This is a genomic window from Bradyrhizobium sp. CCBAU 65884 (assembly GCF_028128835.1).
GTDB lineage: Bacteria > Pseudomonadota > Alphaproteobacteria > Rhizobiales > Xanthobacteraceae > Bradyrhizobium > Bradyrhizobium ottawaense.
The window spans coordinates 55,287-110,310 of record NZ_LBJU01000008.1 but is presented as its reverse complement, the minus strand read 5'-3'; the positions used below and the strand labels follow the sequence as shown (position 1 = coordinate 110,310).

Below are 55,024 nucleotides of genomic sequence, written 5' to 3'. Positions count from 1 at the left end.
CCTCTGGAGCGCGGAAGCCTGCCTTTATCTCGCGGCCGCCGTATTCGGCGTGCAGGCGCTGGTGATCTGGCTGTCGCCGGCCGTGGCGCTGGACCGGCAGCCGGACATGGTGGGGGATGAGGTGGCGGTGCGCTGCTAGTTACGCCGACATTGCGAGGAGCTCTTCGCGACGAAGCAATCCAGAATCCCTCCGTAGAAAGACCCTGGATTGCTTCGCTGCGCTCGCACTGACGGTGTGTGTTTGCTGCAGCCGGGCTAATTCGCCAGATATCGCTCGTAGCTCCCCGTCACAGGCTCGCTGGCATCGACCTCGGGATCGAGCGTGTAGAGATCCTGCGCGCGGCCGATGCCGCGTAGCGCGTAGCGGCCGGTGGACACGAGATAGCGCCGGCCGGCAGCATCCAGGCCCTTGTAGAATTCCGCCGATGCCAATAGCTCGCGGTCGACCGAGCGGCTCATCGAGGCGATGCGGCTGACCTCGTTCACCGTCGGCCCGACAACCGTGAAATCGAGCCGGTCCTCGCTGCCGATATTGCCGTAAAAGACCTCGCCGACATGCAGGCCGATATAGGCCGACGTCGTCGGGCGGCCATCGGCCTCCCGCCGCCTGTTCAGCGCCGCGACGTTCTTGCGGAACAGATGCTCGGCGCGGAGCGCAGCGCGCCGAGCATCCGCCATGTCCTCACCCCAGAACATCGCGAGCACGCCGTCGCCGATCAGCTTGAGCACGTCGCCGCCGGCCTCGTGGATCGCGTCGATCACGGCCTGCGCATAATCGTTGAGGAACGGGATGATCTCGTCGGGGCCGATGCTCTCGCTGATTCCGGTCGAGCCGCGCAGATCGGAGTACCAGAGCACGGCGTTGATGCGCTCGGTGACGCCGCGCGAGATGCGGCCGCGCAGCACCTGCTCGGAGGCGTCGCGGCCGAGATAGACGCGCCCGAGCGTGCGCGCGATGTCGACCTGCTGCGCCGATTTGATCGCGAGCCCCAGCACCGGGACGAGATCGCGCAGCGCCTCCAGCTCACCGTCGCTGAAGCCGCTGTCGCGGCGCGTGGTCCAGCAGGAATAGAGGCAGTCCATCAGGCCCAGCGCGCCGTTCTCGCCGAAGCGGTGCACGAAGGCGAGATAGTGCTTGTGGCCTTTTTCGGCGAGCTCGCCGATCTGCGAGAAATCCATCGACGGCGCGTCGGCCAGATCGATCACCATCTCGTCGTGGCCGTGCTCCAGCATGTGGAAGAACACCGAGCGGCGCCAGCTTGCGGCGGCGTCGCCCTCGGCGGTCGAGCCGTATTCGAACGCGTCGCTCTCGTTGCTGGGACGGTCGCTCCAGCGAAAGCCGCGGCCCTCGTAGATCGGATGCAGCGTGTCGATCACGACCAGCGCACGCGACAGCTCCAGCCCTTCGGCGCGGCAGCGCTCGCAGAAGCCGCGGAGCAGGTCGATTTCGGGAAGGCCCGTGAGCCCCTGGCCGGTCAGCCAGTTCATCAGCGCAAGGCGCGAGGACAATTGCATGCGCCATTATGGCGTGCATTCGTGACGAGCGGAAGGCCACGCGGAACGTCATGCAACCAAGGCGCCCGCCTGCAGCAGGTCGAATATGCCGCAACCGCTGTTGACGCAGTGTCGTGCCGGCTGCAAATGGAACCGATGTCCCTGCCGACCAGAAATACAAGACTATGAGCCAGCGCCAGCTTCCGATCATCCTGGCGCTCGGCACCACGCAGACCCTGGCCTGGGCGTCCAGCTATTATCTGCCGGCGCTGATCGCCGATCCCATGGCGCGCGACCTCGGCGTCTCCTCCAACTGGATCTTTGGCGCGTTCTCGGCCTCGCTGGTGATCTCGGCGATGCTCGGCCCGCGCATCGGGCGTCAGATCGATCTCGTCGGCGGCCGGCAGGTGCTGTCGGCTTCGAACCTGACGATTGCCGCCGGCCTCGCGCTGCTTGGCTTCGCGCATTCCGTCCCGGTGATGGTGATCGCCTGGCTCGTGCTCGGAATCGGAATGGCGATGGGGCTCTACGACGCCGCCTTCGCCGCCCTGGGACGCATCTACGGCACCGAGGCGCGCAGGCCCATCACGGGTATCACGCTGATGGCGGGCTTCGCCTCCACCGTCGGCTGGCCGCTCACGGCCTGGGGCCTGTCACATATCGGCTGGCGCGAGACCTGCTTTGCCTGGGCGGCCGCCAACATCCTGATCGGCCTGCCGCTCAATTTCTTCGTGCTGCCGACGATCAAGGGCGCCAAGCAGGCGGCGGCCGCGGCGGAGAAACCGCATCTGCCGCTCGACCGCACCATGATCCTGCTCGCCTTCATCTTCGCGGCGGTCTGGACCGTCACCGGCGCGATGGCCGCGCATTTCCCCCGCATCCTCGAGACGACGGGCGCAACGCCGGTCGAGGCGATCGCGGCCGGCGCGCTGATCGGCCCGGCGCAAGTCGGCGCACGCATCCTGGAGGCCGGCTTCCTCAGCCGCTTCCATCCGCTGTGGTCGACCCGGCTCGCCTGCCTCACCCACCCGATCGGCGCGGTGATCGTGGCGATCTTCGGCGGCGCCGCGGCGAGCGCGTTTGCGCTGTTCCACGGCTCGGGCAACGGCATCTTGACGATCGCGCGCGGCACGCTGCCGCTGTCGATTTTCGGCCCGAAGGATTTCGGCTACCGTCTCGGCATCATCGGCGCGCCGGCACGCATGGCGCAGGCGGTGGCGCCGCTGACCTTCGGCCTGCTGATCGACCTCATGGGCGCCAAGGTGCTGATCGTCTCGTCCGCGCTCAGCCTGTCGGCGCTGGCGGCGCTGTTCCTGGTTCGCACCAAGCCGCGGCCCGATTGACCATGCCCGAGGTTTCAAGCACAAGCGGGCCATGACCGAGGACGCTGGCCCGCCCCGCACATTCAAAAGCATCCTGCGCTGGGCCACCACCCCGCCGCAGGCCTGGGGCGTCTACCTCCTCGCCCTCCTCTTGATCTGGCTGATCTCATTCTACGCCGGCACCCTCAAGCCCAAGAAGACGCCGGACGCGAGCCCGCCCACAGTGACGGCACCGAAAGGCTGATCCGCCCTAGTCGTAAAACTCCGGCGCCATTTTCTGGCTGTCGCGCTGGGCCTTGTCGTGGTTGATCCAGAGCTGCGCCTTCTCCTTGGCCAGCGTGTCGGCGATCTTCTGCATCGAGGCTGCGCTCTGGTCCTTGTTGACGTTCATGCTGGGGACGCGGCGGTTGTCCCAATTATCCTTGAAATGGACGGCGTCGCCCGACAGCACCACCGCGCCGGTCTTCGGCAGTTTCACCAGCAGCGACTGGTGTCCGGGCGTGTGGCCGGGCGTCGACAGGATGGTCACGCTGCCGTCACCGAAGACGTCCTTGTCGCCTGTGAGCAGCTCCACCGGGTGCGAGGGCTTGAAGCGCGGCTCGTTGTTGGCGCCGGGCCAATCATATTCTGCCTTCTGCACGTAGAGCGTCGCCTGCGGGAACAGCTCGACATTGCCGGTGTGGTCCGGGTGCGTGTGCGAGACCGCCATCGCCTTGACGTCATCGGGCTTCAGCCCAAGCTGTTCGATCTGGGCGGCAAGCGTCTTCGGCCGGCGCCAGGTGACGGCCTTGGGATCGGCGGGCACGAGACCATTGGGCATGCTTGCGACGGAATCGGCGATGCCGGTGTCCCACAGGAACCAGCCCTTGCTGTGCTTGACGAGATAGCAGGTGTCGACGAAGTCCATCGTCTTGCCTTCGTTCAAGCCTGGCGTCCAGCGCGAGATATCGCCTGCGGTGCCCTCGCCGCAGTTGAGCACATAGAGCTTCTCGACGCCGGCCTTTTCCGATTGCGCCAGCGCCGCGGAACCGGACAAAGCGAGTGCAGCGATGGCGACAGCGAACGTGATCCTGGGCATCATTGTTCCTCCGGTACAGCCATGCGGGCTGCGACCGAGGATCAACCCCGGCCGCGCCGCGGAATTCCGCTTGCGCGGTTCACGTCAATGCGGGCATGTCTCGACCTCCACCGTGATGTGGCTGAGGCCCTTCAATCCGGCGAGCCGCCGCTTGTAGACCGCCGGCTGCTTCGGCTTGTCGGACACCACCGAGAGCAGGACGGCACAATGGCCGGGGCCGACCTGCCAGAGATGCAGGTCGGTGACGCGGTCGTCGCCGACCTCCATGCGTGCCCGGATCACCCGCTCCAGCTTCTCGTCGGCGCGCACGTCGAGCAGCACCGCGCCTGACGTCTTGATCAGGCCGAACGCCCAGCTCGCGATCACCACGCTGCCGATCAGGCCGACCGCCGGATCGGCCCAGACCCATCCCGAATACATGGCGACGGCAAGAGCTGCGATCGCCAGCACCGAGGTCGCGGCATCGGCCATGACATGGACATAGGCCGCGCGAAGATTGTTGTCGTGATGATGGTGATGGCCGTGATGATCATGGTCGTGGGCGTCATGTGCATGGCTGTGGCCGTGATGGTGATGATCGTGGCTGTCGCGCAGCAGCCACGCGCTGGCGAGATTGACGCACAGTCCGAGGACGGCCACCGCGATCGCCTCGCCATAGACGATCGGCACCGGATTGATCAGCCGCAGCACGCTCTCATAGGCAATCTCGACCGCGATCAGGCCGAGGATGATTGCGCTGGCGAAGGCGGCGAGATCGCCGAACTTGCCGGTGCCGAAGGTGAAATGCGCATTCCCCAGGTGCCGCCGCGCAAATCGATAGGCGAAGGCGGCGATCCCGAGCGCGGCGGCATGCGTGCCCATGTGCCAGCCGTCGGCCAGCAGCGCCATCGAGCCGAACAGCGAGCCGGCCACGATCTCCCCGACCATCATGACCAGCGTCAGGACGACCACGAACCAGGTGCGCCGCTCGTTCTCGTCGTGCTTCTGGCCGAGGAAGGCGTGGTCGTGGGTCCATTGTTCGATGGAATGGGAATGCATCGAATTCTCCAGGAGATTCAGCTCTGTTGGCGGACAGTATAGTCGCCGTGCATCACTTTTCGAAGGTCCAATCATCCCGCGGATTGACAGTGCTTCCTAGTTTCGCTGTAATCCGCGCCATGGGGATTTGAGCGATCTCCCCACGAGGCGACATGCCCAAGTATCGCGTCCCCCGGTTTTTGCGAGGACGCATCATGTCTACGTTCACGACCATATCATCTGACAAATTGGCACGGCTGATCGGCACGGCGAACGGCCCTGCCCTGATCGATGTGCGCACCGACGAGGATTTTGCCGCCGACCGACGGCTGATCCCCGGCTCCATCAAGCTCAGCCACGACAATGTGACGGACTGGGGCGGCGACTTCGCCGGCCGCCGGGCCGTCGTCTCGTGCTTCCGCGGTGAGAAGCTCGCGCAGGGCACGGCGGCCTGGCTCCGCCAGCTCGGCGTGGAGGCCGAGACGCTGGAGGGCGGCTTCGAGGGCTGGAAGGCGGCCAAGCTGCCGCTGGTCGACGCCCGCAAGCTGCCGCCACGCGATGCCAAGGGCCGCACCGTCTGGGTCACGCGGGCCCGACCCAAGGTCGACCGCATCGCCTGCCCCTGGCTGATCCGCCGCTTCGTCGATCCCAATGCGGTGTTCCTGTACGTGGCGCCGTCCGAGGTGGTCGCCGTCGGCGAGCGATTCAATGCTGCCCCCTTCGACATCGAGAACGTGTTCTGGAGCCACCGCGGCGAGCTCTGCACTTTCGACGTGATGATCGAGGAGTTCGGCATTGCAACGCCGCCTTTGCTGCGGCTGGCCACGCTGGTGCGCGGCGCCGACACCGCGCGGCCCGACCTCGCGCCGGAGGCGCCCGGCCTGCTCGCGGCCTCGCTCGGGCTGTCGCGGATGTATGACGACGACCTCGCGCAGCTCGAGGCCGGCATGACGCTGTACGACGCCTTCTACCGCTGGTGCCGTGATGCCACCACCGAGACCCACAACTGGCCGACCAACAAGGTGAAGGCTTAATGGACACCCGTAACGTTCAAGCTGGAGCTGATGCCGGTCACGGCATCAGCTTCGGTGAAGCCTTTCGCGTCTGGCTCCGCGTCGCCTGCCTGAGCTTCGGCGGGCCTGCGGGCCAGATCGCGGTGATGCACCGCATCCTGGTCGAGGAGAAGAAATGGATCTCCGAAGGCCGCTTCCTGCATGCGCTGAACTACTGCATGCTGCTGCCGGGACCGGAGGCCCAGCAGCTCGCGACCTATGTCGGCTGGCTGATGCATCGCACCGCCGGCGGACTGATGGCGGGCGGCCTGTTCATCCTGCCCGGCATCATCGCCATCATGGGCCTCAGCTACATCTACGCCATCTACGGCAATGTCAGCTTCGTCGAGGCGCTGTTCTTCGGGCTGAAGGCCGCCGTGCTCGCCATCGTCGTCGAGGCCGTGGTGCGCGTCGGCAAGCGCGCGTTGAAGAACCGCGTCATGATCGCGCTGGCGGCAATCGCCTTCGTCGCGATCTTCTTCTTCGCCGTCCCCTTCCCGATCATCATCATCGCCGCCGGCCTTATCGGCTACGCTGGCGCGCGGAGCGGCCGTGGCGAATTCGCCCCCGCCGGTCACGGCCATGGCGACAGCACGGCATTGATCGACAGCATGCTCGGCGAAGCCGTGCCCGAGCATGTGCGTCCCAACACCGCGCGCGCGATCGGCGTCGGCGCGTTCTGGCTGGCGCTCTGGCTCGTGCCGGTGGTCGTGTTGCTGCTCGCGCTCGGGCAAGGCAACGTGTTCAGCCAGATCGCGCTGTTCTTCTCCAAAATGTCGCTGGTGACTTTCGGCGGCGCTTATGCCGTGCTGGCCTATGTCGCCCAGCAGGCGGTCGAGCACTATCATTGGCTGAAGCCGCACGAGATGCTCGACGGCCTCGGCATGGCCGAGACCACGCCGGGCCCGCTGATCATGGTGCTCCAGTTCGTGGGCTTCATGGCCGCGTTCCGCGATCCGGGCGGCCTGTCGCCGTTGTTGGCTGCGACGTATGGCGGACTGCTCGCGACCTGGGTCACCTTCACGCCCTGCTTCCTCTGGATCTTCGTCGGCGCGCCCTATATCGAGCGGCTGCGCGGCAACACGGGATTGGCCGGCGCGCTCAGCGCCATCACCGCGGCCGTCGTCGGCGTGATCCTCAACCTCTCGATCTGGTTCGCGTTGCACACGCTGTTCCGCGAGACGGTGCCGGTGCATGCGTTTCCGCTGGATTTCGACAGGCCGGTGCTGACGAGCGTCGATCTCCCCGCACTGGTGCTGGCCATCGCGGCAGCAACTGCGATCTTCCGGTTCAAGCTGGGGATGCTGACCGTGCTTGCGGGCTCATGCGCGGCCGGGGTGGCGCTGCGGATGGCGGGGGTGATTTGAGGCACGTACTCGTCGGTTCGTTGTGTCCGGTTTGCGGTTGGAAGGCGACATCGAAGCCGGCGGAGTTGCATGGTGGCTTTGGGCCAGGAAGAGATACGGCCCCAGCACATTGGCGCCGCCAGATAACGGGCGACGCCCGAGACATTCGTTTCAGCTCAGATGGCAGCTCCGGCCAGCAAGAAAGTGCCGCCAAGTGCGACCATCACAAGTCCAGGCCAGTTCGATTTGATGCCGAAGCCGCCACCTGGCCTTTCAGGCTCCAGCGTGTCACGCCCGGAGCGAAGCCACCTTCCACCGCTGAATCGTCCTCGCCAGATGGGCTGAAACGCCATCTGGAGTATGCCGCCGAAAACGAGCAGCACACCAAGCCATATGAGGGTCATGCTCACCTCCTCTACCCGTGAGCGCCGATAGAGCTGCGCCGAAACTTTGGTCCATTCAGCGTCTATCCGCGGCTCTCGGAATCAGACCGACCTTGAAAGCCGCCGGACGCACCAGCGCGCCGCACGCAAGGCTGGGGATCGCCCTCACCGAAGCTCAGGCTACCTCCAAGCATCCCGCTTAGTCTTCGTCCGGCTCGCGCACGACCGGCGATTCGTCGGTTTCCTCATCCTCTTCGTCCTCATCCTCTTCGTCGTCATCTTCTTCGTCGTCATCAGGATCTCGAGGCGGCATCGCGTTGCTCATAACCGCGAAGACATGCCAGTCGATCCTGGCGGGAACCAGCTCGGGGAGTAGGGTCATGTTGTTGCTCCTCGGATGTGAGCCCTGGGGCACTTTACCCCTTTTTCGGCGAGGCAGGTGACCGAGATGGTCCGCGTGCGAGCCAGAGCTTCCTTCCTTGGGGCATCTTTCTCGCGATCGGCGCGAGCCATAGCCGTTTTGTTCGAGCGTGAGCTTGCGCGCCAACCGGATCGTGCTGCCTTCCGGTCCGGGCAGACTGAAAAGAGACAGCCAATCGGACGCTTTTCCATCGATCCGCCATGAACGGACACGATGGCGCAGGCCCGGCAGTCCATTCGGAGCCAAGAGCCGCGTATCAGCGTCGAGATCCTGATGCTAGATTTCCTCGGTCATACCGAACAGGAGGACGACATGCCTGATAGCGTCTACAAGGTCATAGAACTGGTCGGTACCAGCAGCGACTCGTGGGAGAAGGCGGCCGCCAATGCGGTCGAGCAAGCTGCGAAATCTCTCCGGGATCTTCGCGTTGCAGAGGTCATCAAGCTCGATATGCAACTGGATGAGAACGGAAAAGTTGAGGCCTATCGCGCCAAGCTCAACGTATCGTTCAAGTTCGAGGGCTCCTGAGCCTCAGCACCTCGGCCTCCACTTGCGGGGCGAGGATGGCTCATTGGAAAAAGCGCGTTGCGCGGTCCGCCCAACCGGGCGCTGTGACCCATCCCGGAGTAGGCCCTAGTCCGACTAGGGCCGATGTGCTTTGATGCGTGCGGGCGTGTGGCGCGTGGTGGCCCCATGTACATGGTCATTCGCAAGTATACCAAGGTTCGTTCGGTAGCGGACGCTGCTCGCCGCGCCAAGAGCGGCGTCGGCGAGATCCTAAGGCAATCGCCCGGATTCAAATCTTACTATGTGCTGGATGCGGGCGACGGTGCTGGTATCGCTGTGATGATATTTGACGACCGCGAAAGCGCCAATGCAGCAAATGCCAAGATACTGGCGTTTGTTCAAGCAAGTCTACCTGACCTCGATCTTGGAGTTCCCGAAATCACAACCGGCGAGGTTTTGGTGCACATAGAGCCTAATGGGTCCTCGGGCATAAAGTAGCCGTAAACGCCGCCAGTTGCGTCGGAGCGCCGCCCTCTTGCTGATGTCGTCGAATTTCGGACTCGCGCCTTGTAGCGAACCGAATGCGTCTCATTCATCCGCCCATGGTCATCGCACAGAGTGATCCCATGGGCGGTCCAATCGCGTACCGTCCGATTGTCAAGTGCGCTACCTGGTTGGGTAGCAGAATGGCCGCAGGAGAAGCCGATCATGACTGACGATCAGGTCAATCTCGTCGTTCAGCACCTTTGCGAGCAATTGCACCTTGCGCTCCGATTGAAGAACACCGAGGCACATCCACCAAATGCCAAGGATATTGGATTTGATGCTGCCTCTGTCAGAACTGTATTGCTGACCGGGTTGCGTTCGGCGGATGTCACGATCCGCCACGAGGCAGCCGGGACGAGCGAAGAGCCGCCGTGGTCCTGAACGCAAAACGAGCGACAGACGCCCAGCGCCAATGTCTCAGTTGGGGTCAAAATGCGAAGAACTCGGGGTGAGCAGATCCAGTCCGCCATGCCGCACGGAGCGGACGTCAATCCGAGAGCGCGTCGCTTCGCTGTTGGGCCATCTGCGGACTCATGCACCGCCGCAATTGTGGTCGCTATTCGATCACCTCGCCGGCGCGGACGAGCAACGAGGGGGACACAGTGAGACCGAGTGCTTTGGCGACCTTCATGTTGATGACCAACTCGAATTTGGTTGGCCTCTCTACCGGCAACTCAGAAGGCTTGGTGCCTTTGAGTATCTTGTCCACGTACACGCCCGCACGGCGCATCAGATCGCCCGCGTCGGCTCCGTACACCGACAATCCGCCATTGGCGTAATGTCGGAACAAGTAGATTGCCGGCAGATGATGTTTCGCTGCAAGCGCGATGATTCGCGGAGCCTCGACATAGGTGAGAGGATCACCAAAATCGATTATCGCATCGGCGTGCTGAGCGGCGGCCGAGGCAAAGGCGGCGTCGAGTTCTTCGGCCCTGGTCGCCTCAACTATCAGCAGAACTATACCAAGCCTACGAGCCATGCTGGGTATCTCTTCCGCCAAGTCATGCCTTTGCATTGGGTTGTCGGGATTGACCAAAAGCGCGATCTTCGAGGCGCCGGGTACGAGTTCCCGAAGGATCTCGAGACGTTTAGCGAGGAAGTCATCTGGTACCATGGTCGAAAGACCCGTTATGTTGCCACCGGGGCGTGATAGGCCTTGGACGAGGCCGAGCTGCACGGGATCGGCTACCCCCACGAATACAATCGGAATGGTGGCCGTCGCCGATTTCAGGGCCATGGCTGCTTGTGGTCCCGGAGCAACGAGGGCATCCGGATTGAGCGCAACCAGGTCGGCGACGGAGGCTGGTAGTCGATCCGGGGGTTGGGAAAAGCGATACTCGATCACCAGATTTTTCCCCTCCACCCAGCCGAGACTTCGCAGCGTATCAACGAACACGCGCTCGGCTTGGTTTAGGGCCCGCCCGCTCCCATCACCTATGGCAAGAAAGCCAAGTCGACGGCGAGCTCCCTGCGCCCACGAGCGCCTTCGCGAAACGAGCAGTGCCGCAGTAGCCGCTATGAACTCCCGCCGCTTCATCGGATCCTCATCGCAGCTTGAGGACAATGGGAGACGGAGACATGGTATCACGTTCGATGGTCGCGCGGACTGCGATGCTGCGTCGCAAGTACGGCGTGTGGCGCCGGACGGCTTTCGGGTCAAAAGCCGCGCCTCCAGCCGAACCAAACGATGTCCGCTCTACCTCTGTGGGGCGACATTCCAATGACCAGCGAGACCTTCGGCAAGGGGCAAAAGCGGACCTTGGCGGCGCCGAAGTGGCGTCTGCTTTATGACCGAGAGACAACGTCTCTTTAGCGCCAGATTGAGCGGATAGCTGCCACTTCAATTCGTCGTGGTCTTGCCGCCGCGCATGGACACGAGCTTTTTCTCACGAAATCGGAGAACGAACCATGCGGTCTCATCGAAACCGTCCGCGAGCTTTCCTTCGTGGTAATACACCATCTGAGCAGCTTCCGACTTCGACGGCGGTCCCAGCGCCTTGACTACCTCCAAACGCGACATACCCAAATGCAGCTTGCCGTCGAAGACAAGGGGCGCGAACTTTTCCGGGATGATGGCGCAATCTGCCGAGGTCTCGGTGTCTTTCTCGGTGAGCTCTTCCACGACCTCTGTGACAAGATGGTCCGGGCCGCCCATCTCTCCGCTGGACACGACCCATAATCGATGCTGCGCGCGCCGATAGCACAGCCAATAGATGCTACCTCCAGCGTCGCCCTGGTGTTGGACGGTCCCTTCGCCCACGGCTTCACGAACCGCGCCGAGCCGCGTCTCCTCGAAGCGGCCGGCGAATGCGCCTAGCGAAAAGCGGGTCGCCAATCTCTTCACGACTGTCGGCGGCACGCGCTCGAACGCATGTTCGCTGACTGGGGGCGGAGGTGTCTGCGCGGAGCAGTCGCCCGCGGGGATCGCGAAAAGGAGAAGCAGCAAGAAGAACGTCTTTCGACCATCAACTCCGAATTGCCTTACATTGAAGGTTGAGCGCTTCTGCATAGCTCGATTGCTCACCATTTTTGGCTCAAAGCCTTCTTCACTCGCCCGATCGCTTCTGCGGCGTCGGGAGCGGCCGAAGATAGCCTATTGCTATTTCCCCGAACCCTCTTCGACCCTTGGTCGGGGTCACAATTCAAATGGTTCATACACGAACTCGGTCAGCTTCCGGTCCGGGTCGCAAGCCGTCGATGGCGACCAAGCGGAACGAGTTCCGCTTTGCCCTTGGAAGCTGCCATTCGCGAACACCCGTCCTCAAAAAAACGCTCGTCGCAGCGCGCCCGTCGGCAAAACAGCCGGCCAATTCCGCTACGTCGCCTGTCAAGCCCCGTCCCGCAAAATATTCCACTTTACCGAAATTCGGATTTGTCGTACAGACTGATCACCCTGGCCCGACACGAGGGGCGGATCGCGATCGTCACGAACCGCGGGCTGGGCAGCGATGGACGCGACGGCGTCGGGCGCGATGGGCATTGCAGGGCGGCTTCAGCCGTGAGCAATGGCTTTCCGCGCGAACGACACGACGCTGACAGCGTCTTCGCATGGCTTCGGGGGCGAGCACACGCCACCCCTCGGATTCCCAGCGAGGACGTGCGCGGACGGAGAAGTCGTGTGGTCCCGACGCCCGGGGTCTGTGCGTCAAGTCTTGCGGTGATGTGGCGGCCGACCGGCGCACGCATCGATCATCCGCAAGGCGACGGGGGCAATAGTGCAACGCTCCCCGAGGAGAGCACGAAGGACACCGTTAAAACCATTCGCGCAGGGAAGGCCGGGCGACCGGCAACACCTGTGATCCGCCCCGTGTGCATTTCTGTCGCGCACGGATCTCGGGTGCCAGCCGGCGCCCGGCCTTCCCTGCGCCCTTGTCATTTTCGAGGGCGTGCGAGAAGCAAGACTCGGGCGAGACGCGCCGCGAGAATGCGAACGTGCGCCTGCTGTTGGAAATGACCATTGACGTGACGGTGGCCTGACCTCACCCGCGGTGTCGTCGCCGGCTTGACCGGGCGACCCAGTATCTCAGAGGCAATCGTGACGGATAAAAGACGCCGCGGCGTACTGGATGCCCCGGTCAAGCCGAGGCATGACACCGGTGTTGTGACGCCCTGCGCCTCCCTCAATTCCGCTACCGCATCATCATCCGCGCGATCGCTTCGCCGATCACCACCGTGGTGAAATGGGTGTTGGCGCGGCAGTCGGACGGCATGATCGAGGCGTCGGCGACACGCAAGCCGGAGATGCCTTTCACGGCGCCATCAGGATTGACCACGCCGTCGGCATCCCCGGCGCCGCTCATGCGACAGCTGCCGGCGGCGTGCTGGATGTCGCCGGTCTCACGGCGCAGCACCGCATCGAGTTCGTGATCCGGCAGGGCAGCTGCCTGCGGCAGCGTCAGATCGGTGTCGGCGAGCCGGATCCAGTCCGCGATGCCTGAGAGCGCCGACTGCGACGTGATCACGGCGAGCCGTCTCACCGCATCCATCATGCGCAGCATGTCGCGGGGATCGGCCAGCATGTTCTCCTCGACCACGGGATCGATCGCGGGGTCGGTCGAGGCCAGTTTCAGCGTGCCGCGCGAATAGGCGTTGAACAGGCCCGCACCGATCGCCCCGGGATTGCCGATGCCGCGATGATTGAAGGCGATCAGGATCATGTCGCGCTTGCCGCCCTCGGCGAGACCCGAGGAATAGGTCACGCAGCAATTGGTGTGACGGGTGTCGGGGTCGGTGGGACGCAGCTCCTCGCGAAGCTGAATCGTGGTGCGAAACAGCGGGTGATCGAAGTAGTGGCGGCCGACCGGCAGGTCGCGCGCGACGCCAATTCCCATCGCCTTCAATTCCTCGGCCGGGCCGACGCCCGAGCGCAACAGGATCGCCGGACTGTGGATGGCGCCGGCGCACAGCACGATCTGCCGCGCGATGATCTCGTGGGTGCCCTGCCCTTCGACATGAACACGGACTCCGGTTGCCCTTCCGTCGCTGATCAGGACGCGATCGACCAGCGCATGGCCGCGGATCTCCAGATTGGCGCGCTCGCGCGCCGGCTCGAGATAACCTTCATTGGTGCTGATGCGGCGGCTGTTGCGGCTGTTGATGGGATAGCAGGCAACGCCCTCGCCATCGGGGCCGTTGAGGTCGGCGCACCAGGGATAGCCGCTCGCCAGCGCCGCATCGCGCAAGCCGCGATCGATCGGTCCCCAAGTCTCCGGCGGCGCGCGATAGACCGGCAGCGGCCCGCCGCGGCCGTGGCCCTCGGCATCGCCGAACTCCAGATCGTCCTCGATCACGGAGAATAGCGGCATCACCTCCCTGGCCGACCAGCCGGTGCAGCCATTGGCGGCCCATTCGTCGAACGCATCGGCAACGCCGCGGATCGCGATCTGGCCGTTCATCATCGAGGAGCCGCCGAGCCCCTTGCCGCGCCAGTAGAAGCGCGCCTCCTGCCCGGCAACGCGCCGCGACAACAGATCAGGCCACTGCCATTTCTCCTGGTACTCGCGCTTGTGGATGATCGGGATCGGATTCGGCGTCCGCACCTCCCAGGGCGCCTCATCGGCGCGCCAGTCGCGGCCGGCCTCGAGCAGCAGCACGCGCCGCGCAGGATCCTCGGACAGCCGTGCCGCAACAGCGGCGCCAGCGGAACCGCCGCCGACAACAATGACATCGTACATCGCGTTAGGTCTCAACGGAGAATACCGGGATGGCTGATGATATCAGCAGGATGGCATTTGGACAGTGGCGCTTTCGCCGCGCGTCATTGCGAGGAGCGAAGCGACGAAGCAATCCAGACTGCCGCCGCGGAGAGATTCTGGATTGCACCCGCCTTCGCCAAAGGCTTCGGCGGACAAGTCGCTTCGCTCGCAATGGCGAAGGGGAGACAGATGTGTACCACACATTGACGAGTGCCCCGGACGCAGCGCAGCGCCCCCGGCGATGCGAAGCATCGTCCGGTGCGGTGCGTTGCAGAGCCGGGGCCCATGTCTCAGAGCAATCCGTGCAGCATGGGTCCCGGCTCTGCGCAGCAACGCCAAGAGCGTTGCAGCGCGTCCGGGACGCGAGCCCGCCCTACCCGATCCCCCGGCCGAACTTGTTCGACTTCGGGAAACCCTTCGGCGGCAGGCGGCCGGCGTCGGCGCGGGTGCCCTGCCACTCCGCCAGCTCCTTCATGGTCGCGGAGAACTCGCGGCCCGCGGAGTCCTTCCAGGTCAGGCCCGCCTTGGCCTCGAACACGGCAACGTCGGAGAGATCGCCGTCCTTGTACTTCTGCAGCCGCACGCCGCGGCCGCGCGCCATCTCCGGCACCTGGTCGAGCGGGAAGATCAGCATCTTGCGGTTCTCGCCGATGACCGCGACGGTGTCGCCCAGCACTTCGGTAACCACGCGCGCCTCGTTCGGCATGTCGACGTTGAGGACCTGCTTGCCCTTCTTGGTGGTGCCGACGCAATCGTCCTCGTTGACGACAAAGCCCTGGCCCTCACTGCTCGCGACCAGGAATTTGCGTCCGCCCTTGTTGACGAACAGCGCGACGGGCGCCGCCTCCTGCTCGAGGTCGATGAACAGGCGGATCGGTTCGCCGTGGCCGCGGCCGCCTGGCAGCTTCGCGACATCGAGCGAGTAGAACTTGCCGTTGGTGGCGAACAGCAGCAGCTTCGAGGTCGTCTCGGCGAAAAACGCAAAGCCGAGCTTGTCGTCCTGCTTGAAGGCGAGCCCCGAGAGATCCTCGACATGGCCCTTCATGGTGCGGATCCAACCCTTGTCGGAGACCACGACCGTCACCGGCTCGCGTTCGACGAGGGCCTCCTCCATCGCGGCCAGATCGTGCTCGGGCGCGTCGGCAAAAGTGGTGCGGCGCTTGCCGAGCGGCGTCTTCGGTCCGAACATGTCGCGGACCTTGCCGACCTGCTCGCCGACCTTCTTCCACTGCTCGGCTTCCGAGGCCAGCACCGCGTTGATGCCCTTGAGTTCGGCACGGAGGTTCTTGTCCTCGGTGCGGATCTCCATCTCCTCGAGCTTGCGCAAGGAGCGCAGGCGCATGTTGAGGATGGCTTCGGCCTGCACTTCGGTGAGCTTGAACTCCTTCATCAAGGCCGGCTTCGGCTCATCCTCGGTGCGGATGATCTTGATGACCTTGTCGATGTTCAGATAGGCGATCAGGAGGCCGCCGAGGACTTCCAGCCGGTGCTCGATCTGGGCCTTGCGGTAGTTGCTGCGGCGGATCAGGACTTCGCGCAGATGGTCGAGCCATTCGCGCAGGCACTCCGCAAGACCCACCACCTTGGGCACGCGGCCCTTGATCAGCACGTTGAGGTTCAGCGGAATCTTGTTTTCGAGCTCGGTGAGGCGGAACAGCGATTCCATCATCAGCGCGGGATCGACGTTCTTCGATTTCGGCTCGATGACGATGCGGACGTCTTCGGCCGATTCGTCCCTGATGTCGCCGACCAGCGGAAGCTTCTTCTGGTCGAGCAGCTCGGCGACCTTCTCGATCAGCCGCGACTTCTGCACCAGGAAGGGAATCTCGGTGACGACGACGACCCAGGCGCCTCGCGCGCCCTCCTCCTGCTCCCACCGCGCGCGAACGCGGAACGAGCCGCGGCCGGTGGTGTAGGCTTCGGCGATGGCCTGCTTGGAATCGACGCAGATGCCGCCGGTCGGGAAATCGGGCCCCTTGACCCACCGCATCAGCGCCTTGGACTTGGCGTCCGGCTTCTCGATCAGATGCAGCGCGGCTTCGCAAAGCTCGGCCGCGTTGTGCGGCGGGATCGAGGTCGCCATGCCGACCGCGATTCCCTGCGCGCCGTTGGCGAGCAGGTTCGGGAAGCCGCCGGGCAGCACGACCGGCTCCTTCGACTGGCCGTCGTAATTGGCGCGGAACTCGACGCCGTCCTCGTCGATGCCGTCGAGCAGAAGCCGCGCGACGTCGGTCATGCGCGCTTCGGTGTAGCGGTAGGCGGCGGGATTATCGCCGTCGATATTGCCGAAATTGCCCTGGCCGTCGACCAGCGGATAGCGCGAGGAGAAGTCCTGCGCGAGGCGGACCATGGCGTCGTAGATCGCCTGGTCGCCATGCGGATGGAACGAGCCCATCACGTCGCCGACGATTTTTGCGGATTTCTTGAAGGCCGTGCCGGGGTCGAGCCTGAGCAGGCGCATGCCGTAGAGGATACGACGGTGAACCGGCTTCAGGCCGTCGCGCGCGTCGGGCAGCGCGCGGTGCATGATGGTGGAGAGCGCATAGGCGAGATAACGCTCCTCGAGCGCTTCACGCAGCGGCACCTCGTGAATTTCGGCCGGTTCTTCCGGCGGAACGATTCGTTTTCCCATGCCGCCCGGTTAAACCGTGGAAGCGAATCGGGCAAGGATGGATTGGTTCCCTGTGGGCGGCTAATGCCCGGCCCAGCCGGCTGTCACGGTCTGGGTCTGGGTCCCACCAGGCGTTTGGGCCGGCGCCGGCACATTGGTCAGGCACCGCCGGGCGGCCTCGATTTCAGCCTCCGTCGCTCCCTTCGACCGCGCCCATGTCTCTGCGGCCGCAGCAGAATATTTCGCCACATAATACCGGACGACCGTACAGGACGCCCGGCGAAACACGCCGGGCTGCGGCTCGCCGGCCATTGCATCAGGCGCAAACGCAAGCAGCGCCGCGGACAAGGCGAATCCTCTGATCAACATTTAGGCTGTCCCCGCTATGGAACCTGAGGAAGCGAACTCAACCAGCCCTACTTCGTTCCCGGGAACTCCATGCCCGGAGGCAAAGCAGAGTCCCGCTCGGCTCATGGCGCGGGAATTGCCGCCTTCGCCTGCTGCCGGATCAAGGCGTTGATGAAGCCCGCGCGCGCGTCGGAATGGCCCAGTCCACGCGGCTCCAGCACATGGCGGAGCAGGAACAGGCCGGTGAGCCGAAAGCCGTCCTGGAGATCCTGCTCGGTGAGGTCGCTTGCGGTCTCGCCCTGGCGCAGAAACGGCGGCAGGCGCAACAAGCGGTCGCGCCACGGCTCGCCCGCGCCGCGCGACACCGCGCCGCCGGATTTCGGCGAGACATAGATCAGGTCCGTGGTCTCGCCTGTGACCGCACAGTTTTCCAGGGCCAGCCCGAAGCCGAGCTCGGCGAGCATCGCCAGCTCGAAATGGATGAGGTGCACGGCCGCACCACCGATATCCTCGAAATCGTCGAGCGAATGTTCGAGCAGCGCAAATATCTCCTCATGCGGATCGCGCTCCGGCAGGAGGCGCGCGATCGAGGCGAGATGGGTGACGCCGTAGACGCCGTGGGATGATCCGAGCAACGTGGCCGCACGCAGCTTCAGCCCTTCGATGGCGTAGGTGCCGAGATGCTCGTCGAGCCGTGCCCGCCACACCGCGCTGACGCTGTTCCCCGGCTGCAGCAAGGGCCGCATCCGCGAGCCGGCGCCGCCGCGGACGAGGCCGAGATGACGACCGTGCCCGCGGGTCAGGAGCTCGACGATAGCGCTGGATTCGCCATGCCGCCGCACGCCCAGCACGATGCCTTCGTCGGTCCATTCCATAGGAGGAATCTTACCGCATTTCGAGCTGTCGTAGGGTGGGCAAAGCGAAGCGTGCCCACCAATTTGATCCACCCGATGCTAATTGATTGTGGTGGGCACGGCGCGCAAGGGCGCGCCTTTGCCCACCCTACGGCACCGCGCAAAACCTCACGCGTTGAACCAGCCTTGCGCGTCGCCGCTGAAGGAGAAATACAGGCCCACCGTCGTCAGCGCGCAAGAGACGATCTCGATGGCGCTGTCGAGCTCCATGCCCTTCTCCCCGATGATCTGGCCGAGCGAGATCACCGACAGCACGAGCGCCGCCGCCAGCACCCAGCGCGGCCAGTTCTTGCGCCAATGCGCAGCTAACCAGACGAAGTAGACCAGGAGCAGGATCATGCCGCCGGCGAGCAAGGTCCCCGTCATGATCATCTGCTCGGTCACCTCGGCACTGGGCGTGCGGTCCTGGACCGCAACGGACAAGGCGTCCAGCATCAACGACGCATAGAGCAGCGCTTCGAAGCGCCGGACATTGCTGGGCACGCTCATCGGATACCGATCTTTTCTTGGTTATTCTCTCGGAAAGTCCAGGCCCATCTCGCGGTAGCGATCGGGATCGTCGCCCCAGTTCTCGCGCACTTTGACGAACAGGAACAGGTGGACCGGCACGTCCAGGATCTGCATCAGCTCCTTGCGCGAGTCCGCGCCGATCGACTTGATGGTGGCGCCGCCCTTGCCGAGCACGATCTTGCGCTGGCTCTCGCGCTCGACGAAGATCGTCTGCTCGATCCGCACCGACTTGTCCTTGCGTTCCTCCCACTTGTCGGTCTCGACCGTGGACTGGTAGGGCAATTCCTGGTGCAGCTTCTGATAGATTTTCTCGCGCGTGATCTCAGCCGCCAGCTGCCGCATCGGCGCGTCCGACATCTGGTCCTCGGGGTAAAGGAACGGACCCGCCGGCACCATCTCGGACAGCGTCTTGCGGAGGTCGTCGACGCCGTCGCCCGAGATCGCCGCGATCATGAAGGTCCGCGCGAACTTCATGCGCTCGTTGGCGGCCTGCGCCAGCGCCAGCAGTTTCTCGCGCTGGACCAGGTCGACCTTGTTGATGACGAGGATCTTCTCGTGATTGACGCTGGCCGCCTTGGTGAGGATCGCCTCCGCCTCCTCGTCGATCCCGGTCTTGGCGTCGAGCAGCACGCAGACGAGATCGGCGTCATGCGCCCCGCTCCAGGCGGTCGAAACCATGGCGCGGTCGAGCCGGCGCTTCGGCAGGAAGATGCCGGGCGTGTCGACCAGAATGATCTGCGCGTTGTTCTCGATCACGATGCCGCGGATCAGCGCGCGCGTAGTCTGCACCTTGCGCGAGACGATCGTGACCTTGGCCCCGACCAGCGCGTTGACCAGCGTGGACTTGCCGACATTCGGCGCGCCGATCAGCGCAACGAAGCCGCAGCGCGTGGCAGTGGGCGCCTCGCCGCTTGTTTCAGCCGTCATTGCCGCCGCCAACGCCTTCACGTTCGATCATCACTGAAGCTGCTACTTTCTCTGCCGCGCGCTTGCTGCCGCCGATGCCCTCGGCCGGCGCGAGCCCCGGCAGGTCCACCGCGACGCGAAATTGCGGATCGTGGTGCGGGCCGGTGCGCTCGACCTCGCGGTAAACCGGCGTCGGCAGTCCCTTGCCCTGCGCCCATTCCTGCAGCACGGTCTTGGGATCGCGCAAGGGACGGCGCGGCTTGTGCATGCGTTCGGTCCAGTTGCGCTTGACGAACTCGGACGCCGCCGCGTACCCGCCGTCGAGGAAGACGGCGCCGATCACGGCCTCGCAGATGTCGCCGAGGATGGACTTGCGCAGGCGCGCGTCGGCGCTGGAGCCGACCGAGCCGAGCTTGATGTCGTCGAGCAGACCGAGCGACTTGGCGACGTCGGCGCAGCTTTCCTTGCGCACGAGTTCGGCAAGACGCTTGGACAACTCGCCCTCATCGGCGTTCGGGAACGCGTGATAGAGCATGTCGGAGACGACCAGCCCGAGCACGTGGTCGCCGAGGAATTCCAGGCGCTGATAGCTGTCGCCCCGCTTGCGCCCGGACTTCAGCGCCGAGACATGCGTGATCGCCTGCATCAGCATATTCGGGTCGGCGAAGCTATGGCCGATGCGCGCCTCGAGCGCCGCGTTGGCATCGGTGCCCTTGGCCTTGCTGCTCCGTGTCCGCTTCTTCTTTGCAGGCGTCTTCGCTGCAGCTTCGCTCTCAGGAGCGGCTTGCGCCTCGGTCGGTTGGATCGCGATGTCCTTGGCTTCGTCTTTCATCGGACGATTTTGAAGAACCGATTCCAGCGCACCGCCCACGGCCAGCGCCAGAACATCCAGGCATGCTCGCCTTCGGCGATGGAGAAGAAGATCATCTGGGCGCGGCCGATCAGATTCTCCTGCGGCACATAGCCGACCTGGCCGAGGAAGCGGCTATCGGTGGAATTGTCGCGGTTGTCGCCCATCATGAAGAAATGGCCGGCTGGCACGGTGTAGACATTGGTGTTGTCCACGTAGCCGTTGTCGGCGCAATCGAGCGTCTCATAGGACACCCCGTTCGGCAGCGTTTCCTTCCAGCGCTTCACGCGGGAGATGCCGCCACCTTCCGAGCCGCAGGGCTCCTCGCCGACATATTCGCTCATGCGCTGCCGCTCGACCGGCGTGTCGTTGATGTAGAGCAGCCCGTCCCGCATCTGGATGCGGTCTCCGGGAAGGCCGATCACGCGCTTGATGTAATCGGTGGAATCGTCCTTCGGCAGGCGAAACACGACGATGTCGCCGCGGTTCGGATCCGAGCCCCAGATCCGCCCGGAGAACAGCGGCGGCGAGAACGGAATCGAATAGTGGCTGTAGCCGTAGGAATATTTCGAGACGAACAGATAGTCGCCGACCAGCAGCGTCGCCTTCATCGAGCCGGAAGGGATGTTGAACGGCTGGAACAGGAAGGTGCGGATCACCAGCGCGATCAGGAGAGCGTGGATCACGACCCGGATCGTTTCACCGACGCCGCTCTCAGTTTTCGTTCCTGAAGTCACGCTCATTGCTCTCTCAATTCCGCCCGGCGATCACAGAGCGCCCTCCTCCCGCGAACGGCCCACCGGTTCGCGGCGCAAGGAGATTGTCCTGATTCTGATAGTGAGGGCCAATTCCGGCGTAAAGCCGAATTCGCCCAAGCTGATTTTGTGTCCGCGGACTTTTAGACGGTTGTCGGAGGCCACGCAATCAAGGATCGCATCAAAACTGGATAAGTTATTGACTTACAACGCAAATCGTAAAATCGCCGGGCCCCCTCAGGGTTTCGGCAGCGGGACGGCGGAAATGATCACGAAGGCCTGCGCCAGCGGCCAGTCGTCGGTGATCGACAGGTCGATCCGCGCCTCGAACCCCTCCGGGGTCAGGGCCTGGAGCCGGGCCAGCGCCCCGCCGGTCAGCTGAATGGTCGGCCGCCCGCCCGGCAGGTTGACCACCCCCATGTCGCGCCACCAGACGCCGCGCCGGATCCCGGTGCCGAGCGCCTTGGAGCAGGCCTCCTTGGCGGCAAAGCGCTTGGCGTAGGTCGCCACCACCATCTTCTCGTTCTTGGCCCGCCGCTCCGCCTTGGCCCGCTCGGCCGCGGTGAAAATGCGATCGAGGAAGCGCTCGCCATGGCGCTCGATCACCTTGCCGACGCGGGTGATGTCGATCAGGTCGGAGCCGATGCCGATGATCATGCCCGGCTCCGGCCGCGGTCCATCGCCGCGCGCATGCAGCGCACCGTCTCGGCAAGACCGACGAACAGTGCCTCGCCGATCATGTAGTAGCCGATGTTGAGCTCCATGATCTCTGGAAGCGCGGCAATCGTCTCCGCCGTCGCATAGTCGAGCCCGTGCCCGGCATGAACCTCCAGCCCGGCGGCCTTCGCCAGCTTCACCCCCGCCACGATCCGCTGCCATTCGGCCTCGGCCTTGGCGGTGTGGCCGTCGACCACGGCATCGCACCAGGCGCCGGTGTGGATCTCGATCACCGGCGCGCGCAGCCGCGCCGCCATCTCGATCTGGGCGGGATCGGCGGCGATGAACAGGGAGACCCGAATGCCGGCATCGTTCAGCCGGGCGATGTAGGGCGCGAGCGCGTTGTGCTGGCCGACCACATCCAGCCCGCCTTCGGTGGTCACCTCCTGCCGGCGCTCCGGCACCAGGCACACCGCGTGCGGCTTGGTGGCGAGCGAGATGCGCATCATGTCGTCGGTCGCTGCCATCTCGAAATTGAGCGGCTTGGAGATCTCGGCCTTCAGCCGCGCCATGTCCTCATCGCGGATGTGGCGGCGATCCTCGCGTAAATGGGCGGTGATGCCGTCGGCGCCGGCTTCGATGGCCATCAGCGCCGCGCGCACCGGATCGGGATGGCGGCCGCCGCGCGCGTTACGCACGGTTGCGACGTGATCGATATTGACGCCGAGGCGAAGCGGAATTGCGGGCATTTCAGAAACTCACGAAATCGGGGGGACGGACGGCTGCGGAAGACGTCTATCCATTAACACGTTCGACTTTGGCGACGACCGCCTTCGCGCGCAGCTGGGCCAGGATCGCGCTGAGGTGCTTCAGATCGTAGACTTCGAGATCGATCGTCGTCTCCGTGAAATCAGGCGAGCGGCGCTGCATGCTGATGTTGTCGATATTGCCGTCGTGCTCGGCGATCACGGTCGCGATCTGGGCAAGCGCACCGGGCTCGTTGACGTTCTCGACCTTGATGCGGGCGGGGAAGCGCTGCGGCGCGGAGTCCTCGATGTCCCAGCGGACGTCGAGCCAGCGCTCCGGCTCCTCCTCGAAGTCCTTCAGGGCCGGCGCCTGGATCGGGTAGATCGTGATGCCCTCGCCCGGCGTGACGATGCCGACGATGCGATCGCCCGGCACGGCGCCGCCATTCGGCGCGAACTTGATCGGGAGGTCGGAATTGATGCCGCGGATCGGGATCGCGACCGGGCTGCGCGGCGGCTCCGACGACTTCTCCTTGAGCTTGGCGGCAAGCCCTTTCTTGACGCCGTAGCGCGCGATGCGCTCCTCCTTGTAGTCGGGGTACATCGCGCGCGCGACGTGGGAGGCCTTGATCTCGCCGCGGCCCACCGCCGCCATCACGTCCTCGATCGAGGTGCGCGCGAGCCGCGGCAGCGCGCCCTTGAGCTTGTCGTCGGCGTATTCGATCTTGGCGCGCTCGAACAGGCGTTCCACGATGCGCCGGCCGAGACCGGCATATTGATCGCGCACCGCAGTCCGCGTGGCACGGCGGATCGCGGCGCGCGCCTTGCCGGTGACCGCAAGCGTCTCCCAGGCCGAGGGCGGCGCCGATTGCGCTTCCGAGGTCAGCACCTCGACCTCGTCACCGTTCTGCAGCTCCGAGGACAGCGGCGCGAACTGGCCGTTGATCTTGCAGCCGACCGCGCTATTGCCGACGTCGGTGTGCACGGCATAGGCGAAGTCGATCACGTTGGCGTGGCGCGGCAGCGCGATCAGCTTGCCCTTGGGGGTGAAGCAGAACACCTGGTCGTGGAACAGCTCGAGCTTGGTGTGCTCGAGGAATTCCTCCGGGTTGGCACTCTCCGAAAGGATGCCGATGGTGTGGCGCAGCCAGGCGAACGCATTGGACTCGCGCTTGAGGAATTCGGTCGGCGAGCCGACGCCCTCCTTGTAGAAGACGTGCGCGGCGATGCCCCGCTCGGCGATCTGGTCCATCGCCTCGGTGCGGATCTGCAGCTCGACGCGCTGGTTGCCGGGGCCGATCACCGTGGTGTGGATCGAGCGGTAGTCGTTCTGCTTCGGCGTCGAGATGTAGTCCTTGAAGCGTCCCGGCACGACCGGCCAGGTGGTGTGGACGATGCCGAGCGCGCGATAGCAGGCCTCGATGTCGTTGACGACGAGGCGGAAGCCGAAGATGTCGGACAATTGCTCGAAGCCGACCGACTTGCGCTCCATCTTGGTCCAGATCGAGAACGGCTTCTTGCGGCGGCCATAGACCCGCGCCCCTAAGCCCCGGTGGCGCAGATTGTTGGAGAGCTGGTCCTCGATCTCGCCGATCAGGTTGCGGTTGCGCTCGGCGAGCGCGTCGAGCCGCTGCATCACCACCGAATAGGCCTCGGGATCGAGGGTGCGGAAGGACAGATCCTCCAGCTCCTCGCGCATTTCCTGCATGCCCATGCGGCCCGCCAGCGGCGCATAGATGTCGAGCGTCTCTTCGGCAATGCGCCTGCGCGATTCCGTCGGCACGAAATCCAGCGTACGCATGTTGTGCAGGCGGTCGGCGAGCTTGACCAGGAGCACGCGGACATCGTCGGCAATGGCCAGCAATAATTTGCGCAGGTTCTCGGCCTGCTTGGCCTCGCGCGACACCAGCTCGAGCCGCTTCAGCTTGGTCAGGCCCTCGACCAGCGCGCCGATCTCCGGCCCGAATATCTGGTCGATCTCGGCCCGCGTCGCTTCGGTGTCCTCGATGGTGTCGTGGAGCAGCGCGGCCACGATGGTGGCGTCGTCGAGCTTGAGGTCGGTGAGAATCGCTGCCACTTCGAGCGGGTGCGAGAAATACGGATCGCCCGAGGCGCGGGTCTGCGAGCCGTGCGCCTTCATGGCGTAGACATAGGCGCGGTTCAGCAAGTCTTCGTTGGTGTTGGGATTGTAGGACCTGACGCGCTCGACGAGGTCATATTGACGCATCATGCGCGCACGCGGCTTGGCCGGGCGCGCGACCGGCGCAGTCGGGGCCACGGCAACCGATTCGGTTGCGGCCTGCATCTGCGTGGATCTGCGGCGCCGATATACCATCCCGTCCTGCCTTCAAACGAGCCCGAGCCGGCCCGCTGTATACATCTTAGCTCCGATCGCGCTTGTGTCCGATCAATTCAGTGACAGGACGCATCGCCAAGTACAACGCATGGTAACCACGAAAACGTCAACAAAAGCAAAGGCCCGAACACCGGTTCGGGCCTTTGATAAAATCACAAGACATCGACGATCGCGACGGACGATTTACTCGTCTTCCTCGGGCTGCTCCTCGGGCGGCGCAAGGCCTTCGAGACCCTTCAGGAGCTCCTCTTCGGTCATGCGCTCGACGGCGACTTCGGTATCGTCCGCATCGACGCTCGCGCCCGCGGAACCGATCAGCGGCACCGTATCCGGCTCGGGCTCGTCGACCTCGACGAACTTCTGGAGCGAGTGCACCAGCTCCTCGCGCAGGTCCTCGGGCGAAATGGTCGTGTCAGCAATTTCGCGCAAAGACACAACAGGGTTCTTGTCGTTATCGCGGTCAACCGTTAGTTGTGAACCGGACGAAATCATGCGGGCGCGGTGGGCGGCCAGCAGGACCAGGTCAAACCGGTTGTCGACCTTGTCGATACAATCTTCTACGGTGACGCGAGCCATGGACTGTCGCTCCGTTGTGGGTGGGACGAAATATGTGGATGATTGGGGCTAGTTATAGGGGCTGGGGCGGTTTCGCAAGGCCAATTTGTGATTTGGCCTCGCCAAACGGCTCTGCTACCCCCACATTGGGGCTGGGATGGGTGGTTACCCGGGCTGCCATCGATGGCGGCGCCGGGTGTATGGAAAGTCCGCCATAACTATACCTTGTTTGCCCCGACTTCTCCGGATTTGCGGTTTCGACGGGTTTTAGCGGCACTCTACAATTGCGCGGCCTCCTGCCGCCGCGCCAACAATAAACGATCAATCACGAACACTACGCGAGCAAACTGAATGTCACCTTCCTCTACCGACAAGATCGCGCTCTTCATCGACGGAGCCAATCTCTACGCGACGGCGAAAACTCTGGGCTTCGACATCGACTACAAGCGCCTGCTGAAGGAGTTTCAGAGCCGCGGCACGCTGCTTCGGGCGTTCTACTACACCGCCATCATCGAGGATCAGGAATACTCCTCGATCCGCCCGCTGATCGACTGGCTGGATTACAACGGCTACACCGTCGTCACCAAGGCGACCAAGGAGTTCATCGACGCCTCCGGCCGCCGCAAGGTCAAGGGCAATATGGACATCGAGCTCGCCGTGGACGCCATGGAGCTTGCCGAGCACATCGACCAGATGGTGCTGTTCTCCGGTGACGGCGACTTCCGCTCCCTGGTCGAGGCCGTGCAGCGCCGCGGCGTGCGGGTCACGGTGATCTCCACCATCGCCAGCCAGCCGCCGATGATCGCCGACGAGCTGCGCCGCCAGGCCGACGTCTTCACCGACCTCGTCGAGCTGCAATCCAAGCTCGGCCGCGATCCCTCCGAACGCCCCGCCCCGCGCGACCGCGGCGATCGCGAGGCCCGCCACCACGCCCCGCAATTCCTCCAGCGCGCAACCACCGTGGCGCCGAGGGGCGATGACGACTTCGAGGAGTGAGGCGGCCCGGTCAAGTCGCCAGGCTCCAACCGTCGTTCCCGACCGCAATTGTCCGCTCTGTCCGCGCCTGGTCGCCTTTCGCGAGGCGAACCGGGCGCGCGAGCCGTTGTGGCACAACGCGCCGGTCGCGCCCTTTGGCGACGTCAAGGCACGCCTGTTGATCGTCGGCCTCGCGCCGGGGATGCAGGGCGCCAACCGCACGGGACGGCCGTTCACCGGCGACTACGCCGGTGACCTGCTCTACGCCACGCTGCTCGAATATGGATTTGCCAAGGGCACCTATCAGGCGCGTCCCGACGACGGCCTGAAGCTGGTCGACTGCCGGATCGCCAATGCAGTGCATTGCGTTCCGCCGCAGAACAAGCCGCTGCCGGTCGAGATCAACACCTGCCGCCAGTTCCTCGTCGCGAATCTCGAGACGATGCCGAAGCTGCGCGCGATCATCGCGCTCGGGCGGATTGCGCACGACAGCGTGCTCAAGCCGCTGAACCTGAGGGCCTCGCAGGCCCCCTTCGGCCACGGCGCCGTGCATCAGGCCGGCGCGTTCAGGCTCTACGACAGCTATCACTGCTCGCGCTACAACACGAATACCGGCGTGCTGACGCCGGACATGTTCCGGTCGGTGTTCGCGAAGGTGAAGGCTGATCTCGATTAGCGCCCTGGTTCAGGCTTTGGCCGGATTGGCCTTGAGCCAGTCCAGGACGTCGCCTGCGTTCCGGTCGGGCGGAAACACCGGGTAGAACACATGCGTGATCCTGGCGTCGTCGACGATCAGCGCAAGACGCTTGATCAGCGTCAGGCCCGCGACCTCCATCGTCGGCAGATTGAGCGCACGCGTCAGCGCCAGCTTCTCGTCCGACAGCACGGGGAACGGCAGATGCAGCCGTGACGCCATCTCGGTCTGGTACGCGTTGCTCTGGGTCGAGAGGCCGAACACGTGGGAGGCGCCGGCGCCCTTCAGCTCGGCGAACAGATCGCGAAATGCGCAAGTCTGCGGCGTGCACCCGCGCGCGCCCGGGATCATGTCCCAATCGTCGACCAACGAAATCTTGCCGGGTTCGCCGGTGCGGGGATAAGCGAACACCACAGTCCGGCCACGCAGCGCCGACAGCGTCACCGAGGTGTCGTTGGTCGCGAGCAGGCCGATCGGCGGCAACGTCATGCCGGTCAGATGCGCGGCGGCGCCGTCGTCTTCGGGTGCGGGAATCTGGCTCCAATCGACCTCGAGCAGGTTCCGTTGGTTCATCTCGCTATCCCCTCGCCCGCATCAGGCGGCCCTTCTCCCGGCTCCAGTCGCGCTTCTTCTCGGTCTCGCGCTTGTCGTGGAGCTTCTTGCCCTTTGCAACCGCAAGCTGCAGTTTGGCGCGACCACGCTCGTTGAAATAGAGCTTGAGCGGGATCAGCGTCATGCCCTCACGGTCGACGGCGCCCATCAGCTTGTTGATCTGCCGGCGATGCAGCAGCAGCTTTCGCGGCCGCTTGGGCTCGTGATTGAAGCGGTTTCCTTGCAGATATTCGGGAATGGTGGCGTTGATCAGCCAGATCTCGCCGTCCTTGGAATCGGCATAGGACTCCGCGATCGTGCTCTTGCCGTTGCGGATCGACTTGACCTCGGTGCCGGTCAGCGCAATCCCCGCCTCGATCGTATCCTCGATCGCATAGTTGAAGCGGGCCTTGCGATTTTCCGCCATGACCTTGATCGGACGTTCGTTCTTTTCAGCCATGGCGACGAAACCTGAGCGCGATGCGCAGCGATGCTAACAGTTTGGATGAAGCGCGCGCGTCACTTCTTGAGGAGATCGCGGATCTCGGTCAGCAGCACGACCTCCGCCGACGGCTTCGGCGGCTCCGCGGGCTTGGTCTCTTCCTTCCGCTTCAGCGTGTTGATGGCGCGGATCACCAGGAACAGCACGAAGGCGACGATGATGAAGTTGATCGTCAGCGTCAGGAAGCTACCGTAAGCAAGTACGGCGCCTTGCTTTTTCGCATCCGCTAAGTTGGTGGCGGTCACCGCCTTCGACAAGGGGGCGAAGTAGTTCGAGAAGTCGAGGCCGCCCGTCGCTGCACCGATGATCGGCATGATGATGTCGCCGACCAGCGAGGTGACGATGGCGCCGAAGGCCGCACCGATGATGACGCCGACCGCGAGATCGACGACGTTGCCCTTCATGGCGAATTCGCGGAACTCCGTGAGCATCCGCCTGCCCTTCTCGTCGACGCTCATGAACGGCCTCCCCGATTGGTCAACTCATCAGTTGATCAACCCAGCATGAACCATGGCACTGCGCACGGCAACGCGGGTCGGCTCGGAGACCGGCACCATCGGCAGCCGCAGCGTCTCGTCGAGCTTGCCGAGCAGCGACATCGCGTACTTGATCGGCGCCGGGTTGCTCTCGATGAAGAGGTTGTTGTGCAGCGGCATCAGCTTGTCGTGGATCTTCAGCGCGGTGGCATGGTCACCCTTCGCCCAGGCGGCCTGGAACTCCGAGCACAGGCGCGGCGCGACGTTCGACGTCACCGAGATGCAGCCGTGGCCGCCATGCGCCATGTAGCCGATGATGGTCGCGTCCTCGCCCGAGAGCTGGTTGAAATCCTCGCCCATCGCCGCACGCTGCTGCGACACGCGCACCATGCTGGCGGTGGCGTCCTTCACGCCGGCGATGTTCTTCAGCTCCCACAGCCGCTTCATGGTGTCGACCGACATGTCGATCACCGAGCGCGGCGGGATGTTGTAGATGATGATCGGAATGCCGATGGCGTCGTTGATCGCCTTGAAGTGCTGGTACATGCCTTCCTGGGTCGGCTTGTTGTAGTAGGGCGTCACCACCAGCACGGCGTCCGCGCCGGCCTTCTCCGCGTGCTGGGCGAGTTCGATCGCCTCCTTGGTCGAGTTGGAGCCTGCACCGGCGATCACAGGCACGCGGCCCTTGGCTTCAGCGATGCACCATTCGACCACCTTCTTGTGCTCGTCATGGCTGAGCGTCGGGCTCTCGCCGGTGGTGCCGACCGGGACAAGGCCGTTGGTGCCCTCCGAAATCTGCCAGTTGACCAGGGATCGGAATGCCGCCTCGTGCAGCGAGCCGTTCTTGAACGGCGTGACCAAGGCGGTGAACGACCCCCGGAATTTCGTCTTGGCTGCCATGGACTTCCTCCGTACGCGGCTATCTCTTGAGCAAGCCCCTTTCATATCGGGTCTATCCCGCCGGTAAAAGGCCCGCTTCCGTGTGACGCACCGTTTAGGCCGCGATTTTGCCGCGGTAGTGGTGCAAACCCGCCCGCGGTAAGCCGCTGTTGGTATTTTGTCCGCATATTCAATCAAATACAGCTAGATCTTGAGCCACTTGACTGATTCGGGGCGACCAAACCCGTGACCTCATTCCCTCGTGCCGCCTGGCGATCCACCGGTCTCATCGTGTGCCTGATGGCAGGGCTGTCGGTCGGCTGCGCCGCCCTGGCCAAGTCCAATGAGACGACGGCGGAAGCTGGCAAGGACACCGCGAAGCCAGCCGCCAAGGACGCTGCCAAGGACAGCGCGAAGGGCTCGTCCAAGGGAACCGGCAAGGAAACTTCGAAGGACGCGGCCAAAGGAGCAAGCCAGGGAGCAAGCAAGGGCGCGAGCAAGGGTGCCGCTGGCGCTCCGGCGAAGGACGCTGCGAAGAAACCGGCCAAGGAGATCGGCAAGGACGGCGGCAAGAGCGCCGGAACAGAGCCCGCGAAGGACAAGCCCAAGCCTGCAGCAACGCCTGCCGCAAAGCCCGCCGTAGCGACCCCTGCGCCGAAATCGCATCCGGCCGCCAGCGGTTCGCCGCCGAAAACGGCCCCCGCGCCGGCCGTGACCGCCACCGTCAGACCTTCCGCCCCCGCGGCCAGACCGGCCGCAGCGCCGGTGCTGGCCCCGGCGACGCGCCAGCATGCCGCGCCGCGCAAGCCGGTCATACCGGCCGCGGTCGCTGCGACGTCGTCGACGCCCCAGGGTGACAAGGACGCCCTCGAGAGTGTCATCGAGCTCGTGCGCAAGCGCAAGGCGGGTGACGCCAGCAGCGTCGCAGCGGGCATCTCGGATCCGGTCGCGCGAAAACTCGCGGAATGGATCATCCTGCGCAGCGAGGACAATGGCGCGACCGTGGAGCGCTACCGCGCCTTCCTCTCCGCCAATCCGAGCTGGCCGTCGCAGACCTTCCTGCGCCGGCGCCTCGAGGCCGCGATGTGGGACGACAGGCGCGACGATTCCGTCGCGTGGTCGTGGTTCGAGAACGAATCTCCGATCTCCGCCAAGGGCCGCTTCACGCTCGCCAAGGCGATGCTGGCGCGCGGCGACCGCGCCAATGCCGAGCGGCTGGTGCGCGAGGCCTGGCGCAGCGATCCGATGTCCGAGGACACCGAGAACAACGCGCTCGACCAGTTCGGCGCCCTGCTGACGCCGGGCGACCAGAAGGCACGGATGGACACCCTGCTCTACGGCAGCGAGAACGAGGCCGCGCTGCGCGCCGCAAAGCGCCTGGGCGCCGGCTATGTCGCACTCGCCAAGGCCCGCATCGCCGCCGTCAAGAAGGCGCCGAACGCGCGCGCGCTGCTCGACGCCGTGCCCCGCGAGCTGCACAACGACCCCGGCTTCACCTTCAGCAGGATCCAGCTGCTGCGCCGCGAGGAGAAGTTCGCCGAAGCAGCCCAGCTCATGCTGTCGGCGCCGAAGGATCCGAACCGGCTCCACAATCTCGACGAATGGTGGATCGAGCGGCGTCTTTTGGCGCGCAAGATGATCGACACCGAGGAATTCCGCAGCGCCTATCTGATCGCGCGCGACGCCGCACTGCCCTCGCGCGACATCTACAAGACCGAGCAGGAGTTCACGGCCGGGTGGATCGCGCTGCGCTTCCTCAACGACCCCGCGGCCGCCACCCAGCATTTCGCCCGCATCGGCGTCGGCAGCGTCAATCCGACCGCGCTGGCGCGTGCCGGCTATTGGCAGGGCCGCGCCGCGGAAGCGGCGGGGCGCCAGCAGGAGGCGCGCAACGCCTATGCCCGCGCGGCCGAACAATCGACCAGCTATTACGGCCAGCTCGCCCGGGCCAAGCTCGGCCTGCCGCAGATCGAGCTCAACAGCCAGCCGCGCGGCCGCGGCGCCGAGCGGCTGGAGATCGTGCGCGCCGCGCACCTGCTCTACGAGCTCGACGAGCGCGAGATGGCGATACCGCTGCTGGCCGACATGGGCGAGAACGGCGATCCCGAAGCACTCGCCGGCCTCGGCGAGCTGACCCAGCGCTACAACGATGCGCGCGGCATGCTGCTGCTCGGCAAGGCCGCGCTCAATCGCGGCCTGCCGTTCGACTTCTACGCCTACCCCGTCAACGGCATTCCGCAGTTCACCCCGATCGGTCCCGACGTCGAGCGCAGCATCGTCTATGCGATCGCGCGGCAGGAGAGCGCATTCAATCCGTCAGTGGTCTCGCCGGCGCAGGCCTACGGCCTGATGCAGGTGACGCCCGACGCCGCGCGCTATGTCTGCAAGCGCCACGGCGCGACTTACGATCTGGGGCGGCTGAAGAACGATTCGGTCTACAACGCCACGCTCGGCTCGGCCGAGCTCGGCGGACTGCTCGAGGATTATCGCGGCTCCTACATCATGACCTTTGCCGCCTACAATGCCGGCCGCGGCAGCGTGAAGAAGTGGGTCGAGCGCTACGGCGATCCGCGCGACCCCAAGGTCGACGCGGTCGACTGGGTCGAGCTGATTCCGTTCTCCGAGACGCGCAACTACGTGCAGCGGATCATGGAGAACCTGCAAGTCTACCGTGCCCGCTTCGGCGGCGGCACACGGCTACAGATCGAAGCCGATCTGCGCCGTGGCGCCGGCAGCGTGGAATAGCGATCCGCTCTTTCGATTCGCAGCCGCGAGCATGGGTGGCGAGCGCTGCCGTTGCCTCACGGTGCAGATGAAGGGCCTGTCGCCACCGCTGCAAAGACAGACCAGCGAAGCGTATGCGCGGCCGCGCCGGCCAGCGGCAGTTCTCCGCCCGCGCGCCACTGCCAGGGATATGGGAAGCGTGGAGCTTCCCTCTCCCACCCCGGAGCGATCGCATTTGGGAGCGCCCCCTCTGTAGCTAACCTTCGAGACGCCCGCCGTTGGCGGGCCCTCAGGATGAGGACGGAGTGTGCGGCAGCAGTCTTGACGGGCACTGATGCCGCTTGGCCTCAGCCTCAGGAGACCGCCACGGGGCCGCGCAAAGGGCGGCCTTATGACAGGCTTCGCGGTCGTCTCGAATGACGAGGCGCGCGCTCAGCTGGCGGAAAACGCCGTATGCGATTGCCCTGCCCTCCCACCACGGCTTCCATCAGATCGCAACGAAGACCGTCAATGGAGAGCGATGCGCCAAACTTGGCCCATTGCGCCAAGCGAGAAGGCAAGCATCGCGGCAAAGGAAAAGCCCCGGCGGTTTCCCGCCGGGGCTCTCTGTCAGGTCGTTAGACCGAACTTACCAGTTGCGCTGAGCGCGGAGGAGCAGGGTGATGGTGTCCTGATCCTTCAGCTCGTACACAGCGGCCGGCTTGGCCGTCGTGCCGGCACCAGCGTAACCAACCGTACCGGAGTACTTCTGGTCGAGATGGGTCCAGTTCAGGTCAGCCGAGAACGTGAGGTTCTTGACCGGGGTCCAGCGGGTGATGATACCGACCTGGCCGATGGCGAAGTCAGGATTACAACCCGTCACACCGGCGAGACCGCCGAACACGCCGCCAGCACCACCGGCGCCGCAAAGCGTGGTCTTGGCCAGCGAGCCGAACTGTGCCTGAGCGTAGGCACCGTAGAGCGCGGTGTTCCAGTAGGGATCCCAGTTGTGGGTGTAGGCACCACGGAAGCCCCAGGTCTTCACAGTCTCCTGCGACGAGCCGGTCACGAACACGGTGTCCGGAGCGATGGCGAAGCCGACGCTCTGGTAGGCAACGCCCGAGCTGCCGAACATCGAGTAGCTGCCGCCCGACAGGTTCTGGAAGTTGTAACGGGACGCGCCGTCGGTGTAGACGCCCGAAATGTTGATCACGTCACCCGCACCAGTCGGGATGTTCTTGATCGACAGAGCGAGCTGAACAGCCCAACCCCACTTGTCGTCGGGGTGGCCAGTCGGCTCGGTGGCGCCGTAGTAGGCAACGTGGTTGTCATGCGCAGCGACCGATGCCTGGAACAGACCCCAAGCCTGGTCGACACGAACCATACCGACGAGGTTCGGCGAACGCGAACCGCCGATGGCGTTCGAGCCATACGAACCGCCGATCATGCCAGTCGCCGAAGCGCCGGTCATGTTGAGGTTGCCGGCCTGGTAGTAAGCCGTCGCGTCTTCCGCCGAGAACGACGCCGTCACGCCCTGACCGAAGTCAGCGGTGTAGGTGAACTGGTTGACACCAGTGACCGTGCCGCTGCCGCCGACGAGGCTGTCGAAGTTGTTGCCGGGATAGTTGGTCCAGGGCGCGTCGAACTGCGACACGGCCTTACCCATGGTGAAGCCGGCGAACTGGATGAAGGCGTAGTACACGCCGAGCGAACCGCCCGAGGTGTTGCCGTCGGTGCCGTTGATCGACGAACCAACGAGCGCCGGGGTGGCGCCGGAGGTGTTGAGAGCCAGCGTGCCGCTGTAGGCGGTCGTGCCGGTCGCGCTGCCCGTACCGGCGTAGTTGCCGGTGGTCCAGGAGAACACGCCGTCGAAGAAGGTACGGACGACGCCGTACTCGGTCGCGGTGCGCGTGTCGATGTTGAGATCTTCACGAGCGCGCATGGTGTAGTAGTTCGTCAGACGGTTGCGCGACCCGTTGTTCGACGTGAGCTGACCGCTGAAGCTCGAGTTGGTGTTCAGCGCGACTTCAGCGCGCAGATAACCACCCAGCTTGATGCAGGTGTCGGTGCCCGGGATGTAGTAGAAGCCCGCGCCGTACAGCGAGCAGATCTTCACGTATTCGACCGCCTTGGCCTTCACGGGCAGATCGGCTGCTTGAGCTCCGCCCACGGCGATCAGACCCGCCGCTGAGCCGAGCAAAAGGCTCTTAACCAACTTCATGTTAAACCTCCAAGTTGCTCTTCAGGGAAGGTCACTGACCGGACGGCCAATTCCCCAACCCCCTCTAAATCACCGCTCCGGGCTCCTTCGCGTCTTCGGACACACCCGCATGAACGCGAGGGACTTAAGCGAAATGACCTAAACGGGACGACCTCGGGATGCCCCCCTCCGTCGCTCAGTCACAATTACCGAACGTCCTTGCACACACAACAAGAGAACGCTTTGAAACGGGCCTATGAAGCTTGTTTTCCGGCGGGTGTTGCACAAATAACACGCAGATGTGATCGGAGCGCCCTCGCAACCAATTGTTTTCTTTGATGTTTTAGAGACGGTTCCTTTTGCCATCAAAGTTCCGCACTTAAGGCACCGCAAGCGAGATCTCGGCCTGGAGGGGCTTTGACGCACTCGAATCGTAGAATCGGAGGCAGACTCAAGGAGAGCTCATCGACCTGCTCCGCGCCTCCCAGCCTGATGCAGGCACGGCTTTAAGGTGCGCGACGAGCACCTTTGTTGATAGCGGGGGCTATTGGAGCCGGCTGACGGAGATGCCACGAATCGAACTTTCGACCGCCCGCCCCCGTTCCATCGATTCTTCCAGTAAACTCAGTCCCTTACGCGAGCTAAGACGTTCTCATGGGCGGAACTATCCTTCGAGATGCGCCGGACGCTCCAACTCTGTGCCCAATTCTCGCAACGTTACGGTCACGCCCCGGGAGCAAACTGCTTTGCTGCGAAAATCGCTGGGAATATTCGAGCGAAAACACACGCTTCCAAATTGACCGGCCCGAGTAATTAGATGCATAAGGCTCGCACCGGAGAGGTGGCCGAGTGGCTGAAGGCAACGCTTTGCTAAAGCGTCATACGGTCTCAAGCTGTATCGAGGGTTCGAATCCCTCCCTCTCCGCCACCCAGCGGCAGAATCAATCAAAGTCTGGGCGTTCTTTCACCTGAATGCGCTCGTGAGGCCGCGCGAAAGCCTGGCGCAAGGATCGGCGCGGCGAGATCCAGCTCGATTCGCGCCATCTTATATGTGTGGGTATGTGTGGTCCGTGCCTACCGGTGGAACCGCCAGATCCGCCAATGCGAGGGCGAAATCAGCACCGCCTCGCCGGCCCAGACGTTGTACCAGACGCCGGACCTGCGCCGGCACGGGAACGACCAGGGCAGAATCCCCGTCTTGTGCGGACGTCCGAGTTCCAGATCGCACTCATCGGGAGCGATCTGAATCGGCAGCCATCGTCTCTTAGTGTCGGGCTCGCTCATGCCGCACGGGTCTTATGTGGCGGCACGACGAAGAAACTTGATTCAGCGCAACCAGGCCCACCCGTGCGAACACGGGTGCGGATGCAATTCTCGGTTCAGTGCGTGGAGACCCACGCCCTCGCCTCGCGCTGCGCGGCCGAGATCTCGGCATCCGACATCTGCCCGGCGACTTCCTGGCGCAGCGTCACGGCGTCCTTGCGGCCCTTCAGGGCGGCGAGGTTGAACCATTTGTGTGCGGCGACGAGATCGACGAGCCCGGAACGGCCGCTCGCCCAATAGATCCCCCGCTCGAACAGCGCGTCCGACAGCGCGGTCGCGTCGATCGGCGTTGCCGTCTCCAGATCGAAAGTACCCTGAAACATAACGCATCCCCTTTTTTCTTGTGCCTTGCTCCCCCGAGCGCGGCTCCCGTCCAACTCTGATGTGCATGCCCCTTCCCGGGACCGTGCACTGTTCAACTCATCCCTTAGTCTTTTTACCCAACGCCGTTTGCCGGCTTGTTGGAGGCGATGATGGCGGGCAAATTTGAATGGCAGTTTAAGTATCGCGATGAAGCAGACGTAAACGCGAGCGCGCGGCGCCGGCGCACAGAATTCAAGAAGTCCCTGATTTGCAGGCACTTCCGCGATTCGTCAGATTTGGTTTACCTTGGGATTTTGGGACATCGATAACCATCGCGCGCGGTGGGCGCCGCCTCCGCCCTGTCATTCCCCACGCGGGCGGGAATCCAGTACGCCGCAGCCCATCGATTCAACCACTGCCGTCTCGGCGTGCTGGATCGCCCGGTCGGAGCCGGGCGATGACACCGCGAATGGCAAAGCGTGGCGCAAACACCACGCAATCGGGCCTCAGCCCTTGCCTGCCCCAAGGCAGCACGACAAGAGCGGCGCGGACGCGCTGTGGTCAGATCAGCAATGTGGGGAAAAGGAATGCCGGCAATACCCCGGCCTCAGGAGAACGAGGGCGTCGGCGAACACGTCAGGACCAGATTCCACTTTGACCGCGAGGCCACTCGTGAAATTGCAGAACCGGAGAACCGGCCCCGCACCGAACGAAGAAAACTTGTTTCTTCTGCCGGACCGCGAAGAGAGCGATCCGACCGTTGACCTGATGTCTCGCCGACACCCTCTATCGTCGACCAGAACCTCTGGGAGGCGCTGATGACGTGCCGGCTCTCGAGGAGCCGGCAACTTCAGAAGCGAAGTTACTTCTTCTTGGCGACCTTGCGGGTCTTCTTCGCAGTCTTCTTCACTGCGCTCTTCGCCTTCTTCGCCTTCTTTGCCTTCTTAGCTTTCTTGGCCATGTTGCCCTCCGATGTGTGAGATGGCTTAATCGCTGCATGCATTCGGGGATCGAGTGCACACTCATCCCGAATACACCAACACAACGAAAAAAACAGCGTCTCGCTTAAAGAAGTGTTGACGGCGCAAGGCGCGTGCGCTTGGCGAGTGCGATGCAAGCACGCTGCATGACGCGTTTGCACGATCGCGCAGAGTGCCCGCATCGTCGATGTCTGCGAGAGATGCGATTGCAGAAAACTCTATGCAGCAAGTATTTTCCTGCACGCGCGCATCGCGCACGATCGACCCGACGGAGCGCATCGTGACGGTCGAGATCACCTTGCAAAGGCATTTCGCGGACTCTGAGTCGCGATTTTTGGCAACGAAATTATTTTCATGCTTAACGGCGCGAGCGCTCGCCAGAGCGAGTGCGAGCCGCCTTTTTGCGCGAATCGCGTGACGGCGATTCGGCCGTCGCATCGCGTCTGGTCGGGATGAAGTTTGCCGCTGAGGATGCGCGCGAGCGTCGCATCACGAACCGAAAGCGAGGTGACGAAGCGTGTCCGTCACCTCGTTCGAACGCGCGACGCTAGACGCCGAGCTTGGACTTGAGCAGGTCGTTGACGCTCTGCGGGTTGGCCTTGCCGCCGGAGGCCTTCATCACCTGGCCGACGAACCAGCCGAGCGACTGCGGCTTGTCCTTCACCTGCGCGGCCTTGTCGGGATTGGCCGCGATGATGTCGTCGACAACCTTTTCGATCGCCGAAAGATCCGTGACCTGCTTCATGCCGCGGCTTTCGACCAGCGCACGGGGATCGCCGCCCTCTTGCCAGACGATCTCGAACAGATCCTTGGCGATCTTGCCCGAGATCGTGCCCTCGCCGATCAGGTCGATGATCCCCGAGAGCTGCTCGGCGCCCACCGGAGAGCCCGTAATATCCCGGCCTTCCTTGTTGAGACGGCCGAACAGCTCGTTGATCACCCAGTTCGCCGCCATCTTGCCGTCGCGCGCGCGGTTGCCGAGCTTGTCGAGCACTGTCTCGTAGAACACCGCGCTCTCGCGCTCGGCGACGAGCACGCTCGCATCATAGGCCGACAGGCCGAGATCGGCGACGAAGCGCGTCTTCTTCTGGTCCGGCAGCTCGGGGAGCTCAGCCTTCAGCTCGTCGACGAATTCCTGGCTGAACTCCAGCGGCAGCAGGTCGGGATCGGGGAAGTAGCGATAGTCGTGCGCCTCTTCCTTGGACCGCATCGAGCGGGTCTCGCCCTTGTTGGGATCGAACCGACGCGTCTCCTGCTCGATCTGACCGCCGTCCTCCAGGATCTCGATCTGGCGCCGCGCTTCATACTCGATCGCCTGGCCGATGAAGGTGATCGAGTTCATGTTCTTGATTTCGCAGCGGGTGCCGAGCGGCGCGCCGGGCTTGCGCACGGACACATTGACGTCGGCGCGCAAGGATCCCTTCTCCATGTCACCGTCACAGGTGCCAAGGTAGCGCATGATCGAGCGCAGCTTGGTCACATAGGCCTTGGCCTGCTCGGCGTCGCGGATATCCGGTTTCGAGACAATCTCCATCAGCGCCACGCCGCAGCGATTGAAATCGATGTAGGACAGCGACGGCGACCGGTCGTGCAGCATTTTGCCCGGATCCTGCTCCAGATGCAGCCGCTCGATGCCGATGGAGACAGTGCGGCCGCCGTCGAGATCGACGATCACCTCGCCCTCGCCCACGACCGGCGACTTGTACTGGCTGATCTGGTAGCCCTGCGGCAGGTCTGGATAGAAATAGTTCTTGCGGTCGAACACCGAGCGCAGATTGATCTGCGCATTGAGACCGAGCCCGGTCCGGACAGCCTGCCTGACGCATTCCTCGTTGATGACGGGCAGCATGCCCGGCATCGCGGCATCGACCAGCGAGACGTGCGTGTTCGGGTCGCCGCCGAACGCGGTGGAGGCGCCCGAGAACAGTTTCGACTTCGACGTCACCTGAGCATGGATCTCCATGCCGATGACCACCTCCCAGTCACCGGTGGCGCCCTTGAGAAGCTTGTGCGTGGCCGTGCTCATGTCGTGCTCCCGAGCAGCGTGACAGCGATCCGCTCCCACTCCGCTTCCAATGAATCCTTTGCAGCCGGCTGGCCGGCCTGGCGGTACCAGTAGCCGGCGTTGCCGAGATCGCCCTCGACGCGGTGCAGGTAGGCGTGCACCCAGGCTGCGTCGCGACCCTGCTCGTCCTGGACGATCTTGTGGGCGCGGTCCCAGTCCCCCTTCGCGGCCCACCACAGGCCGGCGAGCGGCGCGCTCAGGTGTGGCGCGGGCGCCGCGCCGTCGAGGCTCGCGATGAACGCCGCGGCATTCACCACCACCTCGCGGGCGTGAAGCGGCCGGCCGCCTGCTCGATCACCTCGCCGAGCGAGAACAGCGTCTCCTCCTCGAACGGACGGCCGATCAGCTGCAGGCCGAGCGGCAGGCCCTGCGCATCCTTGCCGGCGGGCACCGCGATGCCGGGCAGGCCCGCCATGTTCACGGTCACCGTGAAGATGTCGTTGAGATACATCTCGACCGGATCGGCGCCGCCCTTCTCGCCGATGCCGAAGGCCGCCGACGGCGTCGCCGGCGTCAGGATCGCGTCGACGCCCCTGGCGAAGCAATCCTCGAAATCCTTCTTGATCAGCGTGCGCACCTTCTGGGCGCGCAAATAGTAGGCGTCGTAATAGCCGGCCGAGAGCACATAGGTGCCGATCATGACGCGGCGGCGGACCTCCGCACCAAAACCTTCGGCGCGGGTGTTCTCGTAGAGCTCGGTGATGTTCTTGGCCTGCTCGCGCAGGCCGTAGCGGACGCCGTCATAGCGCGCGAGGTTCGAGGACGCCTCCGCCGGCGCCACGATGTAATAGGCCGGCAGTGCGTATTTGGTGTGCGGCAGCGACACCTCGACCAGCTCGGCGCCGGCCGCCTTCAGCCACGCCGCGCCCTCGCTCCAGAGTTTTTCGATCTCGGCCGGCATGCCGTCGAGGCGGTACTCCTTGGGGATGCCGATCTTCATGCCCTTCACGGACTTGCCGATCGCCGCCTCGTAATCGGGCACGGGAATGTCGACCGACGTCGTGTCCTTCGGGTCATGGCCGGCCATCGAGCGCAGCAGCATCGCGGCATCGCGCACGCTGCGCGCAATGGGACCTGCCTGGTCGAGCGAGGAGGCAAAGGCGACGATGCCCCAGCGCGAGCAGCGGCCATAGGTCGGCTTGATGCCGACGGTCGCGGTGAACGCCGCCGGCTGGCGGATCGAGCCGCCGGTGTCGGTCGCGGTCGCGCCCATGCACAGCAGCGCCGCCACCGCCGAGGCAGAGCCGCCGGACGAGCCACCCGGCACCAGCGTGGTGTTGCTTCCCTCGCGCCGCCAGGGATTGCCGACGGGACCGAAGCACGAGGTCTCGTTCGCCGAGCCCATCGCGAACTCGTCATTGTTGAGCTTGCCGAGCATCACCGCGCCGTCGCGCCACAGCTGCGAGGTGATGGTGGACTCGTAGGTCGGCACGAAATTGCCGAGGATTTTCGAGCATGCGGTGGTGCGCACGCCCTTGGTCGCGAACAGATCCTTGATGCCGAGCGGGATGCCGGCGAGCGGACCGCCGTCACCCTTGGCGATCTTCTCGTCCACGGCCCTGGCCATGTCGCGCGCCTGCTCCGGCGTCTCCATCACGAAGGCGTTGAGCACCCGCGCGGCTTCGACGGCGCTCAGATGCGCGTCGGTCAGCTCGAGGGACGTGAAAGTCTTGTCGGCGAGACCCTTGCGGGCCTCGGCGAGCGTCAGCGATGTCAAATCGGTCATTTATTGATCGGGCTGCAGAAGAACGGAGACAGGGTCTTGTCGTTGGCCGGGTCGTCTTTTTTGGCGGCCGCATTGGCGGCGGCCTCGATCTCGTCGAGCACGGCATTGACGGCGACGTTGGGATCGGCAGCCTTGCCCTGCCGCTCCATCTTGTCGAGATAGTTCATGTAGGCCTGATAGGCCTTCTCATCGTCGCAAAGCAGACACATCGGACCACGTCCTAAAAATTACTCGACGACCTTGGGCACCAGGAAGAAGTGACCTTCGGTCGCGGGCGCGTTGGCAACGATATCGTCGGCGATCTCGCCGTCATCGACCACGTCCTGCCGCTTCTTCATCTGCATCGGGGTGACCGAGGTCATGGGCTCCACGCCCTCGACATTGACCTCGGAGAGCTGCTCGACGAAGGCGAGCATGGCGTTAAGCTCGCCCTGCAGATGCGGAACCTCGCCCTCGGAAACCGCGATGCGCGCCAGATGCGCGATGCGGCGGACGGTAGCGGCGTCGACGGACATTATATAAGGCCTCTCACGGCAAAACCTATGTGCCGTATAGCAGAGGCCGGTTTTGCGCCGCAACCGGGGCCGGAGCTACCCAGCCAGCGCTTTCATGCGGGCCAGCGCCGATTTGGCGAGATCCCGGGTCAATTCGGCGGCGGGGAGGTCCCGCCCCATGGCGATCGCCTGCCCCGCCCAAAGATTGGTGAAGTCCGCGCGGCCCTGCTTCTCCGCCGCCGCCTTCAACGGCACCAGCGCCGTTGCCGCATGGGGAAATGGCGGCGCATCCGGGCAGATTGGACCGGCTTCGCGCATCAGCCTGTTCTGGACGCCGCGGGCCGGCCGCCCGGTCATGACGTTGGTGATGACGGTGGAATCATCGCGTCCTTCCGCCAGTGCCGCGCGCCCCGCCGCAGTCACCTTGGATTCAGGACAGCGCAGGTAAGCGCTTCCGATCTGCACACCGGAGGCGCCCAGCGCAAAAGCTGCCGCGATGCCGCGCCCGTCCCCAATGCCGCCGGCCACGATCACCGGCACCTTCACGGCATCGACAATCTGCGGCACCAACGCAAGATTGCCGGGCTGCTCGCTTATCTTCTCGGTCAGGAACATGCCGCGATGGCCGCCGGCCTCCGCGCCTTGCGCGATCACCGCGTCGACACCGCGCTGGTCGAGCCAGACGGCTTCCTTCACGGTGGTCGCCGAGGCGATCACGAGACACCCGGCTGCCCTGATGCGGTCGAGGAAGGCCTGCTCCGGGAGCCCGAAATGGAAGCTCACGACCTCCGGCTTCAGCTCCTCCACGAGCGCGCAGGTCGCCGCATCGAACGGGGCCCGGTTGGCGGCATTGACCGGCGCCGCCGGGTCGAGGCCATGTTCCCTGTAATAGCCCGCGAGGCGCTGCTTCCAGCGCGCCTCGGCCTCCGCCGAGAGCTCGACCGGCGTGTGGCAGAAGAAGTTCAGATTGACCGGCGCTGTGACGCCGTTGCGGATGATCCTGACCTGCTCGCGTATCTTGTCCGGCGACAGCATCGCGCACGGCAGCGACCCCAGCGCTCCGCCTTGCGCCGCGGCGATCACCAGCTCCGCATCCATCACACCGGCCATCGGCGCCAGCACGATCGGAAATTCGGTCTTGAAGAGGTCGATCAGTCGACGGTCAGGCCACATGGTTGTTCTCTCTAGGTTCAGGCGACTGACGCAATGGAGTTGCGCCGTCCGGCAAGGAGCTGTTCGGCTTCAATCGCAATCCGCTCGACGAGCTCGGCTGCGGGCGGAATATCATGAATCAGGCCAACCGCCTCGCCGGCAAAGACCGCGGCGACCTCGAAATTGCCTGCGGCCTTCGCTGCAGCATACTCGACGGCGACCTCGCTCGCGCGCTGCATCAGCTCGATCTCGCGGCCGGTCCAGCGCCTGATGTGATCATTGACCAGGGTTCGCGCGGTGAACGGGGCCGGCCAGAACAGGCTGCGCGACCAGTCGGCAATGACGCCGCGCACGGTGTCATTGCCGTCAGCTCTGCGAATGCGCTCCTTGGCCTCCTGCGCCCCGTTAGCCTCCGCGCTCGCATAGAAGCGCGTGCCGATCAGCACACCGGCTGCGCCCAGCATCATCATTGCGGCAAGGCCCCGGCCGTCGGCGATCCCGCCGGCCGCGACGACCGGCACGCGTCCGGCCGCTAGATCGACGATCGCCGGCACGATATCGACGGTGGTGCGCGATGCGCCATGGCCGCCGGCTTCGGTGCCTTGCGCGATCAGGATATCGGCGCCGGCATCGAGCGCCTGCCTGGCGATGTCCTCGCTCTGCACCTGGCAGATCAGTCGCACGCCGCACGCCTTGATGCGCGGCGCGAATGGCGCGGGATCGCCGAACGACAGCATCACGGCCTGCGGGCGAGCGTCGAGCGCGATGTCGAGCAGCTCGGGCTGCTTCGCCAGGCTCCAGGTGATGAAGCCGATGCCGAACGGCGCAAAGCCCTTCAGCTCTGCGGCCTCCATCTGAAGTCGGACACGGTCACCGTATCCACCACCCAGGATGCCGAATCCGCCGGCCTCGCTGACAGCGCGCGTCAGCCGGCTGCCCGCGATCGTATCCATGGGAGCCGACAAGATCGGATGCCTGATCCCCAGCAACTCCGTCAGCGGCGTGGCAATCGGCATGAGTCCTCCTGCTCTGGACAGGAAGATTAGGCGCGAATATCATTCTTCAAAATTGAATTCTACAGAACGCTGCCATCTCAAAAGAGAAACGGGCCATGGAACTCAGCGATCTCAACACCTTTGCCGCAGTCGCCCGCGCCGGCGGCATCACTCGCGCCGCGGAAGAGCTGAACACCGTGCAATCCAACGTCACCCAGCGCGTGAAGGCGCTGGAGGCGGAGATCGGCACGCCGCTGTTCGAACGCCACAGCCGGGGCATGACGCTGACCGGCGCCGGCAAGCGCCTCCTGCCCTACGCTCAAAAGATGGCGGCGCTGTCGCGCGAGGCCGTGCTGGCCGCGCGCGACGATGGCGAGCCCAAGGGACCGCTTGCGATCGGGTCGATGGAAACGACCGCGGCGGTGCGGCTGCCGCCGCTGCTCGCCGATTTCCACCGCCGCCTTCCTGCCGTGCGCCTTTCCTTGCGTACCGCGCCGACCGCCGACCTCGTCGCCGGCGTGCTCGAAGGTGCGCTCGATGGTGCCTTCGTCGCAGGTCCGATCGCGCATGACGACCTCGCTGCGACGAGCGCCTTCCGCGAGGAGCTGGTGCTGGTCAGCGCGCGTCGCTGGGCCTCGCTTGCCGAGCTGCGCGCCGGCACGCCGGAGTCCGGCCCGACCGCGCTGGTATTCCGCACCGGCTGCACCTACCGCCAGCGGCTCGAGCAGATCTTCGTCGAGTTCGGCTGGCCTTCCGCCGCACGCTTCGAGCTCGGCACGCTCGACGGCATGATCGGCTGCGTCGCCGCCGACATGGGCGTGACGTTGCTGCCGCGCGCGGTCGTCGAACGTAGCGCAATGAATGGCACCGTCTCGATCCACACCCTGAGCCCGTCGCAAGCGCGGGTCGAGACACTGTTCATCCAGCGTCGCGCCGGCCATCAAACCAGCGCGCTCTGCAGTTTTGCCGCTTGCCTGAAGACTGACGAGGACGTCATCGCGGCCTGACGCGGTGACGCCGCGTCAGGCGGCGCTGTTCTAGAGTCGAATGTCCTCATAGGACTCGATCCGCCGCGGACCGACCGAGGTCGCCTCGTGCGAATCCGCGTCGGCGAGATTGCCGAAGTCGAGCTTGGTCAATTTCGCCAGGTCCGCGATCGAGACCTGGAAGACGCTGACATCCTCCTCCGACATCTTTTCGCGCAGGTCCACCTCCTGGATGCGATCGATTTCCATGACCAGCTTTCGCTGGCTCATCAGGAATGCTGCCGCCTTGAGAGCGTCGTCATCCTCGTTGCGTCGGATCAGGATCTTCCAGAAATATTTCGGGATTTGAACGCCGCCGAAGCTCGGATCCTTGTGCGGCCGGCCGGCCGGATTGGGCAGATCGGATCCGTCGGCGTCCGGCCCGTCGAACACCGGACCGTTCATGACGATGCCCTTCTCCTCCCCTTCGAGCAGGACATCGCGCGTGTAATCCTCGAGGCCCGCCCAGAGCTGCTTGCCCTGGTTGAACGAGAAGAACTGCGGCGAGCAATTGGTGAAGTGGAAGGAATCGTCGCCGTGCTGCTTGGCCGCGGCGACGGTGTCGCCCCAGGTCGCATCGAGGCGGCGCACGAGATGACCGCGATCGAACGGGTTCTTGCTGCGGTCCGCCTCGAAGGTGGCCTGCTTGCGGTAGAACTCGTCGCCGATCTGGGCATCGTCGTCGATGCGCGGATCGCGCAACCAGGAATCGCCTTCGCGCTTGCCGACGTCCTGTTGCTGTCCGCCGTCGATATTGACACAGCTGAAGAAGGCGAGCCGGCGCTCCTTGTTCATGACGACGCTGTAGTTGAAGTATTTCAGCTCGGACTGCCTGGAGCTTCCCTTCAGCGTCGCGATCCGGGACTTGAGAGCGGCCGGAATCTTCGGCAGGGCCACCGAGAATTTACCGGTGCCGAGAAAATTCGCTTTGTACCCGGGACGCGATTTCAGCGTGCTCTGATCGATATGCACGGCCTCCATGGGCAGGCCGTTCGCACTGATGCGAGGCAGGAGGCCGGCCGGCGGAGCGATCAACGGCTTGCTACCGTTCGGCATACCGCCGTTCTGCGTCCCTCCGTTACCCCCAGCCGGACCCGGCACGGGTGCCAGCGGAGCGAACGGAATGTCCTTCCTGAACATCGGCAGCGGCACCCGGATCGGGACCACCAGCGCGGCGCCGTCGAGCGACTGCTCGACCCAGATGTTGGCGCCGTAAGCGGGCGCGGCGACCGGCGCGCGGACCTTCTCGATCTCCTGCCGGTTCGGCGGCTCCTCCTCGTCCAGCACCGGCTTGATCAGGGGATGGGAGCCGACGGCCACTTTGAGATCGGCGACGATCGCGCTGATCCGGATGCCTTCATTGGCGATCCAGTCGATCGAGGATTCGTCCATCGACGACTTCCACACCTTGCCGTCCTTGGTCAGGGTGCGGCCCTGCGCATCCTTCCGGGGAACGCCGCTGTGATGCAGCGCGACCACTTGCCAGAAGCGATTGAATGCCGGCGAGCCCGACGATCCCGCCGTCGTATCGGTGTTGTACCAGAGGAAGTCGCCGACATATTTGAGCAGCTTGTTCTCGCGGACACAGACCTGCTTCATCTGCCCGCTGGGATGCTGGACGATGGTGAGGTACTCGCCGGGGTCTGCCTTGCCGGGCGCGCCGCTGAGCGGCAGCCATCCCCAATCCTCGAGCTCCTCCCCGCCCGACAGCGAGGTCGGCGCCACCGCGACGATCGAAAAATCCAGCCTGTCATTGGTGTAGAAGAATTTGCCCGGCTCGAAGCCGAACCGCACCGGCACGCGCTCCTGTCCAGAGACGTCGAGCTCGTAGTTGAAATCGGCGATCGAATTGGCGGCCTCGGCCGGCTTGCCGAAGACATGATGGTTGGTCAGCAGCAGGCCCGGCCCGATCAGAAAGCCCGAGCCGTAGCCGAGCAGATTCGACTTGAGATCCCTGAGCTGAATGCGGCAGATCGAGCGCGAGGCCGCGGTCCCCTTGGCGAGATAATTGATGCTGTCGAGATCATTGCCCTGGATGATCCGCTCCAGCCCGATCTCGGCCTTCTCCACGTCCTGCGTCTCCGCCAGCAGCTGGCGCTGGCGCAGGCGCATCTTCTCGACGGTCATCTCGATCGGACCGTCGCCCAGTTTCCGGTTCAGGGCTTCGGGTGAGAACTCGGCTTGTTTGAATCGCCTTTCTGAGCCCGCGATCAGGCTTGGCTTGATGAGCATCGTGACCTCTCAAATGATTGGGCGAATATGGGACGTGGTCGGGGCGCATTAAAAATTTGCGCCAAGGTTGCAGCACGGGCGGGACTGCCGGTCGCTGCCGATCGTTCTGGAAATCGGGGCACGTGCCCCACACTACTTTAGACCTATATATCTACATCGACGCAACCAGAGCGTCAATCGATGCGCGCTGCCGGAGACGCGACATCATGCCATGGCCCGCGACGTCACCCGTGTGAGATTTGCCACAAATGATCGACGCACTTTGTGCATTACGATTACGCGCGCATGTCGCGGCCGCCGGATAATCTACGGCTTCAGGTGCCACCGCCGCAGCGCCACGACGGCCCAGATCGCTTCGACCAGACCGAACGGCCAGGCGCCCTGGAGAAAGCCGTAAGCCGAGCCGAGCGCGCAGGATGCGGCGAACAACAGCACGAACCAATGGCTGCGATCTTCCAGGGCGTAACTGACCAGCATCGCCGTGACGGCGAACAGACCGAATAATGTCAGCGCATCCATTGTTCCGGGTTCACTCCGCGGCGTAACGCGTGATATGCGCTACGCCATGCCGGCTCTTATCCTGCCTCTCGTCGATGCTGCAACCCACTGGCCCGCCCGCGGCGCGCTGGTCGGGCTCGACCTCGGCACCAAGACCATCGGCGTTGCCGTATCCGACCCGGACCGGCGGCTTGCGACCGGCGTCGAGACGATCCAGCGCAAGCAGTTCAAGCAGGACGCCGCCCGGCTGCTCGCGATTGCGGCCGAGCGCAGGGTGGTCGGCTTCGTGCTCGGCCTGCCCATCAACATGGATGGCAGCGAGGGTCCGCGCGCGCAATCCACCCGCGCCTTCGCCCGTAATCTCGCCGGCCTGACCGCCCTCCCCATCGGCCTGTGGGACGAGCGCCTCTCGACCGCGGCCGTCGAGCGCGAGCTGATCGGCATGGATGTCAGCCGCGCCAAGCGCGCCGAGGTCATCGACGAGCACGCCGCGATCTTCATCCTGCAAGGCGCGCTCGACCGCCTCGCCAATCTCCGTTCAGGGACCACCTGACCGATGGCCGTCGTGATTGCGGCGCTGCTGCCGGTCTTCATTCTCATCGTGCTCGGCATCGTGCTGAAGCGCAGCCTGATGCGGCTGGACACGCAGTGGCACGGGCTGGAGCGGCTGACCTATTTCGTGCTGTTTCCGATGCTGCTGATCCAGACGCTGGTGAAGGCCGACCTCTCCAAGGTGCCGGTCGCGGGTGTCGGCGGCGCGCTGCTGCTGTCGGCGCTGGCGATGTCGCTGCTCTGCCTCGCGCTGCGCCCTGCCTTGGCCCGGCTCGATATCGACGGCCCCGCCTTCACCTCGATCTTCCAGGGCGCGACGCGCTGGCAGACCTTCGTCGGGCTATCGGTCGCCGCCAACATGTTCGGCGATGTCGGGCTGGCGCTCGCCTCCGTGGCGATGGTCGCGATCATTCCCCTCGTCAACGTGTTGAGCGTCGTGGTGCTCGCCCATTACGCCGCGCCGGAGAAGCAGTCAGCGCGGACCATCGTCATGACGGTGATCCGCAATCCCCTGATCTGGGCCTGCGCGATCGGGCTCTTCGTCAACGTCACCCACCTGCCGTTGCCAAAACTCTGGCACGAGGTGGCGGACGCGCTTAGCCGCTCCTCGCTCGCGATCGGCTTGCTTGTCACCGGCGCCGGTCTGCATCTCGAAGGCCTCTTGCGTCCAAGCGTGGCCGCGGCCATCGGCGTCGTCTTCAAGCTCGCGCTGATGCCTGCGCTGGCACTGGCGCTGGCCGTCTGGTTCGGACTGTCGGGCGACAGCCGCGCGATCGTGGCGATCTGCGCGGCGGTGCCGACCTCGTCCAGCGCCTATGTGATGGCGCGCCAGATGGGCGGCGATGCCCCGCTGCTGGCGCAGATCATCACGCTGCAGACGATTTTGGCGGCGATCACGATGCCGATCGCGATCGCGCTGGCGGCCTAGCTTCCTAGCCACATCGTCAGCACCACCGCGGTGAGATTGTTCAGCGCGTGCAGCACGATGGTGAGCCAGAGCGAATTCGCGCGATAGCGCATGTAGCCGAACCACAGGCCGATGGTGAAGACCTCGGCGAGGAAGTACATGTCGTATTGCAGGTGCACGACCGTCCAGACCAGGGACGACAGCAGGATCGCGCCCGGCACGCGCAAGAAGCTCGCCGACCAGCCGCGATAGAGGAAGCCGCGCGCCAGGATCTCCTCCGACATCGGCGCAGCCACGCTGAAGGCGAACAGCAGCAACAGCGCCGCGCCCTTGTCGCGGCCCGATTTCAACAGATCGGTCATGAAGCCCGGCGTCGCCTCGCGGCCGAGCGCGCGCGACATCGTCTCCCAGACCAGCACCAGCAGGATGAGGCCGACCGCACCGAACAGCAGTTGCTTCCAGGACGGCCAGTGCAGCGCGAGATAGTCGACGAAGGAGGCTTTCTTGATGGCAATGGCGAGCCACACCGCCAGGAGCGTCGCCGGCAGGCCCATGATGACCGACAGCGCGAGCGCCTGCGGATCCTGGCCGACCGCCTGGAGCGAGGCGAAGTCCATGGGAAGACCACGCTGCACCACCAGCAGGACAACGGCGCCGATCTGCCCGACGAACATCGCCACGAAGACGAAGAGGCCCCACAGCGCGGTGCCCCAGAACATCCAGAGGCGCGGCGTCGCTGGCGTCACGGTCAACGGCGGATGGTCGGGATTGAGGGAATCCATCAGGAGGCTTTCGTTGGGAAGACTCACGGCAGCGCCCGCTCCAGCAGCGCGCGCATCTCGCCGCTCTCCAGCTCGACCGCGCCATACATGCTGGCGTGGGTCGCTGCGAGGCGCGTGGCGGCAAACAGTTCGGCGTGGCGCGGCGACACGCCGTTGAGCGCCGCAGCGGCGGCAAGCAGTGCCAGCTTCTCGACCGCAAGCCGCGCGACGCGCTCGCCATCGGCGCGGCGGAAGGTCTGACCGATGAACGCAATCGCTTCGCCTGCTCCGGGCAAGCCCTTCGTCTCGGCCGCAAGCGATTGCAGCACAGCCGTCGCCGCCTCCGGCTCGCGCGAGAGCGCCCGGAGCACGTCGAGGCACATCACGTTGCCGGAGCCCTCCCAGATCGCGTTGACCGGCGATTCCCGGTAGTGCCGCGCCAGAATGCCGTCCTCGACATAGCCGTTGCCGCCGAGGCATTCCATGGCCTCATAGAGGAACGGCGGCGCACTCTTGCAGGTCCAGTATTTGATTGCGGGGGTCAGCAGCCGCATATAGGCGGCCTCCGCCGCATCGTGCGGCGTGCGGTCGAAGGCGCGGCAGAGCCGCATGACCAGGGCTGTGCTCGCCTCGACATGCAGCGCCATGTCCGACAGCACCGCCTGCATCAGCGGCTGATCGGCCAGATGTTTCTGGAACACGCTGCGGTGACGGGCGTGATGCAGCGCATGCGCAAGTCCCGAGCGCATCAGGCCGACGGAGGCGATCGCGCAATCCTGCCGCGTCAGCTGCACCATCTGGATGATGGTGCGGATGCCCTTGCCCTCCTCGCCGACCCGTTCGGCGTAGGCACCGACGAACTCGACTTCGGACGAGGCATTGGAGCGGTTGCCGAGCTTGTCCTTCAGCCGCTGGAACTGGATCGCATTCACCGAACCATCCGGCGCAAAGCGCGGCATGAAGAAACAGGTCAGCCCGCTGTCCGCCTGCGCCAGCACCAGGAACGCATCGCACATCGGCGCCGACATGAACCATTTGTGGCCGGTGATGCGATAGGCCTCGCCGTCGCGCACCGCACGCGTCATGTTGGCGCGCACGTCGGTGCCGCCCTGCTTCTCGGTCATGCCCATGCCGAGCGTCATGCCGCGCTTCTGCCACCACGGCGCAAAGCTCGGGTCGTAGCTCCGGGTCGACAGCACCGGCATCACCCTGCCGAGCAGGTCCGGCTGCATCGCCAGCGCACCGACCGAGGCGCGCGTCATCGTAACAGGACAGAGGTGGCCGGTCTCGACTTGCGCGGCCATGTAGAATTTTGCGGCACGAATGACTTCGGCGGCATCGCCCGCAGGCTTGCCGTTCGCGGTCCAGGTCGAATTGTGGACGCCGGCATGAGCGCTGTGCGCCATCAGCTCATGATAGGCAGGGTGAAACTCCACCTGGTCGCGGCGATTGCCTTTTGCGTCGAAGGTGCGCAGCTTCGGCGTGCTCTCGTTCGCGACGCGCCCGCGATCGGCCATCGCGGCCGAGCCCCACTGCCTGCCGAACTCCGACAGCTCGCGTTCCGCCGCCGCGCCGCCATTGGCCTTCACCGCATCGACCAGCGGCCGATCCACGGCGAACAGGTCGATATCCCCGAACGGCGGCGACTGGTTGAAGACCTCGTGGGTCGCGAAGCTCGGCTGGGTCATCAGGTTTCCTCGGCGCGGACTTTAGTTCCGGCGCGGCTGAATCGGGAAATCATAGGCTGCCCCGCCGGCCCCCGGCAGGGAAAAATGCCACCACTCCTTCGAATAGTTCACAAAGCCTTGCCTGGCCATCGCAGCCACCAGCCGCTTGCGCCAGGCGCGCTGCTCCGGTGTGATCGACGGTGCCGCAGTATGGCCCCTCGTGTCGGTGCAGTCGTAGCCGGTGCCCATGTCGACGCTGCCTTCCGGCGCGCGCGCTTCGACCTGCGCCGTGCAGTCGGCATAGGTCTTTGCCGCATCATATTTGGCGGCGTTGTCGGCTTTGAGATCGACCAAGGTGAGATCGAGCGCGGCGCCCGTCGAATGCTGCGACCGGCTCGCGATGTAGCCGAGGCGGAACAGCTCGGTCTTGGGGATCTTGGGATTGTAGCGCCGCTCGGCGGCCGTCTCATGGCCGTTCTGCGACCACTTGACCATGTCGAGCGAGGCCCGCGCCGGCCGGTAGCAGTCGAACATCTTCAGCGAGAGGTTTTGCGCCGCGAGCTCCTGCTGCACCGCCTTCAGCCGCAGCCCGACCTCGCGCTTCACCACGCATTCACCGGCATTGTAGCCGGCAAGCGGGCGGCCGACGAAATTGTTCGAGGTGGCGTAGCGGATGTCCTGGATGATGCCGGGATCGATCTCGCGAAGATAGACGAAGCCGCCGGGGAGCGATTGGGCCAACGCGGATGAGATGGAGGCGATTGTTAAAAGTACGATCAAAATCGATTTGATGGAGCGCATCTAAACTTCCCTGTCATTCCGGGGCGATGCGAAGCATCGAACCCGGAATCTCGAGATTCCGGGTCTGGCGCTTGCGCGCCATCCCGGAATGACCATGTACCAGACTCCTCAGGGGATAACTCCCCGCCCCGGCATTGGCCCTTGCCCCCTCATGCATCCGCGCCTATAGCTCTCGTTTTAATGACATCGAAATCGACCTTCGTCCTCGGCCACCGGCATTTGCTGGGCATCGAGGGCCTTTCCGCGGCCGACATCACCGGCCTCCTCGACCTGTCCGAAGAATATGTCGAGCTCAACCGCCAGGTTGACAAGAAGCGCACCGTCCTGCGGGGACGGACGCAGGTGAACCTCTTCTTCGAGGCTTCCACCCGGACCCAATCCTCGTTCGAGCTCGCCGGCAAGCGCCTGGGCGCCGACGTCATGAACATGTCGGTGTCCTCCTCGTCCATGAAGAAGGGCGAGACGCTGATCGACACCGCGATGACGCTGAACGCGATGCACCCGGACATCCTGGTGATGCGCCATCACGCCTCCGGCGCAGTGGAACTGCTGGCGCGCAAGGTTGACGGTTCCGTGATCAATGCCGGCGACGGCGCCCATGAGCATCCGACCCAGGCCCTGCTCGACGCGCTCACGATCCGCCGCAACAAGGGCCGGATCGAAGGGCTCGTGGTCGCGATCTGCGGCGACGTGCTGCATTCGCGTGTCGCCCGCTCGAACATCATCCTGCTCAACACGATGGGCGCCCGCGTCCGCGTGGTCGGTCCCACCACGCTGCTGCCGCCGGGCATCGAGCGGATGGGCGTCGAGGTCGCGCGCGACATGCGCGAGGGGCTCAACGGCGCCGACATCGTCATGATGCTCCGGCTCCAGCGCGAGCGTATGAACGGCTCCTTCGTGCCGTCATCCAGCGAGTACTTCAACTATTTCGGGCTCGACCAGAAGAAGCTCGCCTACGCCAAGCCCGACGCACTGGTGATGCATCCGGGCCCCATGAACCGCGGCGTCGAGATCGACTCGATCGTGGCCGACGGCGCGCAATCCCTGATCCGCGAACAGGTGGAGATGGGTGTCGCCGTGCGCATGGCGGTGCTGGAAGCGCTCGCCCGCAACCTGCCGAACGCGTGATGCCGATGCTGACCGATCGCCGCCCCATCCTGCTCGCCAACGCCCGCGTCGTCGACCCCTCCCGGGATTTCGACGGTGTCGGCGACGTTCTCATCGCCGACGGCGCCATCCGCGAGACCCGCCGCGGCATCGGCGCGGCCGGCGTCCCCGAAGGCACCGACATCGTCAACTGCACCGGCAAGATCGTGGCGCCCGGCCTGATCGACATGCGCGCCTTCGTCGGCGAGCCCGGCTTCAGCCATCGCGAGACCTTTGCCACGGCGAGCCAGGCGGCCGCGACCGGCGGCATCACCACCATCATCTGCCAGCCCGACACCTCTCCGGTGATCGATAATTCGGCGACCGTCGACTTCGTGATGCGCCGCGCCCGCGACACCGCGATCGTCAACATCCAGCCGATGGCAGCGCTCACCAAGGGCATGCACGGCGATGAGATGACCGAGTTCGGTCTGCTCAAGGCCGCGGGCGCCGTCGCCTTCAGCGACGGCGTCAGAAGCGTGACCAATGCGCAGGTGATGCGCCGCGCGCTGACCTACGCGCGCGATTTCGACGCGCTGATCGTCCACTACACCGAGGACCCCGATCTCGTCGGCGAAGGCGTGATGAACGAGGGCGAGTTCGCCTCGCGGCTCGGCCTGATGGGCATCCCGAATGCCGCCGAGGCCGTGATCCTGGAACGCGACATGCGCCTCGTGGCGTTGACCGGCGGCCGCTATCACGCGGCCTCGCTGACCTGCATCGACTCGCTCGAGATCCTCCAGCGCGCCCGCGACGACGGGCTCGCCGTCAGCGCCTCGGTCTCGATCAACCATCTTGCGCTGAACGAGAACGACATCGGCCCCTACCGTTCGTTCCTGAAACTGTCGCCGCCGCTGCGGACCGAGGACGACCGCCGCGCGCTGGTGGCCGCAATCGCCTCCGGCCTGCTCGACGTCATCATGTCCGACCACAATCCGCAGGACGTCGAGGTCAAGCGCCTCCCCTTCGCGGAAGCCGCTCCCGGCGCCGTTGGTCTCGAAACCATGCTGCCCGCGGGCCTGCGCCTCGTGCACAATGGCGAGCTGGACCTGAAGACGCTGATCCGCGCGATGTCGACCCGCCCGGCCGAGTTGCTCGGCCTGCCCGGCGGAACCCTGCGTGCAGGCAGTCCGGCCGACGTCATCGTGATCGACCCCGATGTGCCCTGGGTGGTCGATCCCGCCGACCTCAAATCGCCCTGCAAGAACACCCCGTTCGACGAGGCCCGCTTTACAGGCCGCGTGGTGCGCACCATTGTCGGCGGACGCACGGTCTACGAGCATGTCTGACGTGAAATCCAGCCTTTGGAGCTGCCGCCATGGGGCTTGAAGCATTTCTGCCGGTGGCCTTCGTCATCGGCTACCTCCTCGGCTCGATCCCGTTCGGGCTGGTCCTGACCAGGCTCGCCGGCACCCAGGATATCCGCTCGATCGGCTCCGGCAGCATCGGCGCCACCAATGTGCTGCGCACGGGACGCAAGAGCCTTGCGGCGGGCACCCTGCTGTTCGACGCGCTCAAGGGCACCGTGGCCGTGGTGATCGCCGGCTACATCGCAGGACCCAATGCCGCCATGGTGGCCGGGCTCGGCGCCTTCCTCGGCCACCTCTTCCCGGTCTGGCTCAAGTTCAAGGGCGGCAAGGGCGTGGCCGTCTATATCGGCATCCTGCTCGGACTGTTCTGGCCCGGCGCCGTCGTGTTCTGCCTGATCTGGCTGGCGACCGCCTTCACCACCCGCTACTCCTCGCTCTCCGCGCTGGTGGCGGCGTTCGTCACGCCGATGTTCCTGTGGTGGTTCGGGCACCTTGCGC

At 64.7% G+C, this 55,024-nt stretch carries 55 protein-coding genes and 1 tRNA gene (2 of these 56 only partly in view); 18 read left to right on the top strand and 38 right to left on the bottom strand.

Going from position 1 to position 55,024, the window contains the following annotated elements:
• Positions 1 to 139: the 3' portion of an MFS transporter gene (locus tag XI03_RS01285; RefSeq protein WP_271591064.1), read on the top strand. Its footprint begins 1,106 nt before the window's first position; 139 of the gene's 1,245 nt are visible here — the last part of the coding sequence; its start codon lies beyond the left edge, outside the window; its stop codon occupies positions 137 to 139.
• A 116-nt stretch (positions 140 to 255) separates the two neighbouring features.
• Here the strand turns inward: XI03_RS01285 and XI03_RS01280 are convergent, their stop codons facing one another.
• Positions 256 to 1,515, bottom strand: a complete 1,260-nt coding sequence (locus XI03_RS01280; RefSeq protein ID WP_271591063.1) for an adenylate/guanylate cyclase domain-containing protein — start codon at positions 1,513 to 1,515, stop codon at positions 256 to 258.
• A gap of 164 nt (positions 1,516 to 1,679) precedes the next feature.
• Here XI03_RS01280 and XI03_RS01275 point away from each other — a divergent pair, with 164 nt between their 5' ends.
• Complete coding sequence (locus XI03_RS01275; protein ID WP_028144266.1) at positions 1,680 to 2,837, top strand: MFS transporter; 1,158 nt, start codon at positions 1,680 to 1,682, stop codon at positions 2,835 to 2,837.
• Positions 2,838 to 2,868: 31 nt separating this feature from the next.
• A complete protein-coding gene (locus XI03_RS01270; RefSeq protein WP_271591062.1) occupies positions 2,869 to 3,060 on the top strand; it encodes a hypothetical protein in 192 nt (63 codons plus the stop codon).
• A gap of 6 nt (positions 3,061 to 3,066) precedes the next feature.
• Here the strand turns inward: XI03_RS01270 and XI03_RS01265 are convergent, their stop codons facing one another.
• Positions 3,067 to 3,897: an N-acyl homoserine lactonase family protein gene (locus XI03_RS01265; protein WP_212477162.1), complete on the bottom strand. Its 831-nt coding sequence runs from the start codon at positions 3,895 to 3,897 to the stop codon at positions 3,067 to 3,069.
• An 81-nt stretch (positions 3,898 to 3,978) separates the two neighbouring features.
• Positions 3,979 to 4,932, bottom strand: a complete 954-nt coding sequence (gene dmeF, locus XI03_RS01260; protein WP_271591061.1) for a CDF family Co(II)/Ni(II) efflux transporter DmeF — start codon at positions 4,930 to 4,932, stop codon at positions 3,979 to 3,981.
• A 194-nt stretch (positions 4,933 to 5,126) separates the two neighbouring features.
• On the opposite strand from dmeF, the gene XI03_RS01255 reads away from it, so the two are divergent.
• Positions 5,127 to 5,945: a chromate resistance protein ChrB domain-containing protein gene (locus tag XI03_RS01255; RefSeq protein ID WP_028144262.1), complete on the top strand. Its 819-nt coding sequence runs from the start codon at positions 5,127 to 5,129 to the stop codon at positions 5,943 to 5,945.
• Positions 5,945 to 7,330, top strand: coding sequence for a chromate efflux transporter (chrA, locus tag XI03_RS01250; RefSeq protein WP_271591060.1), 1,386 nt, complete (start codon positions 5,945 to 5,947; stop codon positions 7,328 to 7,330). Before XI03_RS01255 ends, chrA begins: the two co-directional genes overlap by 1 nt.
• A gap of 155 nt (positions 7,331 to 7,485) precedes the next feature.
• On the opposite strand, the gene XI03_RS01245 is transcribed toward chrA, so the two are convergent.
• Positions 7,486 to 7,713, bottom strand: a complete 228-nt coding sequence (locus XI03_RS01245; protein WP_026202141.1) for a hypothetical protein — start codon at positions 7,711 to 7,713, stop codon at positions 7,486 to 7,488.
• Between the two features lie 178 nt (positions 7,714 to 7,891).
• Positions 7,892 to 8,074, bottom strand: a complete 183-nt coding sequence (locus tag XI03_RS01240; RefSeq protein WP_038950900.1) for a hypothetical protein — start codon at positions 8,072 to 8,074, stop codon at positions 7,892 to 7,894.
• A gap of 252 nt (positions 8,075 to 8,326) precedes the next feature.
• Here XI03_RS01240 and XI03_RS01235 point away from each other — a divergent pair, with 252 nt between their 5' ends.
• From XI03_RS01235 to XI03_RS01225, 3 genes are all read left to right on the top strand, one after another.
• Positions 8,327 to 8,641: a dodecin family protein gene (locus tag XI03_RS01235; protein WP_271591059.1), complete on the top strand. Its 315-nt coding sequence runs from the start codon at positions 8,327 to 8,329 to the stop codon at positions 8,639 to 8,641.
• A 165-nt stretch (positions 8,642 to 8,806) separates the two neighbouring features.
• A complete protein-coding gene (locus XI03_RS01230; RefSeq protein ID WP_095426322.1) occupies positions 8,807 to 9,118 on the top strand; it encodes a hypothetical protein in 312 nt (103 codons plus the stop codon).
• 210 nt (positions 9,119 to 9,328) lie between these two features.
• A complete protein-coding gene (locus XI03_RS01225; protein WP_143279312.1) occupies positions 9,329 to 9,547 on the top strand; it encodes a hypothetical protein in 219 nt (72 codons plus the stop codon).
• A gap of 175 nt (positions 9,548 to 9,722) precedes the next feature.
• Here XI03_RS01225 and XI03_RS01220 read toward each other — a convergent pair whose 3' ends face one another.
• The 14 genes from XI03_RS01220 to rpoZ form a co-directional block, all read right to left on the bottom strand.
• Positions 9,723 to 10,703, bottom strand: coding sequence for an ABC transporter substrate-binding protein (locus tag XI03_RS01220; protein WP_271591058.1), 981 nt, complete (start codon positions 10,701 to 10,703; stop codon positions 9,723 to 9,725).
• A 303-nt stretch (positions 10,704 to 11,006) separates the two neighbouring features.
• Complete coding sequence (locus XI03_RS01215) at positions 11,007 to 11,675, bottom strand: hypothetical protein (RefSeq protein WP_095426320.1); 669 nt, start codon at positions 11,673 to 11,675, stop codon at positions 11,007 to 11,009.
• A gap of 1,120 nt (positions 11,676 to 12,795) precedes the next feature.
• Entirely contained in the window at positions 12,796 to 14,340 is a 1,545-nt protein-coding gene (locus XI03_RS01210; protein ID WP_271591057.1) for a GMC family oxidoreductase, read from the bottom strand.
• Between the two features lie 394 nt (positions 14,341 to 14,734).
• A complete protein-coding gene (gene parC, locus XI03_RS01205; protein ID WP_271591056.1) occupies positions 14,735 to 16,993 on the bottom strand; it encodes a DNA topoisomerase IV subunit A in 2,259 nt (752 codons plus the stop codon).
• A gap of 60 nt (positions 16,994 to 17,053) precedes the next feature.
• Positions 17,054 to 17,341 carry a hypothetical protein gene (locus XI03_RS01200; protein WP_028144254.1) on the bottom strand — a complete coding sequence of 96 codons (288 nt, stop codon included), beginning with the start codon at positions 17,339 to 17,341 and terminating at the stop codon, positions 17,054 to 17,056.
• Between the two features lie 101 nt (positions 17,342 to 17,442).
• Complete coding sequence (gene recO / locus XI03_RS01195; protein ID WP_028144253.1) at positions 17,443 to 18,195, bottom strand: DNA repair protein RecO; 753 nt, start codon at positions 18,193 to 18,195, stop codon at positions 17,443 to 17,445.
• 147 nt (positions 18,196 to 18,342) lie between these two features.
• The gene (locus XI03_RS01190; RefSeq protein WP_038972470.1) at positions 18,343 to 18,723 is read right to left on the bottom strand and encodes a hypothetical protein; all 381 of its coding nucleotides are present in this window, start codon (positions 18,721 to 18,723) and stop codon (positions 18,343 to 18,345) included.
• A gap of 21 nt (positions 18,724 to 18,744) precedes the next feature.
• Entirely contained in the window at positions 18,745 to 19,671 is a 927-nt protein-coding gene (era, locus tag XI03_RS01185) for a GTPase Era (protein ID WP_028144378.1), read from the bottom strand.
• Positions 19,661 to 20,482 (bottom strand): ribonuclease III, encoded by an 822-nt coding sequence (gene rnc, locus XI03_RS01180; protein ID WP_028144379.1) that lies wholly within the window; start codon positions 20,480 to 20,482, stop codon positions 19,661 to 19,663. The genes era and rnc overlap by 11 nt, the downstream gene beginning before the upstream one ends.
• The gene (gene lepB, locus XI03_RS01175) at positions 20,479 to 21,243 is read right to left on the bottom strand and encodes a signal peptidase I (protein WP_018320011.1); all 765 of its coding nucleotides are present in this window, start codon (positions 21,241 to 21,243) and stop codon (positions 20,479 to 20,481) included. The genes rnc and lepB overlap by 4 nt, the downstream gene beginning before the upstream one ends.
• Positions 21,244 to 21,492: 249 nt before the next feature.
• The gene (gene acpS / locus XI03_RS01170) at positions 21,493 to 21,912 is read right to left on the bottom strand and encodes a holo-ACP synthase (protein ID WP_038950897.1); all 420 of its coding nucleotides are present in this window, start codon (positions 21,910 to 21,912) and stop codon (positions 21,493 to 21,495) included.
• Entirely contained in the window at positions 21,909 to 22,661 is a 753-nt protein-coding gene (locus XI03_RS01165) for a pyridoxine 5'-phosphate synthase (protein WP_038950896.1), read from the bottom strand. Before XI03_RS01165 ends, acpS begins: the two co-directional genes overlap by 4 nt.
• Positions 22,662 to 22,707: 46 nt before the next feature.
• Complete coding sequence (locus XI03_RS01160) at positions 22,708 to 24,993, bottom strand: RelA/SpoT family protein (RefSeq protein WP_018320008.1); 2,286 nt, start codon at positions 24,991 to 24,993, stop codon at positions 22,708 to 22,710.
• Positions 24,994 to 25,197: 204 nt separating this feature from the next.
• Positions 25,198 to 25,590 carry a DNA-directed RNA polymerase subunit omega gene (rpoZ, locus tag XI03_RS01155; RefSeq protein WP_008133017.1) on the bottom strand — a complete coding sequence of 131 codons (393 nt, stop codon included), beginning with the start codon at positions 25,588 to 25,590 and terminating at the stop codon, positions 25,198 to 25,200.
• Between the two features lie 330 nt (positions 25,591 to 25,920).
• On the opposite strand from rpoZ, the gene XI03_RS01150 reads away from it, so the two are divergent.
• Both XI03_RS01150 and XI03_RS01145 read left to right on the top strand, forming a co-directional pair.
• Entirely contained in the window at positions 25,921 to 26,565 is a 645-nt protein-coding gene (locus XI03_RS01150; protein ID WP_028144383.1) for a LabA-like NYN domain-containing protein, read from the top strand.
• Positions 26,546 to 27,220 carry a uracil-DNA glycosylase gene (locus XI03_RS01145; protein WP_038972468.1) on the top strand — a complete coding sequence of 225 codons (675 nt, stop codon included), beginning with the start codon at positions 26,546 to 26,548 and terminating at the stop codon, positions 27,218 to 27,220. The genes XI03_RS01150 and XI03_RS01145 overlap by 20 nt, the downstream gene beginning before the upstream one ends.
• Positions 27,221 to 27,229: 9 nt before the next feature.
• Here XI03_RS01145 and XI03_RS01140 read toward each other — a convergent pair whose 3' ends face one another.
• From XI03_RS01140 to dapA, 4 genes are read right to left on the bottom strand one after another with little or no spacing between them, the layout of a single operon-like run.
• Positions 27,230 to 27,811, bottom strand: a complete 582-nt coding sequence (locus tag XI03_RS01140; protein WP_028144385.1) for a peroxiredoxin — start codon at positions 27,809 to 27,811, stop codon at positions 27,230 to 27,232.
• Positions 27,812 to 27,815: 4 nt separating this feature from the next.
• Entirely contained in the window at positions 27,816 to 28,289 is a 474-nt protein-coding gene (smpB, locus tag XI03_RS01135; protein ID WP_018320004.1) for an SsrA-binding protein SmpB, read from the bottom strand.
• Between the two features lie 59 nt (positions 28,290 to 28,348).
• Positions 28,349 to 28,762, bottom strand: coding sequence for a large conductance mechanosensitive channel protein MscL (gene mscL / locus XI03_RS01130; protein WP_028144386.1), 414 nt, complete (start codon positions 28,760 to 28,762; stop codon positions 28,349 to 28,351).
• A gap of 54 nt (positions 28,763 to 28,816) precedes the next feature.
• On the bottom strand, positions 28,817 to 29,707 hold the full coding sequence (dapA, locus tag XI03_RS01125) for a 4-hydroxy-tetrahydrodipicolinate synthase (protein WP_271591055.1): 891 nt from the start codon (positions 29,705 to 29,707) through the stop codon (positions 28,817 to 28,819).
• Positions 29,708 to 29,986: 279 nt separating this feature from the next.
• Here dapA and XI03_RS01120 point away from each other — a divergent pair, with 279 nt between their 5' ends.
• Complete coding sequence (locus XI03_RS01120; RefSeq protein ID WP_038972465.1) at positions 29,987 to 32,431, top strand: lytic transglycosylase domain-containing protein; 2,445 nt, start codon at positions 29,987 to 29,989, stop codon at positions 32,429 to 32,431.
• 607 nt (positions 32,432 to 33,038) lie between these two features.
• Here XI03_RS01120 and XI03_RS01115 read toward each other — a convergent pair.
• A complete protein-coding gene (locus tag XI03_RS01115) occupies positions 33,039 to 34,610 on the bottom strand; it encodes a porin (protein ID WP_038974922.1) in 1,572 nt (523 codons plus the stop codon).
• 814 nt (positions 34,611 to 35,424) lie between these two features.
• Between XI03_RS01115 and XI03_RS01110 the strand changes: the two genes are divergently transcribed.
• A tRNA-Ser gene (locus XI03_RS01110) sits at positions 35,425 to 35,517 on the top strand.
• 146 nt (positions 35,518 to 35,663) lie between these two features.
• Here the strand turns inward: XI03_RS01110 and XI03_RS01105 are convergent.
• From XI03_RS01105 to XI03_RS01065, 9 genes are all read right to left on the bottom strand, one after another.
• On the bottom strand, positions 35,664 to 35,873 hold the full coding sequence (locus XI03_RS01105; RefSeq protein WP_080670245.1) for a hypothetical protein: 210 nt from the start codon (positions 35,871 to 35,873) through the stop codon (positions 35,664 to 35,666).
• Between the two features lie 95 nt (positions 35,874 to 35,968).
• Positions 35,969 to 36,235, bottom strand: coding sequence for a hypothetical protein (locus XI03_RS01100; protein ID WP_271591054.1), 267 nt, complete (start codon positions 36,233 to 36,235; stop codon positions 35,969 to 35,971).
• Positions 36,236 to 37,742: 1,507 nt separating this feature from the next.
• Positions 37,743 to 39,221 (bottom strand): Asp-tRNA(Asn)/Glu-tRNA(Gln) amidotransferase subunit GatB, encoded by a 1,479-nt coding sequence (gene gatB / locus XI03_RS01095; protein ID WP_271591053.1) that lies wholly within the window; start codon positions 39,219 to 39,221, stop codon positions 37,743 to 37,745.
• Positions 39,218 to 39,520 carry a hypothetical protein gene (locus XI03_RS01090; RefSeq protein WP_028143920.1) on the bottom strand — a complete coding sequence of 101 codons (303 nt, stop codon included), beginning with the start codon at positions 39,518 to 39,520 and terminating at the stop codon, positions 39,218 to 39,220. The genes gatB and XI03_RS01090 overlap by 4 nt, the downstream gene beginning before the upstream one ends.
• Positions 39,511 to 40,986 carry an Asp-tRNA(Asn)/Glu-tRNA(Gln) amidotransferase subunit GatA gene (gene gatA / locus XI03_RS01085; RefSeq protein WP_271591052.1) on the bottom strand — a complete coding sequence of 492 codons (1,476 nt, stop codon included), beginning with the start codon at positions 40,984 to 40,986 and terminating at the stop codon, positions 39,511 to 39,513. The genes XI03_RS01090 and gatA overlap by 10 nt, the downstream gene beginning before the upstream one ends.
• A complete protein-coding gene (locus XI03_RS01080) occupies positions 40,983 to 41,195 on the bottom strand; it encodes a hypothetical protein (RefSeq protein WP_018321091.1) in 213 nt (70 codons plus the stop codon). The genes gatA and XI03_RS01080 overlap by 4 nt, the downstream gene beginning before the upstream one ends.
• Before the next feature lie 18 nt (positions 41,196 to 41,213).
• Positions 41,214 to 41,501: an Asp-tRNA(Asn)/Glu-tRNA(Gln) amidotransferase subunit GatC gene (gene gatC / locus XI03_RS01075; protein WP_028143922.1), complete on the bottom strand. Its 288-nt coding sequence runs from the start codon at positions 41,499 to 41,501 to the stop codon at positions 41,214 to 41,216.
• 75 nt (positions 41,502 to 41,576) lie between these two features.
• Entirely contained in the window at positions 41,577 to 42,653 is a 1,077-nt protein-coding gene (locus XI03_RS01070; protein WP_271591051.1) for an NAD(P)H-dependent flavin oxidoreductase, read from the bottom strand.
• A gap of 17 nt (positions 42,654 to 42,670) precedes the next feature.
• Positions 42,671 to 43,648, bottom strand: a complete 978-nt coding sequence (locus XI03_RS01065; RefSeq protein WP_271591050.1) for an NAD(P)H-dependent flavin oxidoreductase — start codon at positions 43,646 to 43,648, stop codon at positions 42,671 to 42,673.
• Between the two features lie 95 nt (positions 43,649 to 43,743).
• Between XI03_RS01065 and XI03_RS01060 the strand changes: the two genes are divergently transcribed.
• Entirely contained in the window at positions 43,744 to 44,634 is an 891-nt protein-coding gene (locus XI03_RS01060) for a LysR family transcriptional regulator (RefSeq protein WP_271591049.1), read from the top strand.
• Between the two features lie 30 nt (positions 44,635 to 44,664).
• Here the strand turns inward: XI03_RS01060 and XI03_RS01055 are convergent, their stop codons facing one another.
• Complete coding sequence (locus tag XI03_RS01055; RefSeq protein WP_095426313.1) at positions 44,665 to 46,884, bottom strand: DNA/RNA non-specific endonuclease; 2,220 nt, start codon at positions 46,882 to 46,884, stop codon at positions 44,665 to 44,667.
• A gap of 306 nt (positions 46,885 to 47,190) precedes the next feature.
• Entirely contained in the window at positions 47,191 to 47,403 is a 213-nt protein-coding gene (locus XI03_RS01050; protein ID WP_271591048.1) for a hypothetical protein, read from the bottom strand.
• Positions 47,404 to 47,449: 46 nt separating this feature from the next.
• Here XI03_RS01050 and ruvX point away from each other — a divergent pair, with 46 nt between their 5' ends.
• Both ruvX and XI03_RS01040 read left to right on the top strand, forming a co-directional pair.
• Positions 47,450 to 47,935 (top strand): Holliday junction resolvase RuvX, encoded by a 486-nt coding sequence (gene ruvX, locus XI03_RS01045; RefSeq protein ID WP_028143927.1) that lies wholly within the window; start codon positions 47,450 to 47,452, stop codon positions 47,933 to 47,935.
• Positions 47,936 to 47,938: 3 nt separating this feature from the next.
• Complete coding sequence (locus XI03_RS01040; RefSeq protein ID WP_028143928.1) at positions 47,939 to 48,862, top strand: AEC family transporter; 924 nt, start codon at positions 47,939 to 47,941, stop codon at positions 48,860 to 48,862.
• On the opposite strand, the gene XI03_RS01035 is transcribed toward XI03_RS01040, so the two are convergent.
• Genes XI03_RS01035 through XI03_RS01025 form a run of 3 tightly spaced genes read right to left on the bottom strand, consistent with a single transcriptional unit; the run spans position 48,859 to position 52,070 of the window.
• A complete protein-coding gene (locus XI03_RS01035; protein ID WP_028143929.1) occupies positions 48,859 to 49,623 on the bottom strand; it encodes a CPBP family intramembrane glutamic endopeptidase in 765 nt (254 codons plus the stop codon). The two genes, XI03_RS01040 and XI03_RS01035, sit on opposite strands and share 4 nt — an antisense overlap.
• Before the next feature lie 23 nt (positions 49,624 to 49,646).
• Positions 49,647 to 51,290: an acyl-CoA dehydrogenase family protein gene (locus tag XI03_RS01030; RefSeq protein WP_271591047.1), complete on the bottom strand. Its 1,644-nt coding sequence runs from the start codon at positions 51,288 to 51,290 to the stop codon at positions 49,647 to 49,649.
• Positions 51,291 to 51,311: 21 nt separating this feature from the next.
• On the bottom strand, positions 51,312 to 52,070 hold the full coding sequence (locus XI03_RS01025; protein ID WP_271591046.1) for a M15 family metallopeptidase: 759 nt from the start codon (positions 52,068 to 52,070) through the stop codon (positions 51,312 to 51,314).
• A gap of 180 nt (positions 52,071 to 52,250) precedes the next feature.
• Between XI03_RS01025 and XI03_RS01020 the strand changes: the two genes are divergently transcribed.
• The 3 genes in view from XI03_RS01020 to plsY are tightly spaced (at most 29 nt apart) and all read left to right on the top strand, a layout consistent with a single transcriptional unit that may run on beyond the window.
• Complete coding sequence (locus XI03_RS01020; RefSeq protein ID WP_018321103.1) at positions 52,251 to 53,198, top strand: aspartate carbamoyltransferase catalytic subunit; 948 nt, start codon at positions 52,251 to 52,253, stop codon at positions 53,196 to 53,198.
• 5 nt (positions 53,199 to 53,203) lie between these two features.
• Positions 53,204 to 54,505 (top strand): dihydroorotase, encoded by a 1,302-nt coding sequence (locus tag XI03_RS01015; RefSeq protein WP_271591084.1) that lies wholly within the window; start codon positions 53,204 to 53,206, stop codon positions 54,503 to 54,505.
• Positions 54,506 to 54,534: 29 nt separating this feature from the next.
• A protein-coding gene (plsY, locus tag XI03_RS01010; RefSeq protein ID WP_028143933.1) for a glycerol-3-phosphate 1-O-acyltransferase PlsY crosses the window boundary here: on the top strand, positions 54,535 to 55,024 show its 5' portion. 107 nt of this gene lie beyond the right edge of the window; only the first 490 of its 597 coding nucleotides appear in the window; it begins with the start codon at positions 54,535 to 54,537; the stop codon falls past the right edge of the window.

What these genes read in the sequence shown, in the direction of transcription:
- XI03_RS01025 (WP_271591046.1), bottom strand. Translation starts at nt 52,070, where the DNA reads ATGCGCTCCATCAAATCGATTTTGATCGTACTTTTAACAATCGCCTCC.
- gatA (WP_271591052.1), bottom strand. Translation starts at nt 40,986, where the DNA reads ATGACCGATTTGACATCGCTGACGCTCGCCGAGGCCCGCAAGGGTCTC.
- mscL (WP_028144386.1), bottom strand. Translation starts at nt 28,762, where the DNA reads ATGCTCACGGAGTTCCGCGAATTCGCCATGAAGGGCAACGTCGTCGAT.
- XI03_RS01165 (WP_038950896.1), bottom strand. Translation starts at nt 22,661, where the DNA reads ATGCCCGCAATTCCGCTTCGCCTCGGCGTCAATATCGATCACGTCGCA.
- XI03_RS01140 (WP_028144385.1), bottom strand. Translation starts at nt 27,811, where the DNA reads ATGAACCAACGGAACCTGCTCGAGGTCGATTGGAGCCAGATTCCCGCA.
- chrA (WP_271591060.1), top strand. Translation starts at nt 5,945, where the DNA reads ATGGACACCCGTAACGTTCAAGCTGGAGCTGATGCCGGTCACGGCATC.
- XI03_RS01280 (WP_271591063.1), bottom strand. Translation starts at nt 1,515, where the DNA reads ATGCAATTGTCCTCGCGCCTTGCGCTGATGAACTGGCTGACCGGCCAG.
- XI03_RS01040 (WP_028143928.1), top strand. Translation starts at nt 47,939, where the DNA reads ATGGCCGTCGTGATTGCGGCGCTGCTGCCGGTCTTCATTCTCATCGTG.
- XI03_RS01115 (WP_038974922.1), bottom strand. Translation starts at nt 34,610, where the DNA reads ATGAAGTTGGTTAAGAGCCTTTTGCTCGGCTCAGCGGCGGGTCTGATC.
- XI03_RS01225 (WP_143279312.1), top strand. Translation starts at nt 9,329, where the DNA reads ATGACTGACGATCAGGTCAATCTCGTCGTTCAGCACCTTTGCGAGCAA.
- rnc (WP_028144379.1), bottom strand. Translation starts at nt 20,482, where the DNA reads ATGAAAGACGAAGCCAAGGACATCGCGATCCAACCGACCGAGGCGCAA.
- gatC (WP_028143922.1), bottom strand. Translation starts at nt 41,501, where the DNA reads ATGTCCGTCGACGCCGCTACCGTCCGCCGCATCGCGCATCTGGCGCGC.
- era (WP_028144378.1), bottom strand. Translation starts at nt 19,671, where the DNA reads ATGACGGCTGAAACAAGCGGCGAGGCGCCCACTGCCACGCGCTGCGGC.
- XI03_RS01055 (WP_095426313.1), bottom strand. Translation starts at nt 46,884, where the DNA reads ATGCTCATCAAGCCAAGCCTGATCGCGGGCTCAGAAAGGCGATTCAAA.
- lepB (WP_018320011.1), bottom strand. Translation starts at nt 21,243, where the DNA reads ATGAGCGTGACTTCAGGAACGAAAACTGAGAGCGGCGTCGGTGAAACG.
- XI03_RS01020 (WP_018321103.1), top strand. Translation starts at nt 52,251, where the DNA reads ATGACATCGAAATCGACCTTCGTCCTCGGCCACCGGCATTTGCTGGGC.
- XI03_RS01100 (WP_271591054.1), bottom strand. Translation starts at nt 36,235, where the DNA reads ATGTTTCAGGGTACTTTCGATCTGGAGACGGCAACGCCGATCGACGCG.
- XI03_RS01060 (WP_271591049.1), top strand. Translation starts at nt 43,744, where the DNA reads ATGGAACTCAGCGATCTCAACACCTTTGCCGCAGTCGCCCGCGCCGGC.
- XI03_RS01145 (WP_038972468.1), top strand. Translation starts at nt 26,546, where the DNA reads ATGACGACTTCGAGGAGTGAGGCGGCCCGGTCAAGTCGCCAGGCTCCA.
- rpoZ (WP_008133017.1), bottom strand. Translation starts at nt 25,590, where the DNA reads ATGGCTCGCGTCACCGTAGAAGATTGTATCGACAAGGTCGACAACCGG.
- smpB (WP_018320004.1), bottom strand. Translation starts at nt 28,289, where the DNA reads ATGGCTGAAAAGAACGAACGTCCGATCAAGGTCATGGCGGAAAATCGC.
- XI03_RS01235 (WP_271591059.1), top strand. Translation starts at nt 8,327, where the DNA reads ATGGCGCAGGCCCGGCAGTCCATTCGGAGCCAAGAGCCGCGTATCAGC.
- XI03_RS01035 (WP_028143929.1), bottom strand. Translation starts at nt 49,623, where the DNA reads ATGGATTCCCTCAATCCCGACCATCCGCCGTTGACCGTGACGCCAGCG.
- XI03_RS01270 (WP_271591062.1), top strand. Translation starts at nt 2,869, where the DNA reads ATGACCGAGGACGCTGGCCCGCCCCGCACATTCAAAAGCATCCTGCGC.
- XI03_RS01240 (WP_038950900.1), bottom strand. Translation starts at nt 8,074, where the DNA reads ATGACCCTACTCCCCGAGCTGGTTCCCGCCAGGATCGACTGGCATGTC.
- XI03_RS01065 (WP_271591050.1), bottom strand. Translation starts at nt 43,648, where the DNA reads ATGCCGATTGCCACGCCGCTGACGGAGTTGCTGGGGATCAGGCATCCG.
- XI03_RS01255 (WP_028144262.1), top strand. Translation starts at nt 5,127, where the DNA reads ATGTCTACGTTCACGACCATATCATCTGACAAATTGGCACGGCTGATC.
- XI03_RS01160 (WP_018320008.1), bottom strand. Translation starts at nt 24,993, where the DNA reads ATGGTATATCGGCGCCGCAGATCCACGCAGATGCAGGCCGCAACCGAA.
- XI03_RS01050 (WP_271591048.1), bottom strand. Translation starts at nt 47,403, where the DNA reads ATGGATGCGCTGACATTATTCGGTCTGTTCGCCGTCACGGCGATGCTG.
- dmeF (WP_271591061.1), bottom strand. Translation starts at nt 4,932, where the DNA reads ATGCATTCCCATTCCATCGAACAATGGACCCACGACCACGCCTTCCTC.
- XI03_RS01275 (WP_028144266.1), top strand. Translation starts at nt 1,680, where the DNA reads ATGAGCCAGCGCCAGCTTCCGATCATCCTGGCGCTCGGCACCACGCAG.
- dapA (WP_271591055.1), bottom strand. Translation starts at nt 29,707, where the DNA reads ATGGCAGCCAAGACGAAATTCCGGGGGTCGTTCACCGCCTTGGTCACG.
- XI03_RS01080 (WP_018321091.1), bottom strand. Translation starts at nt 41,195, where the DNA reads ATGTGTCTGCTTTGCGACGATGAGAAGGCCTATCAGGCCTACATGAAC.
- XI03_RS01070 (WP_271591051.1), bottom strand. Translation starts at nt 42,653, where the DNA reads ATGTGGCCTGACCGTCGACTGATCGACCTCTTCAAGACCGAATTTCCG.
- XI03_RS01220 (WP_271591058.1), bottom strand. Translation starts at nt 10,703, where the DNA reads ATGAAGCGGCGGGAGTTCATAGCGGCTACTGCGGCACTGCTCGTTTCG.
- XI03_RS01215 (WP_095426320.1), bottom strand. Translation starts at nt 11,675, where the DNA reads ATGCAGAAGCGCTCAACCTTCAATGTAAGGCAATTCGGAGTTGATGGT.
- XI03_RS01230 (WP_095426322.1), top strand. Translation starts at nt 8,807, where the DNA reads ATGTACATGGTCATTCGCAAGTATACCAAGGTTCGTTCGGTAGCGGAC.
- XI03_RS01120 (WP_038972465.1), top strand. Translation starts at nt 29,987, where the DNA reads ATGGCAGGGCTGTCGGTCGGCTGCGCCGCCCTGGCCAAGTCCAATGAG.
- XI03_RS01245 (WP_026202141.1), bottom strand. Translation starts at nt 7,713, where the DNA reads ATGACCCTCATATGGCTTGGTGTGCTGCTCGTTTTCGGCGGCATACTC.
- recO (WP_028144253.1), bottom strand. Translation starts at nt 18,195, where the DNA reads ATGGAATGGACCGACGAAGGCATCGTGCTGGGCGTGCGGCGGCATGGC.
- XI03_RS01030 (WP_271591047.1), bottom strand. Translation starts at nt 51,290, where the DNA reads ATGACCCAGCCGAGCTTCGCGACCCACGAGGTCTTCAACCAGTCGCCG.
- parC (WP_271591056.1), bottom strand. Translation starts at nt 16,993, where the DNA reads ATGGGAAAACGAATCGTTCCGCCGGAAGAACCGGCCGAAATTCACGAG.
- ruvX (WP_028143927.1), top strand. Translation starts at nt 47,450, where the DNA reads ATGCCGGCTCTTATCCTGCCTCTCGTCGATGCTGCAACCCACTGGCCC.
- XI03_RS01150 (WP_028144383.1), top strand. Translation starts at nt 25,921, where the DNA reads ATGTCACCTTCCTCTACCGACAAGATCGCGCTCTTCATCGACGGAGCC.
- XI03_RS01265 (WP_212477162.1), bottom strand. Translation starts at nt 3,897, where the DNA reads ATGATGCCCAGGATCACGTTCGCTGTCGCCATCGCTGCACTCGCTTTG.
- XI03_RS01210 (WP_271591057.1), bottom strand. Translation starts at nt 14,340, where the DNA reads ATGTACGATGTCATTGTTGTCGGCGGCGGTTCCGCTGGCGCCGCTGTT.
- gatB (WP_271591053.1), bottom strand. Translation starts at nt 39,221, where the DNA reads ATGAGCACGGCCACGCACAAGCTTCTCAAGGGCGCCACCGGTGACTGG.
- XI03_RS01190 (WP_038972470.1), bottom strand. Translation starts at nt 18,723, where the DNA reads ATGAGCGTGCCCAGCAATGTCCGGCGCTTCGAAGCGCTGCTCTATGCG.
- XI03_RS01105 (WP_080670245.1), bottom strand. Translation starts at nt 35,873, where the DNA reads ATGAGCGAGCCCGACACTAAGAGACGATGGCTGCCGATTCAGATCGCT.
- acpS (WP_038950897.1), bottom strand. Translation starts at nt 21,912, where the DNA reads ATGATCATCGGCATCGGCTCCGACCTGATCGACATCACCCGCGTCGGC.
- XI03_RS01015 (WP_271591084.1), top strand. Translation starts at nt 53,204, where the DNA reads ATGCTGACCGATCGCCGCCCCATCCTGCTCGCCAACGCCCGCGTCGTC.
- XI03_RS01200 (WP_028144254.1), bottom strand. Translation starts at nt 17,341, where the DNA reads ATGTTGATCAGAGGATTCGCCTTGTCCGCGGCGCTGCTTGCGTTTGCG.